This window comes from Bradyrhizobium sp. AUGA SZCCT0160 (assembly GCF_018130105.1).
Taxonomy (GTDB): domain Bacteria; phylum Pseudomonadota; class Alphaproteobacteria; order Rhizobiales; family Xanthobacteraceae; genus Bradyrhizobium.
This window is the reverse complement of record NZ_JAFCMD010000010.1, coordinates 57354-111309: the sequence shown is the minus strand read 5'-3', so window position 1 is coordinate 111309 and position 53956 is coordinate 57354. Positions and strand designations below refer to the sequence as shown.

The 53956-nt window shown below is 62.9% G+C and carries 61 protein-coding genes (2 of these 61 only partly in view); 27 read left to right on the top strand and 34 right to left on the bottom strand.

Annotated features, from left to right (window positions below):
• The 3 genes from JQ558_RS17895 to JQ558_RS17885 form a co-directional block, all read right to left on the bottom strand.
• Positions 1–2200, bottom strand: the 5' portion of a protein-coding gene (locus tag JQ558_RS17895) for a hypothetical protein (RefSeq protein WP_212294427.1). The gene continues 11 nt to the left of window position 1, outside the view; 2200 of the gene's 2211 nt are visible here — the first part of the coding sequence; the start codon lies at positions 2198–2200; its stop codon lies off the left edge, out of view.
• A 161-nt stretch (positions 2201–2361) separates the two neighbouring features.
• Positions 2362–3324 (bottom strand): 5-dehydro-4-deoxyglucarate dehydratase, encoded by a 963-nt coding sequence (gene kdgD / locus JQ558_RS17890; protein WP_212294426.1) that lies wholly within the window; start codon positions 3322–3324, stop codon positions 2362–2364.
• Between the two features lie 166 nt (positions 3325–3490).
• Entirely contained in the window at positions 3491–4414 is a 924-nt protein-coding gene (locus tag JQ558_RS17885; RefSeq protein ID WP_212294425.1) for a LysR substrate-binding domain-containing protein, read from the bottom strand.
• Positions 4415–4620: 206 nt separating this feature from the next.
• Here JQ558_RS17885 and JQ558_RS17880 point away from each other — a divergent pair, with 206 nt between their 5' ends.
• Genes JQ558_RS17880 through JQ558_RS17870 form a run of 3 tightly spaced genes read left to right on the top strand, consistent with a single transcriptional unit; the run spans position 4621 to position 7595 of the window.
• Entirely contained in the window at positions 4621–5604 is a 984-nt protein-coding gene (locus JQ558_RS17880) for a tripartite tricarboxylate transporter substrate binding protein (RefSeq protein WP_211994527.1), read from the top strand.
• A 31-nt stretch (positions 5605–5635) separates the two neighbouring features.
• A complete protein-coding gene (locus JQ558_RS17875; protein WP_212207915.1) occupies positions 5636–6094 on the top strand; it encodes a tripartite tricarboxylate transporter TctB family protein in 459 nt (152 codons plus the stop codon).
• A 1-nt stretch (position 6095) separates the two neighbouring features.
• The gene (locus JQ558_RS17870; protein WP_212294424.1) at positions 6096–7595 is read left to right on the top strand and encodes a tripartite tricarboxylate transporter permease; all 1500 of its coding nucleotides are present in this window, start codon (positions 6096–6098) and stop codon (positions 7593–7595) included.
• A gap of 75 nt (positions 7596–7670) precedes the next feature.
• Here the strand turns inward: JQ558_RS17870 and JQ558_RS17865 are convergent, their stop codons facing one another.
• Together JQ558_RS17865 and JQ558_RS17860 are read right to left on the bottom strand one after the other, a co-directional pair.
• A complete protein-coding gene (locus JQ558_RS17865; RefSeq protein ID WP_212272582.1) occupies positions 7671–8861 on the bottom strand; it encodes an NADH:flavin oxidoreductase in 1191 nt (396 codons plus the stop codon).
• A 1-nt stretch (position 8862) separates the two neighbouring features.
• Positions 8863–9258 (bottom strand): RidA family protein, encoded by a 396-nt coding sequence (locus JQ558_RS17860; RefSeq protein WP_212208032.1) that lies wholly within the window; start codon positions 9256–9258, stop codon positions 8863–8865.
• Positions 9259–9390: 132 nt separating this feature from the next.
• On the opposite strand from JQ558_RS17860, the gene JQ558_RS17855 reads away from it, so the two are divergent.
• The gene (locus JQ558_RS17855; protein ID WP_249142520.1) at positions 9391–10314 is read left to right on the top strand and encodes a LysR substrate-binding domain-containing protein; all 924 of its coding nucleotides are present in this window, start codon (positions 9391–9393) and stop codon (positions 10312–10314) included.
• A 58-nt stretch (positions 10315–10372) separates the two neighbouring features.
• On the opposite strand, the gene JQ558_RS17850 is transcribed toward JQ558_RS17855, so the two are convergent.
• A complete protein-coding gene (locus tag JQ558_RS17850; protein WP_212207912.1) occupies positions 10373–10969 on the bottom strand; it encodes a YdeI family protein in 597 nt (198 codons plus the stop codon).
• A 394-nt stretch (positions 10970–11363) separates the two neighbouring features.
• Here JQ558_RS17850 and JQ558_RS17845 point away from each other — a divergent pair, with 394 nt between their 5' ends.
• The 4 genes from JQ558_RS17845 to JQ558_RS17830 all read left to right on the top strand — a co-directional run bounded on the left by JQ558_RS17845 (position 11364) and on the right by JQ558_RS17830 (position 14248).
• Positions 11364–12023, top strand: a complete 660-nt coding sequence (locus tag JQ558_RS17845) for a VOC family protein (RefSeq protein ID WP_212294423.1) — start codon at positions 11364–11366, stop codon at positions 12021–12023.
• 93 nt (positions 12024–12116) lie between these two features.
• Positions 12117–12533, top strand: coding sequence for a cupin domain-containing protein (locus JQ558_RS17840; RefSeq protein ID WP_212294422.1), 417 nt, complete (start codon positions 12117–12119; stop codon positions 12531–12533).
• Between the two features lie 30 nt (positions 12534–12563).
• Entirely contained in the window at positions 12564–13265 is a 702-nt protein-coding gene (locus JQ558_RS17835) for a cytochrome c biogenesis CcdA family protein (protein ID WP_212294421.1), read from the top strand.
• Between the two features lie 2 nt (positions 13266–13267).
• Positions 13268–14248: a thioredoxin family protein gene (locus tag JQ558_RS17830; protein ID WP_212294420.1), complete on the top strand. Its 981-nt coding sequence runs from the start codon at positions 13268–13270 to the stop codon at positions 14246–14248.
• Between the two features lie 27 nt (positions 14249–14275).
• On the opposite strand, the gene JQ558_RS17825 is transcribed toward JQ558_RS17830, so the two are convergent.
• Both JQ558_RS17825 and JQ558_RS17820 read right to left on the bottom strand, forming a co-directional pair.
• Positions 14276–15667, bottom strand: a complete 1392-nt coding sequence (locus JQ558_RS17825; RefSeq protein ID WP_212294419.1) for an amidase — start codon at positions 15665–15667, stop codon at positions 14276–14278.
• 8 nt (positions 15668–15675) lie between these two features.
• Positions 15676–16227, bottom strand: coding sequence for a carboxymuconolactone decarboxylase family protein (locus JQ558_RS17820; RefSeq protein ID WP_212207906.1), 552 nt, complete (start codon positions 16225–16227; stop codon positions 15676–15678).
• Positions 16228–16397: 170 nt separating this feature from the next.
• On the opposite strand from JQ558_RS17820, the gene JQ558_RS17815 reads away from it, so the two are divergent.
• The 3 genes from JQ558_RS17815 to JQ558_RS17805 are packed head-to-tail and all read left to right on the top strand — an operon-like array spanning position 16398 to position 18060.
• Complete coding sequence (locus JQ558_RS17815; RefSeq protein ID WP_212207905.1) at positions 16398–16862, top strand: Rrf2 family transcriptional regulator; 465 nt, start codon at positions 16398–16400, stop codon at positions 16860–16862.
• A complete protein-coding gene (locus JQ558_RS17810) occupies positions 16852–17547 on the top strand; it encodes a class I SAM-dependent methyltransferase (RefSeq protein WP_212294418.1) in 696 nt (231 codons plus the stop codon). Before JQ558_RS17815 ends, JQ558_RS17810 begins: the two co-directional genes overlap by 11 nt.
• Before the next feature lie 15 nt (positions 17548–17562).
• A complete protein-coding gene (locus tag JQ558_RS17805; protein ID WP_212294417.1) occupies positions 17563–18060 on the top strand; it encodes a peptide deformylase in 498 nt (165 codons plus the stop codon).
• 40 nt (positions 18061–18100) lie between these two features.
• Here the strand turns inward: JQ558_RS17805 and JQ558_RS17800 are convergent, their stop codons facing one another.
• A complete protein-coding gene (locus JQ558_RS17800; RefSeq protein ID WP_212294416.1) occupies positions 18101–18493 on the bottom strand; it encodes a RidA family protein in 393 nt (130 codons plus the stop codon).
• Positions 18494–18641: 148 nt separating this feature from the next.
• Between JQ558_RS17800 and JQ558_RS17795 the strand changes: the two genes are divergently transcribed.
• Positions 18642–19238 (top strand): TetR/AcrR family transcriptional regulator, encoded by a 597-nt coding sequence (locus tag JQ558_RS17795; RefSeq protein ID WP_312014997.1) that lies wholly within the window; start codon positions 18642–18644, stop codon positions 19236–19238.
• 22 nt (positions 19239–19260) lie between these two features.
• On the opposite strand, the gene JQ558_RS17790 is transcribed toward JQ558_RS17795, so the two are convergent.
• Positions 19261–19740: a GNAT family N-acetyltransferase gene (locus tag JQ558_RS17790; RefSeq protein ID WP_212294415.1), complete on the bottom strand. Its 480-nt coding sequence runs from the start codon at positions 19738–19740 to the stop codon at positions 19261–19263.
• 118 nt (positions 19741–19858) lie between these two features.
• Here JQ558_RS17790 and JQ558_RS17785 point away from each other — a divergent pair, with 118 nt between their 5' ends.
• From JQ558_RS17785 to JQ558_RS17770, 4 genes are all read left to right on the top strand, one after another.
• Positions 19859–20173, top strand: a complete 315-nt coding sequence (locus tag JQ558_RS17785; protein WP_249119179.1) for an ArsR/SmtB family transcription factor — start codon at positions 19859–19861, stop codon at positions 20171–20173.
• Complete coding sequence (locus JQ558_RS17780) at positions 20170–20610, top strand: SRPBCC domain-containing protein (protein ID WP_212207901.1); 441 nt, start codon at positions 20170–20172, stop codon at positions 20608–20610. The genes JQ558_RS17785 and JQ558_RS17780 overlap by 4 nt, the downstream gene beginning before the upstream one ends.
• A complete protein-coding gene (locus JQ558_RS17775; RefSeq protein ID WP_212294414.1) occupies positions 20607–21254 on the top strand; it encodes a glutathione S-transferase family protein in 648 nt (215 codons plus the stop codon). Before JQ558_RS17780 ends, JQ558_RS17775 begins: the two co-directional genes overlap by 4 nt.
• Positions 21255–21397: 143 nt before the next feature.
• Complete coding sequence (locus tag JQ558_RS17770) at positions 21398–21559, top strand: bacteriocin (protein WP_212207899.1); 162 nt, start codon at positions 21398–21400, stop codon at positions 21557–21559.
• 87 nt (positions 21560–21646) lie between these two features.
• On the opposite strand, the gene JQ558_RS17765 is transcribed toward JQ558_RS17770, so the two are convergent.
• The 6 genes from JQ558_RS17765 to JQ558_RS17740 all read right to left on the bottom strand — a co-directional run bounded on the left by JQ558_RS17765 (position 21647) and on the right by JQ558_RS17740 (position 26059).
• On the bottom strand, positions 21647–22906 hold the full coding sequence (locus JQ558_RS17765; protein WP_212294413.1) for a serine hydrolase: 1260 nt from the start codon (positions 22904–22906) through the stop codon (positions 21647–21649).
• Positions 22907–23061: 155 nt separating this feature from the next.
• Complete coding sequence (locus JQ558_RS17760) at positions 23062–23592, bottom strand: dihydrofolate reductase family protein (RefSeq protein ID WP_212207897.1); 531 nt, start codon at positions 23590–23592, stop codon at positions 23062–23064.
• A gap of 15 nt (positions 23593–23607) precedes the next feature.
• Positions 23608–24021, bottom strand: a complete 414-nt coding sequence (locus JQ558_RS17755) for a YciI family protein (protein ID WP_212294412.1) — start codon at positions 24019–24021, stop codon at positions 23608–23610.
• 185 nt (positions 24022–24206) lie between these two features.
• Positions 24207–24650, bottom strand: a complete 444-nt coding sequence (locus JQ558_RS17750) for an SRPBCC family protein (protein WP_212272608.1) — start codon at positions 24648–24650, stop codon at positions 24207–24209.
• A 721-nt stretch (positions 24651–25371) separates the two neighbouring features.
• Positions 25372–25809, bottom strand: coding sequence for a type II toxin-antitoxin system VapC family toxin (locus JQ558_RS17745; RefSeq protein WP_212294411.1), 438 nt, complete (start codon positions 25807–25809; stop codon positions 25372–25374).
• 7 nt (positions 25810–25816) lie between these two features.
• Positions 25817–26059: a type II toxin-antitoxin system Phd/YefM family antitoxin gene (locus tag JQ558_RS17740; protein ID WP_212294485.1), complete on the bottom strand. Its 243-nt coding sequence runs from the start codon at positions 26057–26059 to the stop codon at positions 25817–25819.
• A 141-nt stretch (positions 26060–26200) separates the two neighbouring features.
• Between JQ558_RS17740 and JQ558_RS17735 the strand changes: the two genes are divergently transcribed.
• Positions 26201–27100 carry an HNH endonuclease gene (locus tag JQ558_RS17735; RefSeq protein WP_212294410.1) on the top strand — a complete coding sequence of 300 codons (900 nt, stop codon included), beginning with the start codon at positions 26201–26203 and terminating at the stop codon, positions 27098–27100.
• A 92-nt stretch (positions 27101–27192) separates the two neighbouring features.
• Here JQ558_RS17735 and JQ558_RS17730 read toward each other — a convergent pair whose 3' ends face one another.
• A complete protein-coding gene (locus JQ558_RS17730) occupies positions 27193–27846 on the bottom strand; it encodes a hydrolase (protein WP_212294409.1) in 654 nt (217 codons plus the stop codon).
• A 153-nt stretch (positions 27847–27999) separates the two neighbouring features.
• Here JQ558_RS17730 and JQ558_RS17725 point away from each other — a divergent pair, with 153 nt between their 5' ends.
• Positions 28000–28893: a LysR family transcriptional regulator gene (locus tag JQ558_RS17725; RefSeq protein ID WP_212294408.1), complete on the top strand. Its 894-nt coding sequence runs from the start codon at positions 28000–28002 to the stop codon at positions 28891–28893.
• Between the two features lie 103 nt (positions 28894–28996).
• Here the strand turns inward: JQ558_RS17725 and JQ558_RS17720 are convergent, their stop codons facing one another.
• The 6 genes from JQ558_RS17720 to guaA form a co-directional block, all read right to left on the bottom strand.
• Positions 28997–29728: an AraC family transcriptional regulator gene (locus tag JQ558_RS17720; protein ID WP_212294407.1), complete on the bottom strand. Its 732-nt coding sequence runs from the start codon at positions 29726–29728 to the stop codon at positions 28997–28999.
• Positions 29729–29776: 48 nt separating this feature from the next.
• Positions 29777–31315, bottom strand: a complete 1539-nt coding sequence (locus JQ558_RS17715) for an acyl-CoA synthetase (protein WP_212294406.1) — start codon at positions 31313–31315, stop codon at positions 29777–29779.
• Between the two features lie 8 nt (positions 31316–31323).
• The gene (locus JQ558_RS17710) at positions 31324–31758 is read right to left on the bottom strand and encodes a nuclear transport factor 2 family protein (RefSeq protein ID WP_212294405.1); all 435 of its coding nucleotides are present in this window, start codon (positions 31756–31758) and stop codon (positions 31324–31326) included.
• A gap of 155 nt (positions 31759–31913) precedes the next feature.
• Positions 31914–32558, bottom strand: coding sequence for a class I SAM-dependent methyltransferase (locus JQ558_RS17705; RefSeq protein ID WP_212294404.1), 645 nt, complete (start codon positions 32556–32558; stop codon positions 31914–31916).
• Positions 32559–32694: 136 nt separating this feature from the next.
• Positions 32695–33435 carry a DUF6602 domain-containing protein gene (locus JQ558_RS17700; protein ID WP_212294403.1) on the bottom strand — a complete coding sequence of 247 codons (741 nt, stop codon included), beginning with the start codon at positions 33433–33435 and terminating at the stop codon, positions 32695–32697.
• 1 nt (position 33436) lies between these two features.
• Positions 33437–35032, bottom strand: coding sequence for a glutamine-hydrolyzing GMP synthase (gene guaA, locus JQ558_RS17695; protein WP_212294402.1), 1596 nt, complete (start codon positions 35030–35032; stop codon positions 33437–33439).
• A 338-nt stretch (positions 35033–35370) separates the two neighbouring features.
• Between guaA and JQ558_RS17690 the strand changes: the two genes are divergently transcribed.
• Positions 35371–35703: a DHCW motif cupin fold protein gene (locus JQ558_RS17690; RefSeq protein ID WP_212294401.1), complete on the top strand. Its 333-nt coding sequence runs from the start codon at positions 35371–35373 to the stop codon at positions 35701–35703.
• Positions 35704–35778: 75 nt separating this feature from the next.
• Here the strand turns inward: JQ558_RS17690 and JQ558_RS17685 are convergent, their stop codons facing one another.
• The gene (locus JQ558_RS17685) at positions 35779–37080 is read right to left on the bottom strand and encodes an RsmB/NOP family class I SAM-dependent RNA methyltransferase (RefSeq protein WP_212294400.1); all 1302 of its coding nucleotides are present in this window, start codon (positions 37078–37080) and stop codon (positions 35779–35781) included.
• A gap of 29 nt (positions 37081–37109) precedes the next feature.
• Positions 37110–37532 (bottom strand): MAPEG family protein, encoded by a 423-nt coding sequence (locus JQ558_RS17680; RefSeq protein ID WP_212294484.1) that lies wholly within the window; start codon positions 37530–37532, stop codon positions 37110–37112.
• Between the two features lie 175 nt (positions 37533–37707).
• Here JQ558_RS17680 and JQ558_RS17675 point away from each other — a divergent pair, with 175 nt between their 5' ends.
• The gene (locus JQ558_RS17675; RefSeq protein WP_312014703.1) at positions 37708–38415 is read left to right on the top strand and encodes an acriflavin resistance protein; all 708 of its coding nucleotides are present in this window, start codon (positions 37708–37710) and stop codon (positions 38413–38415) included.
• A 325-nt stretch (positions 38416–38740) separates the two neighbouring features.
• Positions 38741–39589: a metallophosphoesterase gene (locus tag JQ558_RS17670; RefSeq protein WP_212294399.1), complete on the top strand. Its 849-nt coding sequence runs from the start codon at positions 38741–38743 to the stop codon at positions 39587–39589.
• Here JQ558_RS17670 and JQ558_RS17665 read toward each other — a convergent pair.
• The 4 genes from JQ558_RS17665 to JQ558_RS17650 form a co-directional block, all read right to left on the bottom strand.
• Positions 39586–40611 carry an NADP-dependent oxidoreductase gene (locus JQ558_RS17665; protein ID WP_212294398.1) on the bottom strand — a complete coding sequence of 342 codons (1026 nt, stop codon included), beginning with the start codon at positions 40609–40611 and terminating at the stop codon, positions 39586–39588. The two genes, JQ558_RS17670 and JQ558_RS17665, sit on opposite strands and share 4 nt — an antisense overlap.
• 169 nt (positions 40612–40780) lie before the next feature.
• A complete protein-coding gene (locus JQ558_RS17660) occupies positions 40781–41404 on the bottom strand; it encodes a hypothetical protein (protein ID WP_212207885.1) in 624 nt (207 codons plus the stop codon).
• Between the two features lie 121 nt (positions 41405–41525).
• Positions 41526–43016 carry an IMP dehydrogenase gene (gene guaB / locus JQ558_RS17655; RefSeq protein WP_212207884.1) on the bottom strand — a complete coding sequence of 497 codons (1491 nt, stop codon included), beginning with the start codon at positions 43014–43016 and terminating at the stop codon, positions 41526–41528.
• Positions 43017–43212: 196 nt separating this feature from the next.
• Positions 43213–43461 carry a hypothetical protein gene (locus JQ558_RS17650; RefSeq protein ID WP_212207883.1) on the bottom strand — a complete coding sequence of 83 codons (249 nt, stop codon included), beginning with the start codon at positions 43459–43461 and terminating at the stop codon, positions 43213–43215.
• A gap of 138 nt (positions 43462–43599) precedes the next feature.
• Between JQ558_RS17650 and JQ558_RS17645 the strand changes: the two genes are divergently transcribed.
• Positions 43600–45075, top strand: coding sequence for a DHA2 family efflux MFS transporter permease subunit (locus tag JQ558_RS17645; protein WP_212207882.1), 1476 nt, complete (start codon positions 43600–43602; stop codon positions 45073–45075).
• Between the two features lie 5 nt (positions 45076–45080).
• Here JQ558_RS17645 and JQ558_RS17640 read toward each other — a convergent pair whose 3' ends face one another.
• Positions 45081–45380, bottom strand: coding sequence for a hypothetical protein (locus JQ558_RS17640; RefSeq protein WP_212294397.1), 300 nt, complete (start codon positions 45378–45380; stop codon positions 45081–45083).
• 281 nt (positions 45381–45661) lie between these two features.
• Between JQ558_RS17640 and JQ558_RS17635 the strand changes: the two genes are divergently transcribed.
• Complete coding sequence (locus tag JQ558_RS17635) at positions 45662–45841, top strand: hypothetical protein (RefSeq protein WP_212207880.1); 180 nt, start codon at positions 45662–45664, stop codon at positions 45839–45841.
• A 30-nt stretch (positions 45842–45871) separates the two neighbouring features.
• Positions 45872–46033: a hypothetical protein gene (locus tag JQ558_RS17630; protein WP_212207879.1), complete on the top strand. Its 162-nt coding sequence runs from the start codon at positions 45872–45874 to the stop codon at positions 46031–46033.
• A gap of 180 nt (positions 46034–46213) precedes the next feature.
• Here JQ558_RS17630 and JQ558_RS17625 read toward each other — a convergent pair whose 3' ends face one another.
• Together JQ558_RS17625 and JQ558_RS17620 are read right to left on the bottom strand one after the other, a co-directional pair.
• Complete coding sequence (locus tag JQ558_RS17625; RefSeq protein ID WP_212207878.1) at positions 46214–46900, bottom strand: RlmE family RNA methyltransferase; 687 nt, start codon at positions 46898–46900, stop codon at positions 46214–46216.
• A 114-nt stretch (positions 46901–47014) separates the two neighbouring features.
• Positions 47015–48055 (bottom strand): Ppx/GppA phosphatase family protein, encoded by a 1041-nt coding sequence (locus tag JQ558_RS17620; RefSeq protein ID WP_212207877.1) that lies wholly within the window; start codon positions 48053–48055, stop codon positions 47015–47017.
• Positions 48056–48251: 196 nt separating this feature from the next.
• On the opposite strand from JQ558_RS17620, the gene JQ558_RS17615 reads away from it, so the two are divergent.
• A complete protein-coding gene (locus JQ558_RS17615; RefSeq protein ID WP_212294396.1) occupies positions 48252–50627 on the top strand; it encodes a xanthine dehydrogenase family protein molybdopterin-binding subunit in 2376 nt (791 codons plus the stop codon).
• A 1-nt stretch (position 50628) separates the two neighbouring features.
• Complete coding sequence (locus JQ558_RS17610) at positions 50629–52017, top strand: FAD-binding oxidoreductase (protein ID WP_212294395.1); 1389 nt, start codon at positions 50629–50631, stop codon at positions 52015–52017.
• 10 nt (positions 52018–52027) lie between these two features.
• On the opposite strand, the gene JQ558_RS17605 is transcribed toward JQ558_RS17610, so the two are convergent.
• Complete coding sequence (locus JQ558_RS17605) at positions 52028–52636, bottom strand: 2-hydroxychromene-2-carboxylate isomerase (protein ID WP_212294394.1); 609 nt, start codon at positions 52634–52636, stop codon at positions 52028–52030.
• Between the two features lie 2 nt (positions 52637–52638).
• A complete protein-coding gene (locus tag JQ558_RS17600; protein ID WP_212294393.1) occupies positions 52639–53439 on the bottom strand; it encodes a hypothetical protein in 801 nt (266 codons plus the stop codon).
• Between the two features lie 175 nt (positions 53440–53614).
• Here JQ558_RS17600 and JQ558_RS17595 point away from each other — a divergent pair, with 175 nt between their 5' ends.
• On the top strand, positions 53615–53956 hold the 5' portion of the coding sequence (locus JQ558_RS17595; protein WP_212207872.1) for a YaiI/YqxD family protein. Its footprint extends 144 nt past the window's final position; 342 of the gene's 486 nt are visible here — the first part of the coding sequence; its start codon is at positions 53615–53617; the stop codon falls past the right edge of the window.

Genomic DNA, 53956 nt, shown 5'->3' with positions numbered 1-53956 from the left:
CAGGTCGGTTTATCAGCGGCTGAGGCAGGTCTTCGATGCAAGCAACGATGACATGGGCGAAGTCTTCCATTTTCACCCCTCCGATTTGGGTTTCAAGCGACCGCCCACCCTCTGCATCGATGAAAAGGTAGTTGCGGCTGGGAAACGAAGCGACCGCAGCAATCACAACCACACACTGCCAAAAATAAGGTTCGACCTCGCACACAACCTGCACCGTGCGGCAATCCAGTCCTGCTTGAACTATCGTGTTGACCATGGATGCCGACATTGCCGGCTCAAATGTCGAATCGATACGTAGTTCCAGCCTGTCCGACTCATGATTGACCGGAAGGAGGCCTAGCAAGAGGCCGCCGCTCAGCGCATCCTGATCGACGAGGTAGAAGCCGGCCCTCGTCAAGGTAAGACTCAGCGTTCCGATTTGTGACACTACCGAGTCAAGACTCGCTCCAAATTTTCCAAGATAAACAAGGCTACGGGAGAATACACCGGGATCAGAGTCTTCCAGGCCCGTTGAAATGTGATCCGTCATGATCACGACCGCCTGCAACACATGAAGAAGGCAATAATAGAATGGCTCGGTTCTCGTCCTGCGCTTCAGTTCGATTGCTGTCGCGAGATGTTCGATAACCGACCGCAGCAGCGCTCGAAACTGCGAAGTGTGGTCCGGCGACCGTTCGGGAATTATCTGTTCGATTTGAATCAGGACTTGCCGAAGTTCGTCCGTCGCACTCGCGTCGGTCTTCAGAAGTTCGATTGCACGATTCATGAGAGTCAAAAGCGCAGCGATCGGTTCGTGCGCCAGCATCATGGCAGGAATATCGGCAGTGGTTTCTCCGGGGCGTGGCGACAGAATTGCGCTTGCGAATATCCCCCGATTCCATTCATCTGAAACCGACGCCTCGGCCTCGCTTTCGCCGAGGCGTACACCCAGTGGAGCTTTAGCCATGTCGACCGCCTCACGACTGAAGCGCAGTGCCGACTCGATGGTCGATTCGTTACGTCGACGACGCAGTGCCCAGGCGCACAATGGTGAACCGGCGCCGCCGGATTCAACAAAGGTCGACGGTGCGTCATTAATAACCATAAAGGATCCCGGCGTGGCTTCCGGCGAATGACCGCGTGCAGCACTTAGCAATCCCCAAGCCTCCACCTCCTTCAGGCAATAGTTCGATGCTGCGTAGTTGCTGGTGACGAACGCGTGCATCTCTTCCGAGGCGCCGAGATTACGCCACAAGAAACGGCGGTTTGTATCGCCCCGAGGACGTGCCCAAATATCGAGGAATATCGTCGGCCGGGGCTTGCCATACAGATCCATCAACGCCCGTTTGCAGTCCGGACCACGATGGCTAAGAAAAACGCCTCCAACCCGCCGCATCTGCGAATGCAGGCCGAGGTGCATGACATCCTTGGCATCGAGGTATCGCGCATCAGGCGTAAGATCGCCGGCGTTGACGGCGCGCCTGGCGCGATCTTCGGTCTCATGTCCGAAGTCCCGCAGTCCTTCGGCACAAGCCTCCGCGATTATTCCCTGATCCGGCTCCGTCAATCCACGCAGGCGTGCATCCCGGTAGACATGCAGGGCGTTGATAATGCCCATTCGATTGAGTTGCTCGCCGGCCCCACGCCGGTTCTCAAAGATTTCTCCCATGCTCACGAACCGCATCATGGCTTGTCGAAGTTCCATGACATCTTCGAGTTGATGCCACGCGGCGCTCAGCCAAACGCACAGCTGCCAAAGTGCCGGGAAGTGCTGACGTTCGAGAGCGTCGATCGCCAACTCTCGGTCCCATTGGCTGATTGGGAGCGCAATCTGTCCATCCAGGATTTCCTTGAGCTTCTCCAGGACAACAAGACAGTCGGTCACGGCCATCCCGGCGTATGGATCATAGCTCCCCCCACCGTCGACAACGGGGCGGCACCGCTTGATGATCTCGGTCGCTGTAGTGTAGATCGCACGCATGCACTCATCGCTCCACGCTGCGATTGCCTCGTAGCACGGCGCATTTTCCGGGCTTGCCTCTTTGGCTTTGGCTTCGAAATTGGCCTTGGCCTCAAACAGATGAACAAGAATTGCGGTAAGACTACCCGTTGCCGCGAGATTGGCTCGGGCATCGATCAAAATCATCTCTTCCGGATTGAGATTCTGGCGAGGCTCGGCAGCGCCGCTTTGCTTACCCTTGCCGAAAAATTTATTCCACATCGCGCGGCCCCCTAACACACGTAGGGGTAGCACATTTGGTCGATCATATAAATGGATTCTGGCGCAGATTCCTGCCGGTCCGACGGGATGATCTGGGTGTCAAACTCTCATTTCACATCCTCATGCATGCGTATTAGTGAGCCCGTCCTGGTTGGTGTTCTTCATCCGGTCAGATTTGAATACGCGGTCACCCGCCTCGTAAACTCGCTCGCTTTGAGGCGGCTGACCAGCGCCGAAAGTTCCTCGACCTCCGATGCTGTCAGATCGGTCAGCGGCGAGCGCACCGGGCCGGAATCACGGCCGATCACTTTCATCCCTGCCTTGATCATCGAGACCGCATACCCGCGCTTGCGGTTGCGGATCGCAAGCAGCGGCATGATGAAATCGCGCAAACCGGCCTGGACGGTTTCGCGGTCGCGCCGCCGCACGGCCGCGTAGAATTTGGTCGAGAACTCAGGCACGAAATTGAACACGGCGGAGGAATAGGTCGTGACGCCCATTTCGAGATAAGGCAGCGCGAAGGTCTCGGCGGTGGGCAATCCGCCGACATAGGTCAGGCGGTCCCCCATGCGTAGATAGATCCGCGTCATCTGTTCGATGTCGCCGACGCCGTCCTTGAACCCGACGAGGTTCGGGCAGCGCTCGCAAAGTCTTGCGATCGTGTCCTCGGTGAGGATGGCGTTGTCGCGGTTATAGACGATGACGCCGAGGCTGGTCGACTTGCAGACCGCCTCGACATGCGCGGCCAGCCCCGCTTGTTCGCTGAACACCAGGTAGGGCGGAAGCAGCAGGATGCCGTCCGCACCGGCCCGCTCTGCGGCGCCAGCGAGTTCGGTCGCCATCGCCGTGCCATAACCGATGCCGGCGAGCACCGGTACGCGACCGGCGGTCTGCTGCACCGCAGTTGTAACGACGTCGACGACTTCCGCCGGCGTCAGCGAGAAGAGTTCGCCGGTGCCGCCGGCCGCGAACAGACCGGCCACCTCATAGCTGCACAGCCAGTCGAGATTGGAGCGATAGCGCGCCGCGTCGAATTTGTTGGCTGCGTCGAATGGCGTGACGGGAAACGACAGCAGCCCGTTGCCGATCGTCAGTGCCATTTCCTTCGGGGTCATTCTGCTCATCGCTGCGGTCCTCGCTGTGAAGACCTCAGGAGTAGACCGGGACTGATGCCGCCGCAGACCAATTGCTGGATCGAATGATCCATTGATTGGATGGCTCAGGCTCCAGAGCCTTTTCCGTTCCGATGCATCGGAACGGGGCTCTGGCTTCTTGATTTGACGCGTTTTCTTAACGCGAACCGGTGTCCACTTCGCTGGAAAACGCTCTGCCGGCCAGGTCGCGGGCGATCGCCGCGATCACCGGCAACAGCGGATTGTCATTGTCGTCGCGCCAGACGAAGTAGAGTTCGGCCGCCCGTTGCTGGTCGTCCGCCAGCGGCCGAAGCGCGACGCCCTTGAACTGCAATTTCTCGGCCGCTTCCGGTACCAGCGCCACGCCGACGCCGGCTTGCACGATGGCCAGGATCGAATGGATCTGCGCGAGGTGCTGGACATAGACCGGCGCCAATGCGGCGCGTGAAAACAACTCCACCAGCAGGTCGTGGAAGTAACGGGCCTCATAGGGTGCGTAGGTGATGAACGGTTCGGCCGCGAGATCAGCCAGATCGATCGTCGCCGCCCCGGCGAGCTTGTGCCCGGCCGGCACGGCCGCGATCATCCGTTCGGCCTTGACCCGAAAAAACTGCAGGCCGCTGCGCGGGATCGGCGGCCGCAACAGGCCGATATCGATTTCGCCGGCACCGAGACGCTTGAGTTGGTCGCCGCTGACCATTTCCTTGAGGATCAGCTCGACGTCAGGCAATTGCTGGCGGCAGGCCGCGACCAGCTCCGGGACATAACTATAGGAAGATGCGGCGGTGAAGCCGATATTGACCGAGCCGGCCTTGCCATCCGCTACGCGCCGCGCCAGCAGCGCCGCGCTCTCCGTCAGCTTCAGGATCAGCCGCGCCTCGGTCAGGAAACTTTGTCCGGCCGGCGTCAGCCGGACCAGGCGATTGCCGCGCTGAAGCAGTTTTACACCCAGGATCCGTTCGAGAATCTGGATCTGCCGGCTGAGCGGCGGCTGCGTCATGTTCAGCCGGGCAGCGGCGCGGCCGAAATGCAGTTCCTCTGCCACGGCCACGAAGCAGCGCACCTGACTCAGTTCGAACATTCCACTCCCTTTATTCTTTGCCGCATACCGGCTCCCAGCTCGCCAGCCTAGCGCAAGTCCGCGATTTGATCCAAAATTGGTATCGGACCATCCTCATTCTGGTTCGCTATTGGATCGGTCATCGCCTATCGTGCCATCAGCGCGGCCAAAGACCGCGATGCGCGACGCCGCAGAGCGCTTGCGCGAATTCGACCGGAGGAGAAACCATGCTTCCACGTTTCGGGCGCCGTGCCGCCCTCGCCGCCGCCGCAGCCATCCTGTTCAGCCAACTGCCGGGCACAGCTTCCGCCCAAAATTTCGACCGGCCAGTGCGCATTATCGTGCCGTTCGCGCCCGGCGGAACCTCGGACATCCTGGCGCGGCTGATCAGCCCAAAACTGTCGGCGGCGATCGGCCAGAGCGTGGTGATCGAGAACAAGCCCGGCGCGTCCGGCAACCTCGGCGCCGACACCGTCGCCAAGGCGACGCCTGACGGCACGACCCTGCTGCTGACCGATCTCGGTTCGCTCACGACGGCGCCCAGCCTGTTTTCCAACCTGACCTATAGTCTCGAAAAGGACCTCGCCCCGGTCACGATGGTGATGTTCGGCCCCTATGTACTGGCCGTGCATGAATCGATCCCGGTCAAGACGGCGGCGGAACTGATCGCCTATGCCAAGGCCAATCCCGGCAAACTCGCCGTGGCCAATTCCGGCGTCGGCGGTGCCAATCACATCACCGCCGTGGTGATGCAGAAGGAACTCGGCATCCAGTTCAAGCACGTGCCCTACAAGGGCGGTGCTGCCGCCACCCGCGCCGTCGTCGCCGGCGAAAGCGGCGCCCTCATCAATGGTGCCTCAGCCACCCTTCCCTTCGTAAACAACAAGCAGTTGATCGGTCTGGCGGTCACCGGCGAGAACCGCGTCCCCTCCGCGCCTGACGTGCCGACGTTCAAGGAAGCCAAGCTGCCCGGCGGCGAGTTCGGCACCTGGCAAGGCATCGTCGTGGCCAGCGGTACGCCGCCGGCAGTGATTGCCCGGCTCAATGCCGAGATCGGCAAGATTCTGGAGACACCCGAGATCAAGGCAAAGATCGCCGAACAGGGCGGCGAGGTCCGCGCCGGCAGCACGGATGCGATGGCAACCTGGCTGAAGGATTCAACAAAGCGCTGGGGCGACATCATTCGCGAAGCCGGCATCAAGGGCGAATGACGCGATCGATACCGGCGAAGCGAGGCTTGCGATGAACGCCCGCCGAACGGATTGGCAGGACCTGCTCTTCGGGCTGTTCCTGATCGCTGTCGCTGGCATCGCGCTGGCGGCGACGCGCACCTTGTCGGGCGGCACCGCCGCCGACATGGGGCCTGGCTACATGCCGCGCGCCATCGCCATCATGCTGCTGGGCTTCGGGCTCTGGTTCGCCGTCCGCGGCCTTCGCCGCCCCTTTGTCGGGATCGCGCCAGTCCGGCTGCAACCCCTGCTCGCGATCACGGCGTCGGTAGCCGTGTTCGCACTGACAGCCACGCGCTTCGGCCTTGCGCTGTCGTCCTTTGCCGCAATCCTGATCGCCAGCCTGGCGACGCGGGAAGCGCGGCCGATCGAGACCCTGCTGTTCGCGCTGGGGCTCTCGGCGGCCGCGGTGCTGCTCTTCGTCAAGGCGCTGGCCTTGCCGGTGCCGATCTGGCCTGGAGCATGGTTCTGACATGGAGCTGTTCGACAATCTGCTGATGGGGCTCTCGACCGCCCTGCAGCTGAAAAATCTGCTGTTCTGCCTGATCGGCGTCGTCATCGGCACCGCGATCGGCGTGCTGCCCGGCATCGGGCCGATCCCGGCGGTCGCGCTGCTGCTGCCGTTCACCTTCGGCCTGTCGCCGCCCTCCGCCATGATCATGCTGGCCGGCATCTTCTACGGCGCGCAATATGGCGGCTCGACCACGGCCATCCTCGTCAACGTGCCCGGCGAAACGTCTTCGGTCGTCACCTGCCTCGACGGCCACGAGATGGCCAAACAGGGCAAGGCCGGGACCGCCCTCGCCATCGCCGCGATCTCGTCGTTCTTTGCCGGCACCGTCGCGACTGTCGTCATCGCCGTGCTCAGCCTGCCGCTGGCGGCGCTGGCGCTGAAATTCACCGCGGTCGAGTATTTCAGCCTGCTCGTGCTCGGATTGATCGCCGCCGTCGTGCTCGCGCACGGCTCCGTCGCCAAGTCGCTCGCGATGGTGCTGCTCGGTATCCTGCTCGGCCTTGTCGGCATCGACGTCAATTCGGGGGCGCCGCGGATGACTTTTGGTGTTCCTGAAATCTCCGACGGACTCGACTTCGTGCCGGTCGCGATGGGGTTGTTCGGTCTCGGCGAGATCATCGCCAACCTCGAGCGCCCGGCGACGATGCGCGTCGTCAGCCAGTCGATCCGCAGCCTGATCCCCAGTCGCGCCGACCTTCGCGCCGCCTTCCCGGCGATGCTCCGCGGCACCATGCTCGGCTCGGTCCTCGGCGTGTTGCCGGGCGGCGGAGCGGCGCTGCCGCCGTTCTCTTCCTATGCGCTGGAGAAGAAGCTCGCCCGCGATCCTTCCCGCTTCGGCAAGGGCGCGATCGAGGGCGTCGCGGGGCCCGAGGCTGCCAACAATGCCGGCGCGCAGACCAGCTTCATCCCGCTATTGACGCTCGGCATCCCCGCCAATGCCCTGATGGCGCTGATGATCGGCGCACTGATGATGCAAGGCATCCAGCCCGGCCCACAGATCATGCGCGAGCAACCCCAACTGGTCTGGGGCGTCATCGCCAGCATGTGGGTCGGCAATTTGATGCTGCTGGTGATCAACCTGCCCCTGATCGGCGTGTGGGTCTCGATGCTGAAGATTCCCTATCGTCTGCTGTTCCCGGCAATCGTGCTGTTCTGCTGCATCGGCACCTTCGGCATCGCCAACAATCTGTTCAACGTCTGGCTGATGCTCGGCTGCGCTGTCATCGGCTACTTCTTCATCAAGGTCGGCGTCGAGCCCGCGCCGCTGTTGCTCGGCCTCGTGCTCGGCCCGCAGCTTGAGGAAAATTTCCGGCGCGCGATGCTGCTGGCGGACGGCGATTTTTCGGTCTTCCTGCGCCGCCCGATCAGCGCCACGCTGCTCGCCCTCGTCGCGGTGCTGTTCCTGCTGATGATATTCCCGGCGATCCGGCGCAGCAGGCAGGAGGCGCTGGCGGAGTGATCGCGGCGTTCGGAAAGAGGCGGCGAGCCTAGCGAGGTCGAGAAGGTCCCGATCATAGTGATGACGGACCTGCTATTATGCGGCCTCTCCCGATGCGAGGTCGCCGTTCGGGACGTCCTGCTCCTGTCTGGCCGTTCGCCACCGTTCCGCGTTAGCCAGATCAGCGATGGGCGATAGCAGCGCACGATCGAACTCCGCCATGGGGTTTGCCGCCCGCGCCCGTACCGGCCAGTCCGCATGTGCCAGAGCGCCCCGCCCAAGCGAGACGAAGTCTGCCTCACCGTTCGCCAGGAGCGCGGCCGCACGCTTCGGGTCGTGAAGCGATCCATTGGCCAGAACCGGAAGCCGCGCATGTCGTTTCGCAAGCGCTGAAAGGCTTGCGCCGGTTTCACCGAAGGCAGGACGCCACGCCTCGAACTCCGTTGTGTGGAGATAGTCGAGCGGCAGGCGGCCGAGCGTCGTGAATATGATTGCGGCATCGTCCTCATGCCCTGACCATTTATGGAGGACGTTATTGACCTTCCCCTGCGAGATGCGGACGCTGACGACGAACTTGCCGCCGACCGCAGACCGGACTGCGCGAACCACCTCGACGGTTAGCTGAATTCGACGGGCGATATCGCCTCCATATTTATCCGCGCGCAGATTAACGTGTTCGGTCAGGAACTGGTCGAGCAGGTAGCCATTCGCGCCATGCACCTCGACGCCGTCGAACCCTGCATCCTTCGCGAACAGGGCTGCCCGCGCAAAGCCTTCGACGGCCTCCGCGATCTCTGCCTCGGTCATCGCAACCGGCATGGGGTACGCGCCACAGCCGCGGTAGAACGCCAGTTGCTCTCCCTTCGGCCGAATGGCCGAGGGTCCGGCGGTCTGCGAACGATATGGGTTGCCCTGCGAGAGCGCGCCCGCGTGCATGAGTTGCGCAATGATCCGGCCGCCCGCCTGATGTACGCCGTCCACGACGGTACGCCAGGCGTCGACTTGAGCGGCGTCGGTCAGACCGGGCTGATACAGATAGCCGTGCGAGAACGCCTTGTCGGTGTAGATACCCTCGGTCACGATCATGCCGAAACCGCCCTCGGCGAACCAGCGATAGTAGTCCGCCATGCTCCGCGTTGCGCGCCCACGCTGATCGGCGCTGACGCGGGTCATCGGCGCGACGGCAAGCCGATTTGCCAGTGTGAGGCTGCCAACCTGCAGAGGGACGAAAAGGCGCTCGATTGCGGACTGCTCGAGTCCTCGGCTCCCTACTTCATCAGACGCCATGTCACGACCTCCCCGCCGTCGCGACCGCAGCGATCGCTTCGATCTCGATCATGGCTTCCGGCGTGTAGAGCGCTTTGACTTCGACGATGGAGTCGGCGGGATAAGGAGCGCTGAAGAACGTGCGGCGAAGGTCGACGACCTCCTTGAAGTGAGTCATCGCGGTGAGGAAGATCGTCACCTTGATGACGTTCTGCAGGCTTGATCCGCCCGCCTCGAGCGCACGGCGCAAATTGGCGAAAGCCTGCTCGCCCTGAGCGCGGAACCCGCCTTGGACGATCTTGCCATCGTCGTCGTAACCGGCCTGGCCGGAGATAAAGAGCAGTTCGCCAACCCTAATTCCTTGCGACAGAAGATAGGGCTCATAGGGGTCGGGTTGGGTGATCACACGCTGCAACATGAACTTCTCCATTTGTTGAATCGCGGACATGCAGCTGAGAAAAATTCATCTCAAACGGCATACACGCGACCGGTTCGCAGCAATATGAGAAATCCTTTGGCGCTCGACAAACTCGAAATCATCAGGCATTAGATGAACAAATATCATCTGTATGAGCCAATGCGTCAGCTACCGCCACTTTCCGCCCTTCGCGCCTTCGAGGCAGCCGCACGTTTTGGGAGCTTCAAGCAGGCCGCCATCGACCTGGCTGTCACGCCAACGGCGATAAGCCACCAAATCCGGTCGCTTGAGGATCATACCGGGCTCGTCCTGTTTGAGCGCCGAACTCGCCAGGTCATCCTGACCGAGGCCGGGCAGCTGCTTTATCCCGTGCTGCGCGAAGGCTTTGACTCATTCGCTGCAGCGCTGGACCGCCTGCGCAAAACAAAACTCCGACCGACCGTGACAATCACCGCAACCACAGCCTTCACGGCGAAGTGGCTCGTGCCCAAGGTTACGAGATTTCAGGCGCTTCATCCGGACATTGACCTGCACCTACATGCCTCGGACGCGGCCGTTGATCTTGAGAGCAATGCCATCGACCTCGCGATCCGCTACGGTCGAGGCCCTTATCCCGGATTTCGTGCCGAAGCGATGTTTACCGATCGGTTCGCGCCCGTTGTAAATCCCCATCTGGGCGTCCGCACCCCCGACGATCTGGACCGCGTGCCGCTCATCCACTTCGAGTGGCACCGCTCCGATCCGGTCAATCCGACCTGGGCGGGTTGGTTTAGAGCAGCAGGCGTGATTGCGAACGATCCCAGGTCCCAGCTGAGATTTTCAGACGAAAGCCATGCCATCCAGGCCGCAGTGGCCGGCCAGGGAGTGGCGTTGCTCAGCTTGAGCCTCGTGGAGGATGAGCTAATGGCCGGCCGGCTCATCCAACCCTTTGGACCCGTCGTCGAGGGCCTGACCTACCACATGTTGACGGTAGCAGACCGGCCGATGAGTCACGTCATAACGGCCGCCGCAGATTGGCTTCGAGCCGAGATTGATGGCGTCCGGTCGACAGAGTGATCATTCTTCGTCGCGCGGTGATCATGCGCTCAGTCCCACCGCCCACTTCTACCAGGGCTCATTTCTTGCCTTGCGGATAGATCGTCTCGCCGCGCTTGAGCATCGCGACGAACGTTTCGACCTTCTTCTTCCGTCCGGCTTCGGTTTTCATATTGTGCGTCCGAAACGCCAGCGCGAAGCGGTTCTGCGCGCTGAGTTTCGCCAGCATGGCCTTTGCCCTGGGCTCGGCATCGATCGCGGCCTGCAGATCGTCGGGGATCTTCATGTCCTTGCTGTTATAGGCGCGCGCCCAGCGCCCGTCGGACTTGGCCGCGTCGACTTCCTTTAAGCCGTGATCGGTCATCCGGCCTTCCTCGATCAGGCGCGCGACGTTGTCGACGTTGATCCGGCTCCAGATGCTTTTCTTCGTGCGCGGCGTATAGCGCTGCATATAGCTCTTGTCGTCAAAACCCTTGCGCTGACCATCGATCCAGCCCCAGCACAGCACGACATCGATGGCTTGCTTCGGCGTAATCGATTTGAATCCTGAATCCACCTTGTGGATCTTGATCCAGATCTCGGCTTCCTTGTCGTGGTGCTTGCCGAGCCATTTGTAGAAGCTCTCGGCGTCCTTGAATTCGCGGATCTTGTCGGGATTGATTTTAACGGGTGCCACCGGCGGACCTTTGATCGAAGAATCATGCGTAGTTGAACGCTTCTATCATCGTGCACAACCACCGGGCCTCAGGAACGGTGGATGTCCGCAGCCTGCCCTGCTTCCTTCGTCGCTGTCGTCCAAATTGCCCCAGCCAGCACTGGCACCAGCCGCCGCCAACTTACACATCGCCCGGCATTTCCGGCATGCCGCGCCGCTTCTCGTTTGAATTGTCTGGGGATCGGCCCTGGAGGCCGTCTTTCACCGTAGCCGGCACCCGCCTGCCGGACACGAAGACGTGAATAATATATCGTATACGATTTAATCGGACGCGTTGACTTTCGGTGCTTTCGGGCCTTTATAGCGCGTACGCAAATAGATCGCATCCGATCTAATTCACAAAGGGAGAAGGACCATGACCAATGCAAGCAAGACCGCGACCCCCGCCATGAAGCTCGAGGTCGTCGTTATCCCGGTTTCCGACGTCGATCGCGCCAAGGCGTTCTACGGCAGCCTCGGCTGGCGGCTCGATGCCGACTTCACCGACGGCAAGGACTATCGCGTTATCCAGTTCACCCCGCCCGGCTCCGACGCTTCTGTCATCTTCGGCAAGAACGTTACCGCCGCGGCCCCCGGCTCCGCACAGGGACTTTATCTGGTCGTCTCCGACATCGAAGCCGCGCGCAAGGAATTGCAGGGTCGCGGCGTCGAGGTGAGCGAAGTGTTCCACGCCGCCGACGGCGAGTACTCCGGCAAACATGAACCCTTCCTGCTCGGACGCGATCGCGCCAGCGGCCCGGATCCGGAGCATCGCACCTACCAATCCTATGCTTCCTTTAGCGACCCTGATGGCAATGGCTGGCTGTTCCAGGAAGTCACCGCGCGCGCCCCCGGACGCGTCGAAGGCGACACGAATTTCTCGTCGTCGGCCGAAATCGCCAGCGCGCTTCGCCGCGCCGCGGCAGCCCATGGCGAGCACGAGAAGCGCAACGGCGGCCAGCACGATGTGAACTGGCCGGACTGGTACGCCGAGTACATCGCCAAGGAACAGGCCGGCGAGCCGCTGCCGCTCTAAGTCAAACAACCTCAAGTCTGCCTTGCGTACCGACCGGGCTTCGGCCCGGTACGGGCGGGGCTGTGAAATTCCCAAACACGAAGGAAAATCGATATGAGCAACCATCTGTTGAAGACGATGCGAGTTGTGGCGAGCGCGGCGTTGATCGCGGCAAGCGTTTTGGCGCTGCCGGCAGCGCAGGCACAGCCGTCCGGCATCACGCGAACCGACCTGCAGCGGCATGATCTCAGCATCCCCGGACGCGAGGTCGTCCAGGTGCGGGTCGATTTCGCGCCGGGCGCGGCGTTCGGCAAGCATAGCCATCCCGGCGAAGAGATCGTCAATGTGCTCGAAGGCACGCTCGAATACGAAGTCGAGGGCAAGCCACCGGTCACGCTTAAGGCGGGCGATGTTCTGTTCATTCCGGCCGGTACCGTTCACGCGGCCAAGAATGTCGGCAGCGTCACCGGCAGCGAGCTTGCGACCTACATCGTCGAAAAGGGCAAGCCGCTTCTGACGTTGAAGAAGTGACGGCGAGCGCTTCCCACGAGGAATACTGCGATGATCGACATAGCCCTCGCCCTCGCGGCAGGAGTGCTGACGGCGGCAGCGCCGTGCATCCTGCCGCTGCTTCCGATCCTGCTCGGCACGTCGATCGGCCAGCACGGCCGGTTGCGGCCACTGTTCATCGTGGGCGGTTTCGTCATCGCCTTCTCCGGCTTCGCGCTGCTGTTCAGCGCGTTCCCAACGGTGCTCGGGCTGTCGCATGACAGCTTGCGCAAGATTTCCATCGTGCTGCTCGGCGGCTTCGGCGTGCTGATGCTCTGGCCGCAACCCTATGAATGGCTGGTGGCGCGGTTGAGCGGTCTCCTCGCGCACGCGGATGGCGCCGTGCGGGCTGCCGGACCGGGTAATTTCGGCGGCCTCGTTCTCGGCCTCTCGCTCGGCGTGTTATGGACGCCCTGCGCCGGTCCGGTGCTCGGCTCCATACTCACGCTGATCGCGACGTCGGAAGACCTCGCACGCGCCGGCATGCTGCTCGTCACCTACGCGATCGGCGCGGCGATCCCGATATTGCTGATCGCTTATGGCGGGCAATACGCCACCACCCAGATACGCAGGCTGGCGCCCTACACGCCTGCCCTGCAGCGCGGCTTCGGCGCGGCAGTACTGCTCGTCGCGTTCGCATTTTACACGCAATACGACACCATCATCACGGTGTGGCTCTCGGACTTCTACCCGAACCACCAAACAGGACTATGACCATGCGAAAGCTTCTCACCCTCGTTGTGCTTCTGATTGTCGGCTTCCTCGTCGCCATGCAGTTCAGCCCGTCGCTGACCCGCGGCGAGCAAACCACTTCGAGCGAGCGCCGCACCGCGCCGGAATTTGCCGGGATTTCGGCCTGGCTGAATTCTCCGCCGCTGACGCTGGAAAGCCTGCGCGGCAAGGTCGTGCTGGTGCAGTTCTGGACCTATTCCTGCATCAACTGCGTGCGCACCCTGCCCTATGTGACGAAGTGGTACGACACCTACAAGGACAAGGGTTTCGTGGTGGTCGGCGTGCACACGCCCGAATTCGCCTTCGAGCGGGAGACGGCGAATGTCGAGACCGCCATCAAGCGCTTCGGCATCAAATACCCGGTTGCGCAGGACAATCAGTACCGCACCTGGCGCGCCTTCGGTAACCAGTATTGGCCGGCCGGATATCTGATCGATAAATCCGGCACCATCGTCGCGACGCAGTTCGGCGAAGGCGGCTACCAGCAGATGGAGAACACGATCGCCCGCCTCGTCGGCGAAGCCACGCCGTCCGCTCAGGCCAGTGATCCCGATCTCGCCGGCGTCGAAACGCCCGAACTCTATCTCGGGTCGGAGAAGAATGACGGCGCCATCGTGGCGTCGCAGGATTCCGCGGCTGGAGAGCGATCCTACGCGCTGCCGGACAGCGTGCCGCAAGGCCGCTTCGCGCTCGGTGGCGGCTGGAAGCTCGTCGGCGACAGCGCCACCGCCTCGGCAGACGGTAGCGAGATCGTGCTCCGCTTCAACGCGCCCAAGATCAATCTGGTCGCGGGCAGTGCGTTGCCGCAAGCGGTCTCCGTCACCGTCGACGGCACGCCGCAACCGCCGGTCACCATCGATCGAAGCCGGCTTTATCCCATCTACAGCGGCAGCAGTGGCGAGCATGTGTTGCGCCTGAAGGTGCCCAAGGCCGGCCTGAGCGCTTACAGCTTTACGTTCGGTTGATCGGCAAGGCTTGATGGGCAAGGCTTCCTAGACAAGGCTCGGCCGCGCGCCGCTGGCGCAGGCCTGTTCGACGCAGCGGCTGGCGCGGAGGATTTTCTCCTCGCTGAACATCGGCCCCACGATCTGCAGGCCGATCGGCAAACCATCAACGAAGCCGCACGGCACCGAGGCCGCGGGCTGCCGGGTAAGATTGAACGGCCACGTCAATGGCGTCCAATCGAACCATTGCGGAAAGCGCGCCGGATCCGGTGTGTCGATGCCGGCGGCGAAGGCTGTGATGGGGATGGTCGGCGTCAGCAAGAGATCGTAGTGCTGATGGAAGTGATGCATCTGCTGGCTGAGCGTGCGCATGTCGGCATGGGCCGCCTGCAATTCGCTCGCCGAAATATCCTGGGCTGATATCACCAGCCGCAGCAGGCCCGGATCGAGCGCCGCCAATTGCTCACCGTCGAAGCCCCGCACCACCGCAGCATGCGATGCGCCCCAGATCACCTCCAGTGCGGGCTGCGCGGCGGACAGATCCAGATCGACGCTCTTCACATCGGCGCCGGCCTTCACCAGCGCATCAATGGCGGGCTGCATGCCGGCGACGATTGCAGGCTCGGTGACCGGGAAGCCGAGATCTGGCGACCATGCGATTTTCATTCCCGCCACCCCCTGGTCGAGGCCATCGAGATAGTCGATGCCGCGATAGGGAATGGCGAAGGAGTCCCGCGCGTCCGGCCGCGTCAGCACGTTCAGCAGCAGCGCGCTGTCGGCGACGTCGCGCGACAGGCCGCCATAGACCGCGAGCGTCCCCATCGGCCCCGGCAAATTCGGCACCACGCCGTAGCTCGCCTTCAACCCGAACACGCCGCTGAACGCCGCGGGGATGCGGATCGAGCCGCCGCCATCGCCGCCGGTGGCCAACGGCACGACGCCCGCCGCAACCAGGGCGGCCGAGCCGCCGCTGGAGCCGCCGGGCGTGCGGGAAACATCCCAGGGGTTGCGCGTGATGCCGGTGAGCGGGCCGTGCGTAATCCCCTTCCAGCCGAATTCCGGCGTCGTCGTCTTGCAGAAGAACACCGCGCCGGCCTCGCGCAGGCGGGCGACGCCGGGCGTATCCTCCGTGCTTGGCGCCGTTGCGGTCGAGTGCGAGCCGATGCGCATCGGCCAGCCCGCGACATGTCCGGTGTCCTTGATCGCGACCGGCACCCCGTCGAGCGGTCCCATGGGCTCACCGCGACGCCAGCGTTCCGCCGAGTCCGCAGCTAGTCGCCTCCCCTGCGGCTCATCCAGCAGGCAGGTCGCATTGAGAGCCGGATTGACCGCATGCAGTCGCGCCAGCGTCGCTTCCAATATATCGACCGGCGACAGGTCGCCCTTGGCGAAGCGCCGGGTCATCTCGCGGGCGGAAAGCCAGTTCAAATCGTCGGACATCGCGCGGCCTACTCAGCCGCTTCACGCGCGGGGACGCTCGGCTCGATATCGCATTGCAGGATATCGGTGAAGCGGTTGAACGCGCCACACAGCGAGATGCGCCACGTCAGTTCGACGATCTGGGCTTCGGAAAAATGTTCGCGAAGGCGGGTGAAGATTTCGTCGCGGGTCTTGCTCCAGTTATTGTTCACCGCAACGGAATATTCGACCACGAGTTTGTCAATGACGTCGAGTTCCGGATGGTCCTGGTAGTCGAGCAGCCGTTCGGCGCCCTCCTCCGATACGCCCTGGATCGCCAGTTTCGGCGCGTGGTGCGAAACGCAATAGTCGCACTTGTTCAACAGGGACACCGCGACCAGCGCGATCTCCAGATGGCGCTTCGACAACGTGCCACTCTCGGCGAGATCGACCAGCAGCGACCAGGTATGCTCAAAGATCGGCGGCCGGTGCGCCATCACGCCCGCCTGGTTCTCGAACGCGCCATAGGTCGTCATCTTGTCCCACAGCGGCTGCAACTCGGGCGGGAGATCGTTCTTGGTCTTGATTGACACGCGTGACATGGGCTTTCCCTGAATGATGATCCGCTGATTGCCGCCATCCTGCCACATCCGAGCAGGTTTGGCGCAGCTTGCCGAGAATAGCAGCCCTGTCCGCGCTGAGTATTGTCAGGCGTGGGCGCGGTCACGCGCGGGCTTGACTTGTCGATCATTCATGTAATATCAATAGTTACATGAAACGAGACAGTCGATTGTCCGGCGTGTTGCACGTGCTCCTGCACATGGCCGAGCGTGATGAGCCGGTGACCTCAGAGGCACTGGCAAAAGCCATGGATACCAACCCGGTGGTGATCCGCCGCGTCATGGCGGGCTTGCGCGATCAGGGCTATGTGCGATCGGAAAAAGGCCATGGCGGCGGATGGACGCTGGCGCGTGATCTGGCTGATGTCTCCTTGCGCGACATTTATGAGGCGCTCGGCGAGCCTTCATTGCTGGCGATCGGCAACAGGACTGAAAAACCCGGCTGCCTTGTCGAGCAGGCCGTCAATGCCGCCCTCACCCGCGCATTCGACGATGCGGAAGCGCTGCTGTTGTCGCGCCTGGCCGACGTGACGCTTGCGCAGCTGAGCGCCGATTTTCACAAGCGTCTCATTGGCCGCGGCAAAGGCCATCGCCTGGAGGTCGCGCATGCGAAATGATGCCGCCGTTCAGGCAATGCTGGATCATTTCTTCGATCCCGAGGCGGTGAAGAATTATGCGGAAGGACCGCCGCGCTTCGTGCCCGGCTTTGCCGACCTTCACCGCATGACCAGCATCCTGCTGGCGGAACAGGCGCCGCAAGACGCGCGCGTGCTGGTGCTCGGCGCCGGCGGTGGTCTGGAGTTGAAGTCGATGGCGGAGACCGCAGCCGGCTGGACCTTCGTCGGAGTCGATCCGGCGGCGGAGATGCTGAAGCTGGCGGAGCGGATACTGGGTCCGCTCAGCGCGCGCGTGCAGCTCCAGCAAGGCTATATCGACGATGCCCCCGATGGCCCGTTCGATGCGGCGACGTGCCTGCTCACGCTGCATTTTCTCGATGCAGATGAACGGCGGCGGACGGCCAGCGAAATCCATCGCCGTCTCAAGCCCGGCGCGCCCTTTGTGGCCGCACACTCCAGCTTTCCGCAAGGGGCGCGCGCGCAATGGCTATCGCGGTACGCTGCTTTTGGCATCGCTTCCGGCGCCGATCCCGACAAGGCCAACGGCGCCCGTGCGGCGGTCGATAAGAATCTGAACCTGTTCAGCCCGGAACAGGACGCGCAGATCCTGCGCGAAGCCGGCTTCAAGGGAGTCGAACTGTTCTACGCCGCCTTCACCTGGCGCGGCTGGATTGCGTACGCCTGAAGCGGTGGAACATTCATGACCGTCCGCCCTATCGTCCGTTACCCCGATCCCCGGCTGGCGCTTCTCGCGCAGCCTGTGACCGTGTTCGATGATGCGCTGCACGAGCTTGCGTCGGACCTGCTGGAAACCATGCACGCCGCCCCCGGCATCGGCATCACCGCGCCGCATATCGGCGTCTCGCTTCGCGTCGTCGTGCTCGATCTCGACCCGGTCGATGGCGCGCGGACCTATGTCAATCCGGAGATCATCTGGACATCGCCCGAGATGATCATGCACCAGGAAGGCAGCGTCTCGATGCCCGGCGTCAACGACGACATCGAGCGCCATGCCCGGTTGCGGATCAGCTATCACGACATCGACGGCCATGCCCGAACCGAGGAATCGCAAGGCCTGCGCGCGGTCTGCCACCAGCATGAGATCGATCAGCTCAACGGGATTTTCTGGATCAGGCGGCTGTCCCGGCTAAAGCGCGAGCGGCTGATCAAGCGGTTCGAGAAGCTGTCGCGGGGTTGAGGTGAAGGCGGTGCTCCGCCTTCACGCTCCCGCCAGTCGATCACTGCGGAATGCGCGCAATGACCTTGATCTCGAAATCAAAGCCCGCCAGCCAGTTCACGCCCACTGCGGTCCAGTTCGGATAAGGCGCCTCGCCGATCGCCTTCAGCCTGATAGGGCCGATCGTCTCCCACTGCCTGGCCGGGTCGGTGTGGAAGGTGGTGACGTCGATGACGTCGTCGAAGCTGCAGCCGGCGGCCTTCAGCACGGCGGCGAGATTGTCGAAGGCGAGCTGGACCTGCTTTGCAAAGTCAGGCTCGGGCGAGCCGTCATCGCGGCTGCCGACCTGGCCGGAGACGAACAGCAGGTCGCCGGAGCGGATCGCCGCCGAATAGCGGTTGATTTCGTACAGCGCCTGCCGGCCGGCAGGGAAGATCGCGTCGCGCTTTGTCATGGTTTCACTCCATTCGAACAAGGCAAGGCCCGGCTGCAACGGTCGCGGCCGGCGGGAGCATTGATATACGCCCCGTATGCCGCTATATCGGTTCATACGCGCCGTATGTCAATGGCATACGCGGCGTATGTTTTTTAGGAGTTTGGCGGTGGTCGCAAAGCGGCGGGCGCAGATGGTGGAGAAGACCCGGGCCAAGCTCATCAGGGCCGCCCGCAAGGCGTTTGCGGCGGAGGGCTATGCGGCGGCGTCGATGGACGATTTGACCGCGAAAGCCGGCCTGACGCGCGGCGCGCTCTATCACAATTTCGGCGACAAGAAGGGCCTGCTGCAAGCGGTGATCGACCAGATCGACGCCGAAATGGTGGCGCGGATGCGCGCCGTCCAGGACCGGGCCAAGACCGCGTGGATCGGATTTCTCGACGCCAACATCGCCTTTATCGAGATGGCGCTGGAGCCGGAGATCCAGCGCATCATGCTGCTGGACGGGCCGGCCGTGCTCGGCGATCCCTCGCGATGGCCGAACCAGAACGAGTGCCTGCGCACTACGACCCAAACCATCCAGGCGCTGATCGATGCGAAAACGGTAAGATCGGTGGATGCGGAAGCTGCCGCGCGGCTGCTCAATGGCGCAGCGCTCAGCGCCGCGCTGTGGATTGCGGCGGCCGACGATCCCCGCGCCGTCCTTGCCAAGGCGGTCGCGGCGTTCCGGTATCTTGCGGTCGGGTTGCTGCAGATCGAGGAATGACGTCGCGATAGTCACGGCAACTTCAGCGCCGCGCGAGCAATTTCTCATAACGCCAGATTTCGAGATCGAACGGGCCGTCAACGGTATCGAGGCGATTGACCATCGTCCGGGCGAGATGCCATCCGCTCTTCTCGTAAAATTTTGCGGCGCGCGAATTGCCGATCGCGCAGGCGAGCCAGGCCGTCTCGACGCCGCGCTGCGACATCTGCACCTCCGCGTCCGCGATCAGCGTGGCCGCGACACCCGTGCCGCGCGCTGCCGATGTGACGTAGAACTGATTGAGTTCATCGCCCTTCAGCATCGCAAAGCCCAATGGCGCGCCCAGCGGGCCAATCACCCGCACATCGGCAAGCGCGGCAGACATCCGTTCGGCAAAATCTTCAAACGTGCGCGCACGCGCCAGCGCCGGCGGCAGGATCGCCGCATGGGCATCCTGCCAGCCGTCATACCACAGGCGCGTCAGCACGCTGGTTTCGGAGGAGTCGGCGGGTCTTGGCTTCATCGCGTCCACATTATCCTCAGTCAGATCGAATGGAAACCTCATCAGTCCGACGGCGAAGTTGACTCCGCCAGCGACAGAAGCAATACTTCGCTACATGGTGAAGTATCAAGCTTCCCGGATGGACCGCACGTTCTCCGCGCTCGCCGACCCTACCCGGCGGGCCGTGCTGCTACGGCTGAAGGAAAAACCCGGGCTTTCGGTGAGCGAGCTCGCCCGGCCGTTTTCGCTGAAGCTTCCGGGAATGATGAAGCATCTGGACGTGCTGTCCGATGCGGGATTGATCAAGCGCACAAAAACCGGTCGCACCGTGTCGGTCCATCTTTCGGTCCGGCCGATGCGGGAGGCCATGGAGTGGCTCAAACGGTATGAGCGGCTCTGGACAGTCAGCCTCGATCGCCTGGTTGCGCTCGTGGAAGAGGATGGCGAGCGATGACCAGCAGCCTGCCGGGCGTGACCATCGTGCGCAGAATAAAGGCCTCGCCCGCCAGGGTTTGGGCAGCAATCACAGAGCCCAAACTGATGATGCAGTGGTGGGGTCCCGATGCCGGGCCGACGCTGCGCGCCGAGGCGGACGTGCGACCCGGAGGCCGCTTCAGCGTCGTCTTCCGGTTGCTGAACGGCGAGGAGCACAATCCCACCGGTATCTATCAGGAAGTGATTCCCGAGAAGAAGCTGGTGTTCACCTGGGACTTGCCGGGAACGAAGGAACGCGAGTCGCTGGTCACGTTTCTGCTTGAGCCTGAAGACGGCGGCACCAGGCTGACACTGCTGCACGAGCATCTTCCCGACGAAGAGATGCGCAAGAGTCACGAGCACGGCTGGAGCGGCCTGCTCGACAAGCTGCCTATTTTCCTTGGAGTTGCCCAATGAACGACCTGATCCTCACCACCTTCGACTGGGTTCCCGAACCGCCGCGCGGCTTTGTGCGTGACATCCGGGTGCGCTGGGCGCTGGAAGAGGCAGGACTGCCCTATCGCGTCGAGGGCGTGCCGTTTCGGAATCGGAGTGCCGAACATTTCACTCATCAGCCGTTCGGCCAGGTGCCGTGGTTGACCGATGGCGACATCTCGATCTTCGAGAGCGGCGCGATGCTGCTGCATCTCGGCGAGCGCAGCGACGCGCTGATGCCCAGTGATCCGCGCGCTCGCAGCGAAACGAAACAATGGCTGTTCGCGGCGCTCAACTCCGTCGAGATGGCCAGCCTGCCCTGGTCCTTGCTCATGTTTTCCGGCAACACCGGCGACACGCCGGCCTGGAAACTCTTTGACGGGTTCCTCCACCAGCACCGGCTCACACACATGGAGGCCGTGCTGGCAGGACGCGAATGGCTCGCCGGGACATTCTCCGTCGCCGACATACTCATGGCGGATGTGCTGCGCCTCGTCGCCCGGTTCGACGGCCTGGCGACATATCCCGCCTGTCGCGACTATGTCGCGCGCGCCACGGCCCGACCATCCTTCGTGAAGGCGCACGCTGACCAGATGGCGCATTTTGCCGCGGCTGATAAGGCTTGAGATTTCTTCACAGCGTTTTCGAACCTCGTCGGCGCCCGAGCGACGCCGTGTGACGTCCGTCACAGCGACGCGAGGGGCCCTGCGGCATTGTCCTCCCATCGACGGCGGAATGGTCCGCCCGACCTGACAAGGAGTGGACGACAATGCAGAACATGGAACAGAAGACCTCGGAAATCCGCGAGCTGACCGATGCAGAGCTCGAGTCGATCAGCGGCGGCAACATCTTCGGCGACATTGGTCGCTGGATCGTTCGCCGTTTGAAAGGAGACGGCGATCTTCGCCGCGCGACCGACCGCCCGAACTGAACTCATTTTCCAGACTGCCCCCCCGCGGCGCAAGCGGCGTTCGCGGGGGTCTCGTGTGCGATCTGTCGCACGCAGCGCCCCGCCTCCTCACCCACCCGCCATCAAATCCTTCGCCAGCGCCATGTAGGCCGGCAGCGTGACGGGGTCGTTGGCGGCGTTGCCGGCGGCCGGGTGTGAGGCGTAGCGCGCGATCACCATTTCGGCTTTCGGATCGATATAGATGCCCTGGCCGTGAACGCCGCGCGCCATGTAGGCGCCGTGGGCATTGTGCGTCACCCACCACTGGTTCCGGTAGGACGCGCCGGGCAAGGTGGTGTAGCCGGCCGGCTTGAACTTTTCGGGATCGCCGCCGCGCGCGATGTCTTCCACCACCGTTGACGGCACGATCTGGCGGCCGTTGAAGCGGCCGTGATTGCGGATGGTTTCGCCGAAGCGGGCGAGATCGCGCAGCGTGGTCGAAAGACCACCGCCGCCGCTTTCGGTGCCGATGCGGTCGACGTGATAATGCGCGTCCTCTTCCGCGCCCATCGGCGCCCAGATGCGCTCGGAGAGCAGATCAGACAGCGTCATCCCGCTCGCGCGCCGGATGATCCAGGCGAGCACATCGGTATTGACGGTCTTGTAGGCGAACGTCTTGCCGTGCTCGCCCTGCTTGCGCTGCGTGCACAGGAAATCGAAAATATTGGTCGCGCCTTCATAACCCGGCTCGATCGGCGCCATGCCGTTGGCGCGCCGCAGCGCGAACACGCCGGAATTCCTGTCGGTATAGACTTCCGTGTATTCGAGTCCCGTGGTCATATCCATGACCTCCCGCACCCGCGCGTCGCCGAACGCACTGGCCTTCAACTCCGGCACATAGTCCGTGACCGGCGCGTTCGGATCGATCTTGCCCTCCGCAATCAAAATGCCGGCGAGCGTGCCGGTGAACGATTTCGTCACCGACATCGCGATATGCGGCTTGTGCGGCTTCAGCGCGCCGAAATAGCGCTCGTAGATCAGCTTGCCCCGGTGCAGCACCGCGATGCCATCGGCATAGGTCTCCTCGAGCATGCGCTCAAACGCCATCGGCCGGCCATCCATCGTGACCGACGCCGACGCGCCGATATCGTGATCCGCCCGCGGCAGCACCGACGCCGGCCCTGCCCCGCGCCAGACGTTTACGGTCGGCACCAGTTGGCGGATGTTGCTCCATGCCCAGCGCAGTTCGGGAAAGCTGCGGAATGAGCCGTCGTGGAACGTGATGGTCTTGTCCGGCGGCGGCGGGAAGCCCTGCATCCAGCCGAGGGATTGCGGATCGGTTTCGGCGGCGGTTGGAGTTGGCTGGGCGGCTGCGGTGGCGACGGACATGAGGACGGGCTCCGGAGGGCGATAGAGGATTCGTAACATGGAGCCGCACGGGAGGCAGCCCGCGTTTGCGGCTGATGGTTATGCATTCGCATGCTCGCCGCCCTCCCCGTCATTGCCCGATGCAGCTTGATTTTCCCCGTCGGCCAGTCCCGTCGTCATGCCGGCACATATGTCAACCTGATCACCTGCTCGTCCATTCGATCGCTGGCCACGAGACGGAGCGGCGGCCGGGGGCCGGCGAAGAATGGCTTGCCGCGACCCAACACGACGGGATGGAGATAGAGCCGATATTCATCGACAAGACCGAGATCGGTCAGGCTTCGCGCCAGGTCCGGTCCGGCGACGTCAATCTCGCCGACGCGCTCAGCCTTCAGCTTTCGTATCACCGCCTCGAGGTCATCCCCGACCAGCGTGGCGTTGGGGCCGACCGACTTGAGGGAGCGCGACACCACCCACTTCGGCTGGTTCCGCCAGGCCGCTGCGAAAGCGTGTTCCGCGGTGTTCCACTCGGGATGGTCTTCGTCCCAATAGCGCATCACCTCGTATATCCGCCGACCATAGACGCTCCCCGCCAAGCCGCGCACTTGCTCGACGAAATGATCGAAGAGCGCCGGGCTTGGCCCGAATTTGTCGTGGTCGACGTAGCCGTCCAGCGACTGGTTCATTCCAAATACGATCTTCGCCATGGTGATTTCCCTGTATCAGGCGACGCCGAGCTTGCCGCGCTCGCCGTCACGGGGCTGTTCCTCTGATGTCAGAAACTCGGCCAGATCCGCCGCCTCGTAGAATGGGCGGATCTCGACCCCGCTCGCGCCCAGCATGGGATTGCGCTTCGCCCAGGCCACGGCCTCGTCCATATCCCTGACCTGCCAGATCATGAAGCCGGCGACCAGCTCGCCGGTGTCCGCGAACGGCCCGTCGATGACCTCGGCGCGCGAACCATCTGACGTGATGCGCTTGGCCTCGGCGCTGTTCTGGAGGCCGGCGCTGGCCACCATGATGCCGGCCTGGACCAGTTCCTCGGTGAACCGGTCCATCGCCGCGAACGCCTCTTTCGTTGGGGGCGCGCTTTTTCCGCCGCAGTCAGTGGCTTTTCCGAACACCATCACCCGCATCGTCTGTCTCCTCGCTTGAGCCGCCCTTTTGGCACCTCATTGCGAGGACGAACGGCGTCTTGGGAAACCGACATTGTCCGGCGATTATTTTTCGACAGTTGAGGCGCCTCTCTCTCGTCATTCCCCGATGCGCAATCGCGCATCTGAGGGCTCACGAAGCGAGAACCCGGAATCCAGCCGGCAAGCTACTCGTTGATCTCGGGCTCGACCAGCTTCGCCAGGTTTCGCAGCGACTCCTGCCAACCGAGATAGCAAGCCTCGGCTGGAATGACATCAGGCACGCCGGCCTGCTCGATATTCACCTCCGTGCCGACCGACACCTTCTTCAGCGTCACGGTCACCTGCATCTCGCCGGGCAGGTTCGGATCATCGAACGTATCGGTGTAGCGCAGGCGTTCGCCAGGCACGAGCTCGACATATTTGCCACCGAACGCGTGGCTTTTGTCCGTCGTGAAATTCCGGAAGGACATCCTGAACGTACCGCCGACCTTCGGTTCCAGATGGTGCACGGTGCAGGTAAAGCCGTTCGGCGGAAGCCATTTCGCAAGCGCATCCGCTTCAAGGAACGCGCGATAGACTTTCTGTGGGCTGGTTGTCAGGACACGGTGCAAGCGGATGGTGCTGGGCATGCTGATGGACCTTCTTGGATTGCAGGTTGGTGCACTCAGGACGAACGAGGCTTGATCGAGCCGACATAGGGTCCGGGATTTTTTTGTAAAGGACCTCATGCCTGTTCGGCCTACGGTGGCATGGGTCCGTATTCTCGCGGCACGACATGCCCGAGCTATTGCTTTGGTTTCGCCCTCTGATGACAGAGGGCGCAGGGAAGGCCGGGTGCGCGCTGCACCCGCGGTCTCGTGTGCGATTGTGCAACAAGATGGTGCACACGAGCATACAGGGCAGCGGGGAACACCCAGCCTTCCCTGCGCAATGGCTTTACGGCTTATGACGCGCTCTCCCCGGTGAGACGGCCTCTATTGCCACCGTCGCCTCTGGTCAGCGTTAGCCTCCCAAAAGCTTGACGCCGTTACGGGCGCCAGGACCACACGCTTTTGCCGTACGCCTCTGCCGCGCGCGTCAAGCGCAACATCGGCGTCCATCGCGACCCGCCCAACGTTCGTGACGATGGCCGACGCCCCTCATGGCAGGACGGGATGGGCAAATTCGTAGAGATGATTTGCCCGACGAGGAAAGTGGAATTTTGCCCGTCGGGTTAATTTGTCGCACTCCTGTCTCCACGTCGTCATTGCGAGCCAACGGGTCGCGCGAATGCGCGCCCGATGACAGGCTCCGCGAGGCAATCCATGGCACGGATCGGGCAAATATGGGTTGCTTCGCTTCGCCCGCAGTTCAGCTCGGCGGCAGTTTCACGAATGGATCGATCACCGCGACGCCCAATGGCTCGAGATGCCGGAGGTTACGCGACAGGATTGTCAGACCGCGATGCTGCGCTGTTGCGGCAATGATGACATCGGCAAGTCCCGGTGCGTGTCCAAGGCCGCGCGCGCGATCCGACAGCGCACCGGCGACCCGCGCGGTTGCCGCGTCGAAGGTGAGAATGCGATCATCGTAGAGATGCAAAACCGTTTCGAGCCACGCCGCCAGGCCGGCGCTTTTGCGTATCGCCTTCTCACGGCGCAACTTGGCTATTCCATCTTCGATCTCTGCCACGGTAACGACCGATATGAACAGTGCCGCTGAATGCGCATCCATCCATTCGACAAGTGTGAGCGGCACCGGCCGGGATGGCGCGGCGGCGGAGATCACATTGGTATCGACGAGGTACACCGCGAGATCAGAGACCTGATTTCCGCAAAGGCGACTTGTTGCGGCGGGGCAAATCCGCTGCCGTCAACGGCGCCGCCATCAGCAGCCGGCCGAAGCTCGGAACGGTCGATAGCCGCTCCCACTCCGCGTAGCTCACAACCACCGCCTGCCGCTTGCCGTGACGGGTGATGACAGCCGGCTCTCCCCGCATCGCTTCATCCACGACTGCAGACAGGCTAGCCTTTGCGTCACGAAGTTGAATCTCGCGCATCAAAGCAACCTCTATATGACCACTGTAGTCATATATGCTCAAGCGCCTCTTATTGCAAGGGCAATGACGCGGACAGCCCGCATGAAGTCAGACAGCTCAAGGACGTATACATTGGGCGGCGACACTTTTAGGGAGCGATTCGTGGCATTCGGCGTCTTCATCCACCGATCCGACTCAATCTACGAAGACAGCCCTGCTGAACGCTACCAGTTCCCAAGTCAGTACCTCGCCCGCGTAGAGTCATGCATCGGCGACTGGATCATCTACTACGAGCCAACGAAAGCGCAGGAATCACGCGGCTATTTTGCAATCGCCAGGGTCCAGCAAGTCATTTCCGATCCAAGCAAATCGGGCATGTATATCGCCATCATTGAACCAAACAGCTATCTGGATTTCGCCAGTTTGGTTCCGTTCCGTGATGCCAACGGACTGGTTGAGCGGGGCCTCCTGAACGAACAGGGCAAGATTTCCGGGCGCGCCCAGTCCGCCGTACGACCAATTTCTCCGGCAGACTTCAACCGGATTACGGAACGCGGGCTCGCTGAGGAGACGGGCCTTCTGCCGCGCGTCGATCCGCCCTCCGCTCTCCCGGGTTTGCAGGAGACACAGTCATCGTTCCAATATGAGCAGGAACGGAGCCGCGTCGCTTATTTGACCTCCCGCATAGTCAGAGACCGCATCTTTCGTCGCGTCGTGCTGCGTGCTTACGACGCCCGCTGTGCGATCACTTCATTGAAATTAATCAACGGCCATGGACGGGCCGAGGTCGAAGCCGCCCACATCAGGCCGGTCGAGGCAAATGGGCCGGACATCGTTAGCAACGGTTTGGCCCTCTCTGGCACAGCACACTGGATGTTTGACCGCGGCTTGATCAGCATCGCGGACAATCGTGAGATACTGATCTCAAGACACGTGAACGATGAAGCCGGCGTGCGTGCCATCATCAACAAGACGGGGCGGATTCTGCCACCTGTCCGCACCGCCGATCAGCCTCACCCACACTTCTTGCGGTGGCATCGCGAAAATTGCTTTAAGATTTGAGCAATCTCGCTGAAGTGTGGGATGACGAGGCTCGATAAACAGTCGGTTTTTATCGCAACCTATCTAGCAAGATTCTCGTCACCCCGCTCAGCTCAGCCTGCGCTGCTCGGCACCGGCGTGTTGAGCAGCTGCTGTTCCCAGAGGAACGCAATGCCGCTGCCAGCGACGTGCTGCTTGAGCACCTCCGTCAGCTCGCCGGCGTGCTCGGTGCGCGCCCAGTCGCGCTGCCATTCCGATGCCAGGGCCAGCCAGGTCATCATGTTCGCACCGGCCGCGATCATGCGCTGGATGGCCACCTCGTGCGCCTCGACTGACGTGCCGCCCGAGGCGTCGGTGATGACCGTGACGTCCCAGCCTTCGCCCAGCGCCTGAATAACCGGCATGGCGACGCAGATCTCGGTCCACAGGCCGGCGATAATCAGTTGCTTGCGGCCCGTCGCCTTGACTGCATTCACGACCTTCCTGTCTTCCCAGGTATTGATGAACGTCCGGTCGATGACCTCCTGGCCGGGAAACACGTCGGTGATGTGGGGGAAGATCAGGCCGCCGCGCTCGGCGATGACACTCGTCAGGATGGTGGGGACGCCGAAGGCCTTAGCGACCTTTGCCAAGGCCGTCGAATTGTTGACCACCGCATGCGGATCATGACTGTTCAGGTTCGCGAGCTGGTAGGGCTGGTGGTCGATAAGAACGAGTACCGAGTCTTCGGGACGAAGAAGAGAAGCAAGGCCGTTACGAAAGGTCATTACTACATCCTTTGCTGCCGCTGTGAGCGGCATTGGTTTTCCGGGAGACATGCGCCAGGGGCGACGTTGCCTGGAGTCAGTATTTGCCGTTGCTATTCGAGATGCGGTAGCACCCCATTATGGAAAGCTGTGTCGCGGTAAGGGGAACGCTAAATGGATATCGAAGAGCTGCAGACCTTCGTTGAAGTGGCTGATGCCGGAGGAGTTTCGCCTGCTGCGCTCCGGCTCGGCGTCTCCAAGTCAATCGTCAGTCGGCGGCTCTTCCGGCTTGAGGCGGAACTTGGTGTCCAGCTTCTTGCACGGACCACCCGGGGCGCCGCTCTCACGGAAGCAGGGGCCACGTTCCGAGATTATGCGGCCAGAGTCTGCGCCGAGATCGACGTGGCCAGAGAAACGATCCTACCCGCCGGTGACCTTCGCGGCCGCTTGCGAGTTGCTGTGCCGGTTTCTTTCGGCCCGACTCACTTCGCTCCCATCCTCGCGGAAATGGCGCGCCGCCACCCCAAGCTCCAAATCCACACCTGCTACAGTGATCGCTTCGTCGATCTCATCACAGAGGGTTATGATTGCGCGATACGGGTTGGCTATCTTCAGGACTCCAACTTGATCGCAAGACGGGTCGGACCGATCCATGGGAAGTTCGTCGCGAGCCCGGACTACATCAAGGCGCATGGGTCGCCCGAGACGCCGGAGGAACTCGTCGCGCATGAGGCTCTCATGCAAGGCACCGAAGCCTGGCAACTCATGGATGGCGACAGGATCATCACGGTTCGTCCGCAAGGACGCTTCAAGGCAGACAACGGCACAGCTCTAGTAGCCGCCGCAACGGCAGGACTCGGGATCGCCTATCTCCCCGACGGTCTCACCGATGAATATGTCGCCTCCGGAGCGCTGGTGCCGGTCATGACAAATTATCCCCCACCTCCGGCGGGCGCATATGTCATCCGCCCGCCAGGCCAGCATCCCGCACGGAAGATACGGGTCCTCACCGAATTGCTGATTGAGTATTGTGAACCGGCTCCGCACCTCGCGGGTGTCGATCGCTAAAACGTGTCTGTAGGGCGGGCTAGCGAAGCGTAACCCGCCGCGCCGCCATCTCGGCACGGCGAGACAATGCGGTGAATTACGCCTTCCGCCTTCGCTCTGCGAGCTACGGCGGACAGGTCGGCAAATCCACCCTACTGGCTGTCCCCGCGCCCTGCTCGCCGAGCGCGGCGATTGCCACGCTGGGCGGCAGCCCGAACACGCTGCTGAACACGCGCGACAAATGCGCCGTGTCCGCGAAACCGGCATCGATCGCAGCCGTGCGCACCAGTTCGCGCCCGGCCATGCTCACCGCAGCATGCTGAAGCGCGGACCACAGCTTGAACCGGCGAAATGTCAGCCCTGTCGACGCCTTGAAGCAGCGCAGCGCCCGCGTACGCTCCATGCCGAGATATCGGACCAATTCGCCCTGCGTCACGCGCCGCATCGGATCAGCCTGCATCGTCCGCACGATCTCGACAATTTTCGGAGGCAGCGGCGCGGTCGCAAAGGCGAGTCTCGCCCGCAACTCCTCCGTCGCGCCGGGATCGCCGCCGAGCGAACGGCGCGCCAGCCTTTCGTGGTTGCCTTTCAGCACGACCGCCAGCGGGGCATCGAAGGGAAATGCCAGTCCGTTGAGGAAGATGACGTCGGCACCCCGTTCCGAGACCCGAACAGCGTGCACGATCCCTGGCCGGACCAGCAGGACGTCGCCGGTTACGCTCTCGCCCTCATGTTCCAGTGTAATCGGATCGGTCCGTCCCACCAGCACCGCCGTCACGACGTTCGGATGCGCCGCGAGGCGTGGGACCCCGATGGGCAAGATCGTGCTGGTGAACGGCGATTGCGCTGACGGCATGGTTCACATCATCGGCGACTTTGTGGTTTGGCGCAAATCCCCGATCAGCTAGACGATCCTGGAGCCTTCCTTGCCCCAGTAGGAATCGCGGACCAGGCGCTTGTACAACTTGCCGTTCGGATGGCGCGGCAACTCCGGCACGAAGTCAAACAGGCGCGGCGACTTTACGTGGCTGAGGTTTTTGCGGCAGAAGGCGGCGAGCTCCGCCTTCAGCTCGTCATTGGCGTCCGCCCAGTCGGCGGGCTGGATCACCGCGACCACCTTCTCTCCCATTTCCTCGTCGGGCGCGCCCACCACCGCGGCGTCGACGACCCTCGGGTGGGTGATCAAGAGGTTCTCAATCTCCTGCGGATAGATGTTCACGCCGCCGGAGATGATCATGAAGCTCTTGCGATCGGTGAGGTACAGAAACCCTTCTTCGTCGACCCAGCCGACGTCGCCAAGCGTCGACCAGCCGTATATGTTGGTGTTCTCTGCGATCTTCTCCGGCGCGTTATGATAGGTGAGCGGCGCGCCGCCGCCGAAATAGACCGTACCCTCGGTCCGCGGCGGAACCTCCTCGCCGTCCTCACCGACAATGTGCAGTTCACCGAACACCGCCTTGCCGACGGTGCCCTTGTGGTTGAGCCAGTCCTGCGGGCTGACATAGCTGGCGCCGTTGCCCTCGCTTCCGGCGTAGTACTCGTGGATCACGGGCCCCCACCAGGACAGCATCTGTTCCTTGACTGGGACCGGGCAAGGCGCCGCGACGTGGACCGCCGACTTCATCGACGAGACGTCGTACTTCGCCCGCACCTCGGGCGGCAGCTTTATCATCCGCACGAAGTGGGTCGGCACGAACTGGCCGGCGTCGATCTTGTGCTTCTCAATCAGTGCAAGGGTCTGCTCCGGGTTGAACTTCTCCATCTGAACGACAGTGCCGCCCATGCGATGGACGCTCATGCACAGACGCAGCGGCGCGGCGTGATAGAGCGGCGCCGGAGAGAGATAAATGCAGTCCTGATGGAAGCCGAACAGGCTTTGGGCCATCATGGTCAGGACGTCGGGTCCGTCGATCGGAGCGCCCGTCAGCGGGGGCTTGATCCCCTTGGGCCGGCCGGTGGTGCCGGAGGAGTAGAGCATGTCCGAGCCCGCGCTCTCGTCGGCGATCGGCGTGGTGGGCATGGCGGCGCGGGCAGCCTCGAAGCGCTCGAAGGGCGTGCGGGTTTCGCCCACCATGAAGAGCCTCACCCCCGGCAGCAGGGCCGGCAGCTGGTCAGCCACCGGGCCGACGCCCGGCGAGGCGATCAGCAGCTTCGCTTCGCAATCCCTTGCGATGTACTCGACCTCGCCCGCTGTCAGCGCCGAGGAGATACAGGCATAGTAGAGGCCGGCACGCTGGGCAGCCCAGGCGATCTCGAAGAACCGCGGGTGGTTGTCCATGAAGATGGCGATGACGTCGCCGGTCTTCAGGCCGAGGGACCGGAACAGATGCGCGCCCTGGTTGGAGCGCTCATCGAGCTGCTGGTACGTCACCGTCTCGCCGCTGCCCGCCATGATGTAGGCGGCACGCGCGGGACGGGTTTTGGCGTGCACGGTCGGATGCATCTGATTTCCTAGCGCTGGATGCCGGCCCGGGCGAACGCCGCCTGCGCTTCGCCGCCGTTCATGTAGACGTCCTTGCGCGTCACCTCGCCGCGCGAATTGACCGTCACCACGTCTAGCATCTCGACCCTGGCCGTGAACGGCGCGCCGCCCGGCTCCTTGAGCGCAAGCACCATCGTCCATTCGAACACCCAGTGTTCATCGCCATAGAACCTGCGGCCCATCTCGAACGAGAAGTCGAATTTTGCGAACGTATCGGTGCAGCGCTGCCGCAAGGCCTCGCGCCCATGGACGGCGGCGGATCCGTCATGGACATGGAAGACCGTATCGTCCGAATGGAGCGAGGCAATCAGATCGGGGTTCTTGGTCTCCCAACCGACGTGATAGCGTTCGAACACTTCCTGAAGCGGGGCTGTGTGTTTTTTTGCAAGTGCAGTCGTTGCCATGGCTTCCTCCCTTTGGTTGGGAGCAAGCTAGCGCGGGATGCGCGTTTTCGCGTTGAACAAACGTGCGCCCCGTTGCGGATCCCGCCGAGCCACTAATGCGTCATCTTGGAACGACGCGGTGGATTACCCCTTCCGTTAATCCATCCTACGGGCTCTCAAATCATCGCCTTTCGCGCCACAACGAACGGCCGCGCGTCCTTGCCGCGCGAGGCGTGGCGCGCAAGTTCGATGATTTCAAATCCCGCCGACGCGATTTCGCGCGCCAGATCCTCCGCGGACAGGAACGTCACATGGGGCGCCTTGCCGATGAGCTGCGCCAACGGCACCGCGATCCGCAGCAGCGGATTCATTTCCTTCAGGCATGGCGTCTTCGAAAGGAACAGCCCGCCAGGCCGCAGCAGCCGATGGATGCCTCGCAAGACCGCGGCGCGGTCGCCCACCAGATGCAGGACATTGAAGCCGAACGCGACGTCAAAACTTCCGTCGGGCCACTGCGCCGCCTCGGGCCGCGCCACCTCGAACGTGATATTGCCGCAGCCTTCGGCGTGAGCCTTCTCACGCGCGATCGCGATCATTTCGCCGGACAGGTCGGTCGCCATGATGCGCCCGACCGATGGCGCAAGTCTAAGCGCCGTCGTTCCCGTCCCGCATCCGAACTCGAAAGCCGTCTCATTGCCGTTGAGATAATGTCGCGTTCGCTCCAGCGTGCGCTCATAGCCCGGCATATCGGCGATCGGATCGGTGGCATATTTGCGCGCGATACGGTCCCAGAACTGCGCATCATTTGCGGTACGAAACATGGCGTCCCCTGTGCGGAGGCTTCTAACATACACGGAGGAATTGGAAACTGCGGATGGCAGCCCGTTGGCGGATTAGCGAATCCACCCTACGAGCTAATCCACCCTACGGGCTCTGATCAACGAATACGCAATCCGCCTACGAGGCTTCAAATCGCTCAAAGGTTCTACCAGGAAGCAAATAGTTGCCGTACGGAATGGAAATTGAAATCCGATTTCTTCGAAAATCAGGAAGTGTATTTGCAAAGCCTCCGAGAAAGTTGGCGATCTCTTCAAATTCGCGGTTAGCCTTCAGATAACGCCAGTGTGGAGGTCGACTACGATCGTCGAAATATGCGTAGCCTTTTCCGGCAACACAGAAAACGCGCACTTGTGGAAATTCCCTGGCTCGTAGGTCCAGCTTTCGGTATCGATTGAGTTCGTCAACTATTTCATCACCCTTCAAATCCGAACCGAACGCAAATACCACATGGAACGGACGAAATACCTCCACTAGGGGCTGAAGTGACCAAAGTCGGCCAGCGTTTTCGTGCGCAGCCTTAAGTTCATGAGCCGTGAGTTTCGACTTAACCTCAATCACGTATGCGCAAGCTTCGATCGGAAATAAGCCCTCCCCTTCGCTAAAAAGCTCAGGTGGCAGAATCGATTTGTCGAAAACAATGATGTCAGACTGACCGGACTGGTTTCCCATCGAGTCGACTACAGCTCCGGTTCCGACAATTTGCCCTGGTAACAATAGCGGCAAGAGAAGTTCGTTTACAAAAATCTCGCGTGCACGACCACGCAAGCCCAAATGAGAAATGCCTTTCACAGTATCTGCAGAAGCAACCGCTGACGCGATCCTCTTGAACAGCAGATCGCTAATCACCGGGTGCGTCATGTTACTCCCACTCAATTGTCCCCGGCGGCTTAGACGTTACGTCATACACCACCCGGTTCACCCCTTTCACCTCGTTGATGATCCGCGTCGCGGTCTCGCCGAGGAATTTCATCTCGAAGGGGTAGAAATCCGCGGTCATGCCGTCGGTGGAGGTGACGGCGCGGAGGCCGACGACGTATTCGTAGGTGCGGCCGTCGCCCATCACGCCGACGGTTTTGACCGGCAGCAGCACCGCAAAAGCCTGCCAGATGGCGTCGTAGAGGCCGTGTTTGCGGATCTGGTCGATATAGACGGCGTCGGCGTTGCGGAGGATGTCGAGCTTTTCTTTTGTAATGTCGCCGGGGCAGCGGATCGCGAGGCCGGGACCGGGGAACGGATGGCGGCCGACGAAGATTTCGGGCAGGCCGAGTTCGCGCCCGAGCACGCGGACCTCGTCCTTGAACAATTCGCGCAAGGGTTCGACCAGCTTCATGTTCATGCGATCAGGAAGGCCGCCGACATTGTGGTGGCTCTTGATGGTGACGGAAGGTCCGCCGGCGAAGGAGACGCTCTCGATCACGTCGGGGTAGAGCGTGCCCTGCGCCAAAAAGTCCGCGCCGCCGATCTTTTTCGCCTCGGCGTCGAAGACGTCGATGAACAGACGGCCGATGGTTTTGCGTTTTACTTCGGGATCGGTGACGCCAGCGAGTTCGCCGAGGAACTGTTTTGACGCGTCCACGTGCACCAGAGGAATATTGTAGTGGTGCCGGAACAGGTCGACGACGGTCTTGGCTTCATCGAGCCGCAGCATGCCGTGATCGACGAACACGCAGGTGAGCTGGTCGCCGACCGCCTCGTGGATCAGCACCGCGGCGACCGCCGAGTCGACGCCGCCGGAGAGGCCGCAGATCACCCTGCCCTTGCCGACCTGGGCGCGGATCTTTTCGATCGCCTCCTCGCGGAACGCGCGCATGGTCCAGTCGCCGGTGAGGCCGGAAACCTTTCGGACGAAATTGCGGATCAGTTTGGCGCCGTCGGGCGTGTGCACCACTTCGGGGTGGAACATCAGGCCGTAATATTTGCGCTTCTCGTCCTGGATGATTGCGAACGGCGCGTTGGCGCTGACGCCGGCGACCGAAAAGCCCGGCGGCATTTTGGTGATGCGGTCGCCATGGCTCATCCAGACCTGGTGCTTCTCGCCCATGCCCCAAATGGATTCGAACAGCTGGCTCGCCGCCTTGACCTCGACATCGGCGCGGCCGAATTCGCGGTGGTGGCCGCCCTCGACCTCGCCGCCGAGCTGGGCGGCCATGGTCATCTGGCCGTAGCAGATGCCGAGCACGGGAACGCCGGAATCGAAGATCAGCTGCGGCGCGCGGGGCGAGCCGGCTTCATGCACCGATTCCGGACCGCCGGAGAGGATCACCGCTTTCGGCTTCATCTCCTTGAAGGCTTGCTCCGCCTTCTGGAACGGCACGATCTCGGAATAGACGCCCTCCTCGCGCACGCGGCGGGCGATCAGTTGGGTCACCTGACTGCCGAAATCGACGATCAGAATCTTGTCGTGCGCCGAGGCCACCGAGGGCGTCGACTCTGCTGCGGGCTGTGCTGCTGTCATGGACAGGAATTACGCGACGGGGGCCGCACTCGCAACCGCACAAACGGGGGACTCACATTCTTATGTGCGCGGTGGACAGGGAGGTATTTAGGTAGGTATTGCTGACCTGGTTTGCGTGGATGATCGTGCGCAGGACGTCTCCCTCGCCCCGCTCTTGCGGGGGAGAGGGTTGGGGTGAGGGGCTCTCTCCTCCAGCTCGACCTATCGATGGACCGGTACCCCCTCACCCGGATTGCTTCGCAATCCGACCTCTCCCCGCAAGCGGACCGCAAGCGGGGCGAGGTAAGCTGAACGCCGACACCGATTTAAAGTCACTGGTTCACAGCGCGAGACCCCACATGAAAATCCCCACCCTGCCCTTCACCGTAACCGACTGGAGCAAGGTCGAGCCGACGACGCACAAGGGCGAGACCGGTCAGGCGATTTGGCGGACGCTCAACATCGGCGACTTGCGGGTGCGGATGGTCGAGTACACGCCGGGCTACCTCGCCGACCACTGGTGCGACCGCGGGCATGTGCTCTATGTGCTGGAGGGCGAGCTCGATAGCGAGCTGCGGGATGGGCGGAAGTTCAAGCTGACGGCGGGGATGAGTTACCAGGTGTCGGATTTCGGCGATGCGGCGCATAGGTCGTCGACGACGACGGGGGTGAAGCTGTTCATTGTGGATTGAGGTTTCGTAGGGTGGGTTAGGCGAAGCCGTAACCCACCACCGACACGAAGAACGAAGATGGTGGGTTACGCTGCGCTAACCCACCCTACGCAGAACCGACACAAAAAACCCGTCCGTTCCCGTCCGCCGCGGCGTCATCAGCCAGCCCTCCGGCGACTGCAGCGCGGCCTTGGCAAAATCCTCCGCCTTGTCCCACAGCACGCTCGCCGTCTGCTCCGGCGGTACCACCGCAAACTCCGGATGGCGCGCGACAAAACTGCGAACTTGCGCGCCGTTCTCCGGCGGCAACACGGAACAGGTGATGTAGGCGATCCGGCCGCCCGGCCTTACCAGAGCAGCCGCGCGATCAAGCACTTCGGCCTGGTCCTTCAAGCGCACGTCGAGCGCGCCGGGGCGCATGCGCCATTTGGCGTCGGGGTTGCGGCGCCAGGTGCCGGTGCCGGTGCAGGGCGCGTCGATCACGACCAGATCGGCGGAGGCGTGGATGTCCGCCAGCGGGTCGGCGTCGCCCTTCGGCGTGCGGACATCGGCGTTATGGATGCCGGCGCGCGACAGCCGCTCGTGGATCGGCGCGAGCTGGCGCTTGTCGTGGTCGGTGGCAATCAAACGGCCCTTGCCCTGCATCATTGCCGCTAACGCAAGCGTCTTGCCGCCGGCGCCGGCGCAGAGGTCGATCACCTGCTCGCCGGGTTTTGCCGCCGAGAGCAAGGCCGCCAGCTGCGATCCCTCATCCTGCACTTCAACGGCGCCCTTGATAAAATCCTCCTCGGCATGAATGCCGGGGTTGCGGGCGTCGGCGCCGAGTTCGATGCGCAGGCCGATCGCGGACCACGGCGTCGGCTGCGCGCCGAGATGAGAAAGCCGCGGCAACATCTTCTCGCGGCTCGCTTTTAGGGTGTTAATGCGAAGGTCGAGCGGCGCCCGGCTCGCCATCGCGGTGGCCTCCGCGACGCGGTCGTCGCCGAACACATCAGCCAGATGCGCATCCAGCCATTCCGGGTAATCGCCGGCGATGTGCGGCGGCGCACCGTCGAGGGAGCGTGAGGTCAGCGCTGTTCGTTCGCCGTCGCTGAGCGGTTCCGGGGCGAAGCGGCCACCGTCGCAGAGGGCCGAAATGGCGTCCGCATCGAGCTTGCGTTCCAGCTTCAACATGCCGAGCATGCGGGCACGCGACGTGTCGGCCTCCATCAGCCAGGCGCTCGAGGCGCGGCGGCGCAGCACGTCCCAGATCAGGCCGGAGATCGCCGCGCGGTCGCCGGAACCGGCATAACGGTGCGCGGTGCCCCACTCCTTCAGCGCCTTGGCAGCGGGAACACGCTGGGCGTCGATGGTGTCGATCAGTTCGATGGCTGCGGACAGCCGGGCGGCGGGGGTCATTCAAAACTTTCGGTTCGAGAAGGTCGCGCTCAGATAAGAAGCAGCATCTTCAGCGCGAAGTAGATCCACATCGCCAGCAGCACAAGGACGCCGGCGAACCAGGCCAGCGAGCGGGTCCGGACGTCGTTCGACGTGACAAAAATCCCGGCATGGGCAAAGCGGGTCACGACAAACACCCAGGACATCAGCAGGATGAAGAAATCGGCCTTGCGCAGCGGCAGCGCCAGCGCGATCAGGACGTAGAACAGGACCGGGATTTCGAACTGGTTGCTGTAACAATTGCCGATCTGGGTGACCTTTTCGGGCCAGTTCGGCTGCCGCAGCGCGATGTCCTTCAGGGTGGTTTCCCTCGCTTTCAGGGCACTGGTCCGCGCCGTGGCCATCCACAGCAGCAGCGCAAAGGTGAGCCCGACCTGGGCAAAGACAGGCAGCAAAACCAGTTGAATCGACATCAGGACGCCCATGGGAATCTCCCCGGAGGCATTTGCCTCCGCTGCACCAATAGCGGGGGTGCCGCCGCCTGACAAATCGCCGTTTGGGCTGAACCGCAATCGGCCCCCGCGTGACCAATTGCTGGAGCGCTCAGGTCATCCCGGTCCTGATGGCTCCGCCCTTCGAGATGGCGCCATGAACATCACCTCACCGCTTCTAACCGGCGCGGCCCGCGTGGCCGAAGCGCCCGGCGATTCCGTGACCTCCCTGCTCAAAATGGTCGGTGCCGGAACCGGCTGGTTCGACGACAGCGTCGATGGCGGGCTGGGCATTGTGATGTCGACGCTGGCCGGTGTCGCCGCGGCGCTGGCGGTGGCCATCGTGCTGTCGGTCTATTTCCGCAGCGGCACCCGCAGCCCGCGCGACCTTCTCAAGCACGGCCTCGCCGCCGTTGTCGTGATCGCCCTCGTCGCCTTCGTGGTCTATGACGTCCGGCATGCCGCGCTGGCCTATCTCGGAATCAATCCGGCAAAACCCGCCGTGGAATTCGAAATCCGGCTGCCAAAGGCGGCGCTGACCGCAATTGCCGATACCCAGGTGGAACTGCTGACCGACCGGAACCAGAAGCTGGCCAAGGTGCAGGATGCGCTGGCCTCGACACCGGACGGCCGCAGCGTGCTCAAGGGAACCGTCACCCTCGACTACCGCACCACCGATCGCATGGTGGTGCTCAATCTGCCCGGGCGAGCGCAGACCCAGTTCAAGCTGCGGCTGCCGGCCAGCCCGACGCATTCCGACAAGTTCGGGCCGTGGCATCTGGCCGACGGCATCACGCTTGCGAAGGGCGACACGGTGACACCAGAGACGCATAACGCTTTTGCGATCCGCTACCGCGTGCTGTGAGCCGATCTCGTTTCCCTTCTCCCCTTGTGGGATCGAGACGAGCGAAGCTCGCTCTTGAGGTGGCGCGAAGCGCCGGATGAGGGGTCTCTATCCTCATCGCAACTCGTGCAGTGAGGATAGAACCCCTCACCCGTCTTCGCTTCGCGAAGCCTCCCTCTCCCACAAGGGGAGAGGGAAGGAAGATCCGGTCTTCTCGATTCAAACATCTTTTCAAGCAATCCTTCAAACAACCTTGCGCGCGCGGTTTATTGTGCGGGCGATCACGACTCAAATTTCATCATTCCGTCGCCGACAAATCTATAATCAGGGACGAAAGGATTTCCACATGAGCTCATTCCGCCTGACCCAGATTTCCGACACCCACCTCGCCCGCCGCCTCGCAAAGCTCACCGACAATTTTCATCGCGTAGCGGAACATATCGATGCGACCAGGCCCGATCTCGTCGTCAACAGCGGCGACGTCGCCTTCGACGGGCCGACCAGCCGCGCCGATCTCGAATTCGCCAAAAGCCTGCACGCCGAACTTCCGGTGGCCTGCCGCTACCTGCCCGGCAATCACGACATCGGCGACAATCCGACCGCGGTTGGACCGGTGCCATCACATCCCGCGAGCGAACAGCACCTGCAAAACTTTCGCGCCGTGATCGGCGAGGACCGCTGGCGCTTCAACGAAGCCGGCTGGTGTTTTGTCGGGTTGAACTCGCTGATCATGAACACCGGACTTGCCAGCGAGGCCGAGCAGTTCGACTGGCTTGCGTCAGAACTGTCACGCACGGGCGGCAAGCCGGTCGCGCTGTTCCTGCACAAGCCGCTCTATCTCGACGCGCCTGACGATCCCGAACTGGAATCATCGGCGATCCGCTACGTGCCGCAGCCGGCGCGACAGCGGCTGATCGAGATGTTCGGCGCGGTCGATCTGCGTTTAGTGGCCTCCGGCCATGTCCACCAGCGCCGCGATTTCACCTATGGCCGTGTCCGCCATGTCTGGTCGCCATCGGTGGGCTTCATCATTTCAGATGCGCGGCAGGAGCGGATCGCGCTGAAGGAAACCGGGCTGGTGGAATACCGCTTTACGCCCGACAGTTTTGAAGTCCGCCACGTGCGAGCGCCCGGCCAGGTCGATGTCGACCTGGACGAGCTGCTTTATCCGGATCGGAAAACGGAGAGCGCTTAAGCCTTGTCCGGCCCGACGCGCACCAGCTGTTTGCCGAAATTGGCGCCCTTCAGCAGGCCCATGAACGCCGCGGGGGCGCTGTCGAGGCCTTCGGTGACGAATTCCTTGTGCTTGATCTTGCCTTCGCGGAACCACCCCGACATGTCTCGCAGGAAGTCGCCGTGGCGCGACGCAAAATCGCTGACGATGAAGCCGCGGATGGTGAGGCGCTTGGTCAGCACCGCGCGCATCAACTTGCCGCCCCATTTCGGCGATGTCTCGCCGAAATTATTGTATTCCGCGATCAAGCCGCAGACCGGCATGCGCGCGAACGCATTGAGCTGCGGAAACACCGCATCGAACACCGCGCCACCGACATTTTCAAAATAGACGTCGATGCCCTTCGGGCAGGCGTCCTTCAATTTCGCCGCGAGATCCGGATCGCGGTGATCGAGGCAATCGTCGAAGCCGAGTTCCTTTTTGACGTAGTCGCATTTGTCCTTGCCGCCGGCGATGCCGATCGCCCGCGCGCCCTTGATCCTGGCGATCTGGCCGACGGCGGAACCAACGGCGCCGGAGGCCGCCGCCACCACCACGGTCTCGCCCGCCTGCGGCTTGCCGATGTCGAGCAGGCCGGTATAGGCGGTCATGCCGGGCATGCCGAGCACACCGACCGCGGTCGAGATCGGTGCGAGCTTCGGATCGATCTTGGCGAGACCCTTGCCGTCCGAGATCGCATGCGTCTGCCAGCCGGCGCGCGACAGCACGATGTCGCCTTTCGCAAAACCGGGATTGTTCGAGGCTATCACCTCGCTGACGGTGCCGCCTTCCATCACGCCGTCGATCGGCACCGGCGCCGCATAGGACGGGCCGTCGCTCATCCGTCCGCGCATATAGGGATCCAGCGACAGCCAGATGGTGCGCAGCAGGACCTGGCCCTCGCCAGGCGTCGGCGCAGTATATTCCTCAAGGCGGAAGTCTGATGGCTTCGGTTCGCCCACGGGACGGGAGGCGAGAACGATGCGTTTTGCGGATTGGGACATGGTTGGTTCCTCCGATTGTTATTTGTCGTCATCGCGAGCGTAGCGACTTGTCTGCCGAAGCTCAACGAGCGAAGGCGGAAGCAATCCATTCTTGCCAAAGACAAATGCTTCGCGGAGCCTGTCATCGGGCGCGCATGCGCGCGACCCGTTGGCTCGCAATGACGGTCAGTCAGGTCGCGATTTTTGCCAGCGCGGCCTCAAACGCCGCAGCAGCGCTTGGCAAATCGGGGAACGCCAGACCGCTGTCAGCGGTCTGCTTCTGGGCTTCCGTCGCGGTGGGACGCACCTCCGCGATCGGCTTGCCGCCATCGAGCAGCGCCAGCGGCGCGATCACGTGAAATTCATGGGTTTCGACCGGCGCATCCTTCAGCAAAAAGACGCTGAGCGAGACGATGTCGGTACCACGCCGATAGGAAATGTAGCGGTCGACCGCCACCGAACCGTCGCGCTGCATGCCGCCGAGTTTTGCAAAACCCTTGGAGTCGAGCAGCTTGTGGGCCTTGAAGCCCTTGACGCCAACCGACTTCGCTTTCGCGGTCTCTTCCGACAGATCGAATTTGGCGGCCATCGCCTTGCCGATTTGGGCGAGCTGCTCCGACATCGCGTGCTCGAACTCTTTTGCCTCGGTGCGCGGCTTTGATGCCTTGCCTGGCCTGGCGGCATTGCGCTTTTGCAGCTCGGCGTTGCACCGCGCGATGATGTCAGCGGCGGCTTTCCGCTCGGCGTTGACGAGCAGATTCTTCAAATCCTGATTAGAAAGCGCGGCAATCCTGTCGTCCGACCAATCGACCATAATCAACTTCTTTCAATGGCAAGGCAGCGTCATTCCGCGGCGCGTCGAAGACGCGAACTACGATGTGCAATTGCACATCTGCGGTCTGGTCCTTCGGACCATCCCGGAATGACGGCCTAAATTACACTCCGCCCGGATAGTTCGGGCTTTCGCGGGTGATGGTGACGTCGTGGACGTGGCTCTCGCGCAGTCCCGCGCCGGTGATGCGCACGAACTGCGCCTTCTCGTGGAATTCGGCGAGGTTGCGCGCGCCGACATAGCCCATTGCCGCGCGAAGACCGCCGGCAAGCTGGTGCATGACGTTGCCGACCGGGCCCTTATACGGCACCTGGCCCTCGATGCCCTCGGGCACCAGCTTGAGCGTGTCCTTGATGTCCTGCTGGAAGTAGCGGTCGGCCGAGCCGCGCGCCATCGCGCCGACCGAGCCCATGCCGCGATAAGCCTTGTAGGAACGGCCCTGCCACAAGAACACTTCGCCCGGGGTCTCGTCGGTGCCGGCCAGCAGCGAGCCGACCATGGCGATGTCGGCGCCGGCGGCGAGCGCCTTGGCCAGATCGCCGGAATATTTAATGCCGCCATCGGCGATCACGGGGATGTCGGATTTCTTGGCGGCTTCGACGGCATCCATGATCGCGGTCAGTTGCGGCACGCCGACACCGGCGACGATTCGCGTGGTGCAGATCGAGCCCGGCCCGATGCCGACCTTGATCGCGTCGGCACCGGCATCGATCAGCGCCTGCGCGCCTTCCTGGGTGGCGATATTGCCGGCGATGACCTGTACGGCGTTGGAAAGCCGCTTGATGCGATTGACGGCTTCCAGCACCCGCGAGGAGTGGCCGTGCGCGGTGTCCACCACGATGAGGTCGACACCGGCGTCGATCAATAGCTCGGTGCGCTCAAAGCCGCCCTCGCCGACCGTGGTCGCCGCCGCGACGCGAAGCCGCCCCTGCGCGTCCTTGCAGGCGAGCGGATGCGCGACCGCCTTTTCCATGTCTTTGACGGTAATCAGGCCGACGCAGCGATATTGCTCGTCGACCACCAACAGCTTTTCGATGCGATGCTTGTGCAGCATCCGCTTCGCCTCGTCCTGGCTGACGCCTTCGCGCACCGTGACGAGGCCTTCATGCGTCATCAGCTCGGAGATTTTTTGCTTCGGGTCGGTGGCAAAACGCACGTCGCGGTTGGTGAGGATGCCGACCAGCTTGCCCGGAACGCCCTTGGAAGCACCGGTGACCACGGGAATGCCGGAGAAGCCGTGATCGTTCATCAACGTCAGCGCGTCCGACAGCATGGCGTCGGGGCCGATGGTCAGCGGATTGACCACCATACCGGATTCGTACTTCTTGACCTGCCGCACCTGGGCGGCCTGGCCTTCGGGATCGAAATTGCGGTGAATGACGCCGACGCCGCCGGCCTGCGCCATCGCGATCGCCATCCGCGCTTCGGTGACCGTATCCATCGCGGACGCAATGATCGGGATGTTGAGCGGGATCGCGCGGGTCACGCGGGAGCGGATATCCGCCTCCGAGGGCAGGATGTCGGAAAGACCGGGTTTGAGCAGCACGTCGTCGAACGTGTAGGCTTCGCGGATAGCCTGAAGTCCCTGCGCCATTTGCCAACTCCTTTCGGCGGCCTCCGCCGCGATATTATTTGGGATGAACGTCGCCTTCGGCTGCGCGAGCGGCGCTGCCGTCGAATCGAAGCCCATCGGTGGGGTTGACGGTGGTCGATAGCATGGCGGACGGCCGAATCAAAGCGTTTGGCCGCTTTGCACAGGCTTTTCCCGAAAAGCCCCGTCGTTAAGGACTTTAACGTTGATATCCGGGCGGCGGGCCATGCTGGCGGATCGCCTCCACCACCTCCCGGTGCCGGCGGTCCTTCCGCTTCATGTGAACCATGACAAGCGCATGCGCCGACGGCACCAGCAGCAGGACGTGGAAAAACAGGCCGAAAACCAGGCAAAACACCAGCAGAACGAGGTTGAAGATCGCCGAAAACGGCTGTCCGTTCAGGAGCAGCCCAAGCGGCGGCAACAGCGCGGCAAGCAGGTAGATCATCGTCAGGTCTCCGGTGGCGCCAGTTGGCGGCGTCACGCAGGATTTAGGTGGTATGCGCGGTTCCGCAATGGCTTGTCCGACAGCCGGGTGATACAGCCCAAAGCGCCCCCACCTGCTTTCCCCGCACCCTGATTCCCGATGAACAAACAGCGCATCATCCCGCTCATCGTGGCCACCGCCCTGTTCATGGAGAACATGGACGCGACCGTCATTGCGACGTCGCTGCCGGCGATCGCGGCCGACATCGGCACCAGCCCGCTGACGCTGAAACTGGCGATCACGTCCTACCTGCTCTCGCTCGCGGTGTTCATTCCCGCCAGCGGCTGGACCGCCGACCGCTTCGGCGCGCGGATGGTGTTCGCGATCGCGATCGGGGTGTTCATGCTGGGATCGATCGGCTGCGCATTGTCGCAGAACGTGACCCATTTCGTGATCGCGCGCATCCTGCAAGGCCTCGGCGGGGCGATGATGACGCCGGTCGGGCGACTGGTGCTGCTGCGCTCGATCGACAAGAGCGGGCTGGTGCAGGCGATGACCTGGGTGACGGTGCCGGCGCTGATCGGCCCGGTGATCGGGCCGCCGCTCGGCGGCTTCATCACCACCTATTTCTCCTGGCACTGGATCTTCCTGATCAACATCCCGATCGGGTTGCTCGGGATCTTCCTCGCGATGAAATATATCGATCCGATCCGCAGCGAAGATCCGGAGCGCTTCGATCTCTACGGGCTGGTGCTGGCGGGCATTGGCCTTGCCGGCATCGCTTTCGGTCTGTCCGTTGCCGGCCTCAACCTGCTGCCCTGGACGGTCGTCGGCGGCCTCATTGCCGTCGGATCGATCTCGATGACTCTTTACGTGGTGCATGCGCGGAAGACGAAATCGCCGGTGCTGGATTTTTCCATGCTGCGCCTGCAGACCCTGCGCGCCAGCATCTATGGCGGCTTCCTGTTCCGGCTCGGGATCGGCGCGCTGCCGTTCCTGCTGCCGCTGCTGATGCAGGAAGGTTTCGGGCTGACGCCGTTCCAGTCCGGCCTCGTGACGTTCTCCTCCGCGGTCGGCGCCATGGGCATGAAGACGCTGGCCGCGCGCATCATCCGCACCTTCGGCTTCCGCAACATGATGGCGGTCAACGCCATCATCAGCTCGGTGTTTCTCGCCGCCTGCGCCCTGTTCACGGTGTCGACGCCGCTGACGCTGATCTTCCTCATCCTCGTGGTCGGCGGCTTCTTCCGCTCGCTGCAATTCACCGCGATAAACACCGTCGCTTATGCAGAAGTCGAACCGGCGCAGATGAGCCGCGCCACCACGCTTGTGAGCGTCAACCAGCAGCTGGCGACCTCGGCCGGCGTCGCGGTCGGCGCGTTCTCGGTGGAATCGACCATGCTGTGGCACCACGCCGCCGAACTGGATGCAACCATGTTCGGCCCGGCCTTCATCGTGGTCGCGATCATCTCGGCGGTGTCGGGCTGGTTCTTCTGGCAGATGCCCGATGACGCCGGCCACGAAATCTCGGGCCGCAAGGCGGTCGAGATTTCCAGCCGCAAGGGCGCGGAAAAGGCCGCGACCAAAGCCGCCAGCGAAGGCACCGAGGACGCGCGGGATCAGCGGCTGGGGTAGATCCGTCACACCCAGTTGATCCCGGCACCGGAAACATATCCGGGCGCAACCGTTTTCCTTTCGTACCTGGAAAGGAAAGACATCATGAAACTCGGAACTATCGGATTGGCCGCAGCACTGACATTTGCGAGCACACTGGCTATCGCACAGACCGGAACCGGCTCCAGCGGTGGCAGCACGGCGACCGGCGGATCGACCACAAGCGGCACCACTACGGGACCCTCGGTCAACAGCACGACGACAGGCAGTTCCACCACCGGCTTGAGCAACGATGCCGGCAGCGCCGCCGCCGGCGCGAACAGCACGCGGAATCCATCAGGAAATCCCGCTATCAATACCTCCCCCAGCGGATCGCCGGCGCTTCCTAAGGGCGGACGGTAGTTACGGCACCGCAACGACGGAATACGGAAAGCCGCCTCATGGCGGCTTTCTTTTTGCCCGGGGGTGCGTTGGCGCTCTCATTTTGAAATCGCGATGGCCCGGTTTGCTGTGTGACGTCGGTCACGGCAAGGAGCCGGCCCATGCCGTATCCCTGTGATCACGGATGGCGGGAATAGTCTCGCTCAAGGACACACGGGAGACGACAATGGTGAACTCTAGGAATTCAGATCAGTCGGTTCGTCTGCTCGACGACGCCGCACTGGAAGCGGTGGCAGGCGGGGTCAAGGATGGCTGCATTCCGGGGCGCCCGCTGCCCAAGCCCCCGATCAATCCGGACGGCGGCTGGACGTTCAAGGACGTCTTCGCGCGCTGGACCATCGGCTAACGATCAATCCCAAACCAACAGGAGACTGACATGAACAAGAACGAACTGAGCCTCGATGAACTGAACAAGGTTGCCGGCGGCGCAATCAAGCAGACCGGCCCGCGGCTTCCGACCGGGACCGGCCCGACCTTTCCGACCGACCCGTTTCCGTTCCCGATTCCGTTTATTCCGCTTGGTCCGTTCCGTTTCTGATCAACGCGGCGTCAGACCGGCAGGAGGCCGCCCAGTCGGGCGGCCTCTTTTTTCGTCATTGCCTGCGACAAACGCAAAGCGTTTGCGCACGGGAGCACTTGCGACGAAGCAATCCACCTGTCTGTTATGCCGCGCGATGGATTGCTTCGCTTCGCTCGCAATGACGGCGGAACGTATCGGCTACGACTTCGCTCCACCGCGAAAGCCCATCGCCAGCACGTAGCGCTCGGACGAGTCCTGGCGGCTCGAGGCCGGCTTGACGTGTTTGACGGTGGCAAAATCGCGCTTCAGCTGCGCCAGCAGTTCGCCTTCGGCGCCGCTCTGAAACACCTTTGCGACGAAGGTGCCGCCGGGATTGAGCACCTCGGTGGCGAACGCCGCCGCGGTTTCGACCAGCCCGATGATGCGGAGCTGATCGGTCTTGCGATGGCCCGTGGTGTTGGCGGCCATGTCGGACAGCACCACGTCGGCGCGGCCGCCCATCATCGCCAGCAGTTTTTCCGGCGCATCGTGGCTAAGAAAATCGAGCTGCGCAAAGGTGACGCCCGGCACTTCCGGCATTTCCAGCAGATCGATCGCGACCACCTTGCCTTTGCCGTTGGCCGCCCCGATGCGTTTGGCCGCGACCTGGCTCCAGCCGCCGGGGGCCGCGCCGAGATCGACCACCGAGATGCCTTGCTTGAGGAAGCGGTGCTTGTCATCGATCTCGATCAGCTTGTAGGCCGCGCGCGAGCGCCATCCGTCCTTTTTGGCCTGCGCCACATAGGGATCGTTGAGCTGCCGTTCCAGCCAGAGCTTCGATGACAGCTTGCGCTTGCCACCCGACTTGACCGTGACGTGCAACCGGCCGGTGGTGTCTTTCGCCATATCGGTATTCGCCTCGAGGAGCCGGATGTGATCTAGCACACGCTGCCGCGCCTTAGCACGACCTCGGTTTCTTGAGCATGATCTTTTCGGAAAACCGGTGCCCACTTTTCCGGATCATGCTCGCAGCGCGCCGTCCTCCCGCATCATTTCGACCAGCATGCCCTCGCGCAGGCCGCGGTCGGCGACGCGCAGCCGCGGCAGCGGGAACGCGTCGCGGATCGCGTCGAGAATGGCGCAACCGGCCAGCACCAGATCGGCGCGCTCGACGCTGATGCAATTATTATTGGCGCGCTCCTGATAGCTCATGCCGAGCAGCCGCTGGATCACCGAGGTGACGTCGGAATTGTTCATCCAGATGCCGTCGATGCGGCGCCGGTCGTAGCGCTGCAGATTGAGAAACACGCCGGCCAGCGTCGTCACGGTGCCCGACGTGCCGAGCAGATGCATGTCCCGCAGATCACCGCCGTGCTCGGCGGCGAAGGGCGCCACATATTGCGCGACCTCGGCGACCATCCGTGCATAGGATTCGGCCGTGACGTCCTTGCCACCGAAATGCTCGGCGATGGTGACGACGCCGAGTGGGATCGACATCCAGGCCTTGATCCGCGGGACGGCGTTTTCTTCCCCTGGATCGCGCTCGATCCGGACCAGTTCGGTCGATCCGCCGCCGATATCGAACAGGATGGCACCCCGTCCCTTGGGATCGAGCAGCGGCGAGCAGCCGATCACCGCGAGCGTCGCCTCGGTCTCGCGGTCGATCACCTCGAGCCGGATGCCGGTGTCTTTTGCCACCCTCTCGCGAAAACTCTCGGCATTGGCGGCGGCGCGGCAGGCTTCGGTTGCGATCAGCCGCAGGCGCCGGGCCTTGCGGTAGCGGATCTTGTCGCTGCAGATACTCAAGGCCGCAATCGCACGATCGATCGCCGCGTCGCTGATGGAACCGGTCGAGGAGATACCCTCGCCGAGCCGGATGATCCGCGAGAACGAATCGACCACGCGGAAGCCGTCGCCAGACGGACAGGCGATCAGGAGCCGGCAGTTGTTGGTGCCAAGGTCGAGCGCGGCGTAGACGCCGCTTTCCGCCCCTGCCACAGCAGACCCTGACGGGCTTGCGCGGGCCGCAAGGCCATCGGCAAGCCGCGTATCCTCGTTCATCAAAACTGTCTTTCCGCGGCATTTGCTGCCGCCGAAGAATGAGCGTTCACGGAAACTTTAGCAGCGCCAAGGGCCTGCGCAACATCCCATCACATAGGACCATGCCCAAACAGGCGTTGTCGCTGGGGGATCGGTGCGTTATTTGGTTCCGAGCCCGCGAAAGTCGCGGAAATCCAAGCATTTCAGGTATTTTTCGATGCAAGATCATACGTCTCCGTCGTCGCTGGAAAACGCTATCGCAGTGCAAAAATACGGGGTCGGACAGCCTATGCGCCGCAAGGAAGACGACACGCTGGTTCGCGGCAAGGGCAAATACACCGACGATTTCAGCCTGCCGGGCCAGGCCTATGCCTGGATCGTGCGCTCCAGCCACGCCCACGGAATCATCCGCGGCATCGATATCAAGGCGGCGCGGACCATGCCGGGCGTGCTCGGCGTCTGGACCGGCCAGGACCTCGTCGCCGCCGGCTACAACCCCTTCACCTGCGGCCTGCCGCTGAAGAGCCGCGACGGCTCGCCGCTGCTGCAGACCAACCGCATGGCATTGGCGACCGACAAGGTGCGCTTCGTCGGCGATCCCGTGGCCTATGTCGTCGCCGAAACGCTGGCGCAGGCGCGCGATGCGGCGGAAGCCGTCGAGCTCGATATCGAGCCGCTGCCTGCGGTGACCAATGCCGAGGAAGCCGCACGGCCCGGCGCGCCGCAGCTCTACGATCACATCCCCAACAACACGGCGCTCGACTATCACTATGGCGATGCCGCCAAGATCGATGCGGCGTTCGCCGGCGCCGCGCATGTGACCAAGCTTGACGTCGTCAACACCCGCGTCGCCGTGGTGTCGATGGAGCCGCGCGTGGCGCTGGCTTCCTACGACAAGACCAGCGAGCGCTTCACGATCCAGGTGCCGACGCAGGGCGTTTCCGGCAACAAGGTCACGTTTGCAAAGATCCTGAACGTGCCGAACGACAAGGTTCGTATCCTGACCGCCAATGTCGGCGGCTCGTTCGGCATGAAGAACATGAACTATCCGGAATACACCTGCATCGCGCATGCCTCGAAGGTGCTGGGCCGTCCGGTGAAGTGGACCGACGAGCGCTCGACCAGCTTCCTGTCCGACAGCCACGGCCGCGCGCAGACCATGCATTGCGAACTGGCGCTGGACGCAGAGGGTAAATTCCTCGCCGTGCGCCTGAAAGGCTACGGCAATCTCGGCGCCTACATCACTGGCGTGGCGCCGGGCCCGTTGTCGCTCAACACCGCCAAGAACCTTGCGAGCGTCTATCGTACACCGCTGCTCGGCGTCGACATCAAGACGGTGCTGACCAACACGACCTTGATGGGCGCCTATCGCGGCGCCGGCCGGCCCGAGGCCAACTACTACATGGAGCGGTTGATCGACCGCGCCGCCGATGAAATGGGCATCAACCGGCTCACCTTGCGCAAGCGCAATTTCATCAAGCCGGCGCAGTTGCCGTTCCCCGCCGCCTCCGGTGTCACCTATGACAGCGGCGATTTCCAGGGCGTGTTTGCGAAAGCTCTGGAATTGTCCGACCACGCCAATTTTGCCAAGCGCAAGAAGGAAAGCAGGAAGCAGGGAAAACTGCGCGGCATTGCGGTCGGCTCCTACCTCGAAGTCACGGCGCCGCCGAGCGGCGAACTCGGCAAGATCAATTTCGAGCCTGATGGTTCGGTGAAGCTCACGACGGGGACGCTCGATTACGGCCAGGGCCACGCCACGCCGTTCGCCCAGGTGCTGTCCGCCGAGCTCGGCGTTCCCTTCGAGAAGATCACGCTCGAACAGGGCGACAGCGATCTCGTGCGTTTCGGTAACGGCACCGGCGGCTCGCGCTCGATCACCGCGACCGGCCAGGCGATCGTCGAAGCCGCGGCGCTCGTGGTCGCCAAGGGCAAGCAGGCTGCGGCGCATCTGCTGGAAGCCAGCGAGGGCGACATCGAATTCGGCAATGGCCGCTTCACCATCGCCGGCACCGACCGCTCGATCGGCATCATGGAGCTGGCGCAGCGGCTGCGCGACGGCAAGGTGCCGGAGGGCGTGCCCGATACGCTCGACGTCGACCACGCCACCAAGGACACGCCGTCGACCTTCCCCAATGGCTGCCACGTCGCCGAAGTCGAGATCGATCCCGACACCGGCGTGACCCAAATCGTGTGCTACACCGGGATCTCTGACTTCGGCACCATCGTCAATCCGATGATCGTCGACGGCCAGCTGCATGGCGGCGTCGCTCAGGGCATCGGCCAGGCGCTGATGGAGGAAGTGAGTTACGATTCCAGCGGCCAGCCAATCACCGGCTCGTTCATGGATTACGCGATGCCGCGCGCCGGCGACATCCCGCTGATGGCAACCGCCGATCACCCCTCGCCGGCCAAAACCAATCCGCTCGGCACCAAGGGCTGCGGCGAAGCCGGCTGCGCCGGCAGCCTCGCCTGCATCGTCAATGCTGTCATCGATGCGCTGTCGGAGTACGGCATTTCGCAGATCGATATGCCATTGACATCGGAACGCGTCTGGCGTGCGATCCAGGAGGCCAAGGCGAGGAAGGCGGCATAGGATGCAACCAGCCATCATCGGTGAACTCCGCGCTGCGTTCGATGCGACAACGGTCCTGACCGGCGCCGATATCGATGCGCGCTATTACACCGATATGGCCGGCATCCCCGTCCCTCCGCCGCTTGCGGTGATGCGGCCGCGCTCGACCGAGGACGTCTCGCGATTCCTGGCGATCTGCCACCGGGCGCGCGTCGCGGTCACGACCCAGGGCGGCATGACCGGGCTCGTCGGCGCCACCATGCCGATGGCCGGCGAGATCGTGCTGTCGATGGAACGCATGAACGCGATCGAAGAGGTCGACACCGGCGGCGGGGTCGTCATTGCCCAGGCCGCCGTGCCGCTGCAGCGCGTGCACGAGCGCGTCGCGCAGGACGGCTTCATGTACCCGCTCGATCTCGGCGCCCGCGGCAGCTGCACGATCGGCGGCAACATCTCGACCAATGCCGGCGGCAACCGGGTGATCCGCTATGGCATGACGCGCGATCTCGTGCTCGGGCTCGAAGCGGTGCTTGCTGACGGCACCGTGCTCAAGGGCGTGCGCAAATACATCAAGAACAACACCGGCACCGACCTCAAGCAATTGTTCATCGGCACCGAAGGCACGCTCGGCGTGGTGACGCGCGCGGCATTGCGGATTTTCCCGGCGCCGGCCGAACAGCAGGTGGTGCTGTGCGCGCTGCCGAGTTTCGACAAGGTGCGGGCGATGCTCGATTTGGCACGCAAGCGGCTTGGCGGCGAACTGACCGCCTTCGAGGTGATGTGGAACAGCTATTACCGCCTTGTGACCAAGCTGGTGCGAGGCGTCGCCGCGCCGCTGCCGGCAACCCATCCCTTCTATTTGCTGATGGAATCCTCGGGCAGCAATGCCGAGCGACTCCGCGCCGACGTTGAAAGTCTGCTCGAAGAGGCGCTCGGTGAAGGCATTATCCTCGATGCGATCATTGCCAATTCAGGTGCTTCTACCGCCGCGATCTGGCGGGTTCGCGATTCCAGCGTCGAACTCAGCCGGGCGACCGCGCCCACGGTCGGTTTCGACATCAGCCTCGCCATCGACCAGATGGAACCGTTCACGGAAGCCGTCACAAAGGCGATCAAGGCGGTCGACAAGGACGCCTACACCATCGTGCTCGGGCATGTCGGCGACGGCAACCTGCACGTCAACACAAAATACTCGCCACCGGCTGACAAGCATGAGGAGATGAAGAAGCTGGTCTTCGGCCTCACCAGCGACTTCGGCGGTTCGATCTCGGCCGAGCACGGCATCGGCATCTCCAGGCGGCCCTATCTCAAGCTCAGCCGCACCGCGGAGGAGATCGAGACCATGCGCACGCTGAAGCGCGCGCTTGATCCGCATCACATCCTCAATCCCGGTCGCGTCTTCGAGATGTGAAGCGCGCCGGTTAGGCGGCGAGCTTCAGCGCGCGCTCCAGGAGCTCCAGCCGGTCCTGGCCCCAGAAGATCTCGCCCGAGGGCAAGACGTAACTGGGCGCGCCGAACACGCCCGCCTTCAGGGCATCCTGCGTATATTTCTCATACAGCGCATCGAGTTCGGCGTCCGATGGGCCGCCGGCCCGCAGCGCGGCGGCATCGAGACCGGCGCGTTGCGCCGATGATGCCATCACCGCGGTATCCGCAAACGATTCCTCGCGCTCCCAGATGGCGCGCGCCAGCTCCAGCGACAATTTATGAGCGTCCTTGCCCTGCAGCTTGGCTGCGATCACGAGGCGCGTCGCCGCCGCGTCATCGCTGGGGAAGAATTTAGGCTCGACATTGAGAGGAAGTCCCCGCACCTCGCGCCAGCGCCTGAGTTCCATCAGCCGGTAAGCCTGCCGCTGCGGGGAACGCTTTGGTAGCGGCAGCCCGCCGGTCTGCTCGAAAATCGGGCCGAACTTGGCGGGCTTGACGTTGACCTCGGCGCCATAGCGGCGCGCGATCTCGGCGAACGGGCCGCTGCCCATGTAGGTCCAGGGCGAGTTGAGTGAGAGGTAGTAGTCGATGGTGATGGGCATGGTTATGCCGCCACCTGTTCGCGCGGCTGGTAGATCGCGGTGTGGTGGCAATGCGCCAGTGGCGTCGTGCCGTTGGCAACCACGAGCGCGTCGAGTTCGACGAAACGGTGCCCCTTCTTGTCGTAATTGCCGACCACTTTGGCGCGCGCGGTCAGTTCATCGCCGATGCGGGCCGCGGACAGGAGCTGCATCCTTGTGCCGACATGAATCCATGGGCCCATGATGGCGTTGTCGACCAGCACCATGTTCATCACCCGCGGCAGCAGGCCGGGGTGGCCGAGTCCTTCCTGCGCGTAGATCGCTTCGGTTTCGCGAATATCCGCCAGATATTGTTTTGCCGCGTCCGTCGCCCAGGTGCGCGGCGCCGCGCCGAGCCATTTACCAAGAGCATAGGACGACGTATCGACCGGCTTGCGCTCGCCTGCGGCTGCGACCTCGACAAAGTCGGTAAGGGAGAATGCTGGCGCCGCCGCCGGCAACGACGCGGTGCCGGTGGCACAAAGATCTCCCCGGCTCTCGACCTGGAGCTCGAGCACGCCGTTGCTTTCTTCGCCCATGACATCGGCCTGCTCGCCGTCATAGACCGGCTTGACGAAGCGCGCCTCGATCAGGCCACGCTCGAGAAAGGCACGGCCCCATTTTGCGACCGGCAGGTGCATCATGTAAGCCATGACATCGACACCGGGCACCAGACCGCCGCTAAAACCATAGCGCTTCGCCACCGTGTCATCGTGCATCTTGTTCTCGGAATGCTTGGAAGTGTTGTAGGCCGAGACGCGATACGGCCCAATGCGGCTTGTCATGCCCGTTTCCTCTATTTTCTTGTTGTTTCCGGGCGTTATCGTACGCAAAGAAAGTGTCGTGGCAAGCGTGTTCCCCGGCCTGTTTTCCTCGCCTTTTTCCGCCCCATGGAGTACCACGCGCGGACGAGACGACGAGACCGAATCCAACCCCGATAAACCGACTGAAGTGCCCGACTTGAATCCTACCCGCATCTATGTCGACGCCGACGCCTGCCCGGTCAAGGACGAGATCTATAAGGTCGCGAGCCGGCACGGCCTGCCCGTCAGCGTGGTCGCGGGCAATTTCATCCGCGTGCCGCAGGATCCGCTGATCGAGCGGATCGCCGCCGGCGCCGGGATGGACGCCGCTGACGACTGGATTGCGGAACGCGCCGGCAGGGGCGATATCGTCATCACCTCCGATATTCCGCTGGCGAGCCGTTGCGTGAAGGCCGGCGCCGAGGTGCTGGCACCGAACGGCAAGCCGTTCACCGAACAATCGATCGGCATGACGCTCGCGGTACGCAATCTGATGACC

Excerpts from the sequence above, each read along its gene's own strand:
- JQ558_RS17690 (WP_212294401.1), top strand. The coding sequence starts at position 35,371 with ATGAAAATCCCCACCCTGCCCTTCACCGTAACCGACTGGAGCAAGGTC.
- JQ558_RS17710 (WP_212294405.1), bottom strand. The coding sequence starts at position 31,758 with ATGGCAACGACTGCACTTGCAAAAAAACACACAGCCCCGCTTCAGGAA.
- JQ558_RS17605 (WP_212294394.1), bottom strand. The coding sequence starts at position 52,636 with ATGCCCATCACCATCGACTACTACCTCTCACTCAACTCGCCCTGGACC.
- JQ558_RS17875 (WP_212207915.1), top strand. The coding sequence starts at position 5,636 with ATGAACGCCCGCCGAACGGATTGGCAGGACCTGCTCTTCGGGCTGTTC.
- JQ558_RS17825 (WP_212294419.1), bottom strand. The coding sequence starts at position 15,667 with ATGTCCGACGATTTGAACTGGCTTTCCGCCCGCGAGATGACCCGGCGC.
- JQ558_RS17600 (WP_212294393.1), bottom strand. The coding sequence starts at position 53,439 with ATGACAAGCCGCATTGGGCCGTATCGCGTCTCGGCCTACAACACTTCC.
- JQ558_RS17765 (WP_212294413.1), bottom strand. The coding sequence starts at position 22,906 with ATGTCCGTCGCCACCGCAGCCGCCCAGCCAACTCCAACCGCCGCCGAA.
- JQ558_RS17830 (WP_212294420.1), top strand. The coding sequence starts at position 13,268 with ATGCGAAAGCTTCTCACCCTCGTTGTGCTTCTGATTGTCGGCTTCCTC.
- guaB (WP_212207884.1), bottom strand. The coding sequence starts at position 43,016 with ATGGCGCAGGGACTTCAGGCTATCCGCGAAGCCTACACGTTCGACGAC.
- JQ558_RS17730 (WP_212294409.1), bottom strand. The coding sequence starts at position 27,846 with ATGACCTTTCGTAACGGCCTTGCTTCTCTTCTTCGTCCCGAAGACTCG.
- JQ558_RS17750 (WP_212272608.1), bottom strand. The coding sequence starts at position 24,650 with ATGCCCAGCACCATCCGCTTGCACCGTGTCCTGACAACCAGCCCACAG.
- JQ558_RS17665 (WP_212294398.1), bottom strand. The coding sequence starts at position 40,611 with ATGTCCCAATCCGCAAAACGCATCGTTCTCGCCTCCCGTCCCGTGGGC.
- JQ558_RS17670 (WP_212294399.1), top strand. The coding sequence starts at position 38,741 with ATGAGCTCATTCCGCCTGACCCAGATTTCCGACACCCACCTCGCCCGC.
- JQ558_RS17785 (WP_249119179.1), top strand. The coding sequence starts at position 19,859 with ATGGACCGCACGTTCTCCGCGCTCGCCGACCCTACCCGGCGGGCCGTG.
- kdgD (WP_212294426.1), bottom strand. The coding sequence starts at position 3,324 with ATGAGCAGAATGACCCCGAAGGAAATGGCACTGACGATCGGCAACGGG.
- JQ558_RS17755 (WP_212294412.1), bottom strand. The coding sequence starts at position 24,021 with ATGCGGGTGATGGTGTTCGGAAAAGCCACTGACTGCGGCGGAAAAAGC.
- JQ558_RS17725 (WP_212294408.1), top strand. The coding sequence starts at position 28,000 with ATGGATATCGAAGAGCTGCAGACCTTCGTTGAAGTGGCTGATGCCGGA.
- JQ558_RS17885 (WP_212294425.1), bottom strand. The coding sequence starts at position 4,414 with ATGTTCGAACTGAGTCAGGTGCGCTGCTTCGTGGCCGTGGCAGAGGAA.
- JQ558_RS17715 (WP_212294406.1), bottom strand. The coding sequence starts at position 31,315 with ATGCATCCGACCGTGCACGCCAAAACCCGTCCCGCGCGTGCCGCCTAC.
- JQ558_RS17620 (WP_212207877.1), bottom strand. The coding sequence starts at position 48,055 with ATGAACGAGGATACGCGGCTTGCCGATGGCCTTGCGGCCCGCGCAAGC.
- JQ558_RS17660 (WP_212207885.1), bottom strand. The coding sequence starts at position 41,404 with ATGGTCGATTGGTCGGACGACAGGATTGCCGCGCTTTCTAATCAGGAT.
- JQ558_RS17770 (WP_212207899.1), top strand. The coding sequence starts at position 21,398 with ATGCAGAACATGGAACAGAAGACCTCGGAAATCCGCGAGCTGACCGAT.
- JQ558_RS17780 (WP_212207901.1), top strand. The coding sequence starts at position 20,170 with ATGACCAGCAGCCTGCCGGGCGTGACCATCGTGCGCAGAATAAAGGCC.
- JQ558_RS17775 (WP_212294414.1), top strand. The coding sequence starts at position 20,607 with ATGAACGACCTGATCCTCACCACCTTCGACTGGGTTCCCGAACCGCCG.
- JQ558_RS17685 (WP_212294400.1), bottom strand. The coding sequence starts at position 37,080 with ATGACCCCCGCCGCCCGGCTGTCCGCAGCCATCGAACTGATCGACACC.
- JQ558_RS17760 (WP_212207897.1), bottom strand. The coding sequence starts at position 23,592 with ATGGCGAAGATCGTATTTGGAATGAACCAGTCGCTGGACGGCTACGTC.
- JQ558_RS17865 (WP_212272582.1), bottom strand. The coding sequence starts at position 8,861 with ATGGCGTCTGATGAAGTAGGGAGCCGAGGACTCGAGCAGTCCGCAATC.
- JQ558_RS17835 (WP_212294421.1), top strand. The coding sequence starts at position 12,564 with ATGATCGACATAGCCCTCGCCCTCGCGGCAGGAGTGCTGACGGCGGCA.
- JQ558_RS17615 (WP_212294396.1), top strand. The coding sequence starts at position 48,252 with ATGCAAGATCATACGTCTCCGTCGTCGCTGGAAAACGCTATCGCAGTG.
- JQ558_RS17635 (WP_212207880.1), top strand. The coding sequence starts at position 45,662 with ATGGTGAACTCTAGGAATTCAGATCAGTCGGTTCGTCTGCTCGACGAC.
- JQ558_RS17845 (WP_212294423.1), top strand. The coding sequence starts at position 11,364 with ATGACCAATGCAAGCAAGACCGCGACCCCCGCCATGAAGCTCGAGGTC.
- JQ558_RS17880 (WP_211994527.1), top strand. The coding sequence starts at position 4,621 with ATGCTTCCACGTTTCGGGCGCCGTGCCGCCCTCGCCGCCGCCGCAGCC.
- JQ558_RS17645 (WP_212207882.1), top strand. The coding sequence starts at position 43,600 with ATGAACAAACAGCGCATCATCCCGCTCATCGTGGCCACCGCCCTGTTC.
- JQ558_RS17630 (WP_212207879.1), top strand. The coding sequence starts at position 45,872 with ATGAACAAGAACGAACTGAGCCTCGATGAACTGAACAAGGTTGCCGGC.
- JQ558_RS17855 (WP_249142520.1), top strand. The coding sequence starts at position 9,391 with ATGAACAAATATCATCTGTATGAGCCAATGCGTCAGCTACCGCCACTT.
- JQ558_RS17815 (WP_212207905.1), top strand. The coding sequence starts at position 16,398 with ATGAAACGAGACAGTCGATTGTCCGGCGTGTTGCACGTGCTCCTGCAC.
- JQ558_RS17790 (WP_212294415.1), bottom strand. The coding sequence starts at position 19,740 with ATGAAGCCAAGACCCGCCGACTCCTCCGAAACCAGCGTGCTGACGCGC.
- JQ558_RS17700 (WP_212294403.1), bottom strand. The coding sequence starts at position 33,435 with ATGACGCACCCGGTGATTAGCGATCTGCTGTTCAAGAGGATCGCGTCA.
- JQ558_RS17675 (WP_312014703.1), top strand. The coding sequence starts at position 37,708 with ATGAACATCACCTCACCGCTTCTAACCGGCGCGGCCCGCGTGGCCGAA.
- JQ558_RS17625 (WP_212207878.1), bottom strand. The coding sequence starts at position 46,900 with ATGGCGAAAGACACCACCGGCCGGTTGCACGTCACGGTCAAGTCGGGT.
- JQ558_RS17720 (WP_212294407.1), bottom strand. The coding sequence starts at position 29,728 with ATGCCGTCAGCGCAATCGCCGTTCACCAGCACGATCTTGCCCATCGGG.
- JQ558_RS17820 (WP_212207906.1), bottom strand. The coding sequence starts at position 16,227 with ATGTCACGCGTGTCAATCAAGACCAAGAACGATCTCCCGCCCGAGTTG.
- JQ558_RS17805 (WP_212294417.1), top strand. The coding sequence starts at position 17,563 with ATGACCGTCCGCCCTATCGTCCGTTACCCCGATCCCCGGCTGGCGCTT.
- JQ558_RS17840 (WP_212294422.1), top strand. The coding sequence starts at position 12,117 with ATGAGCAACCATCTGTTGAAGACGATGCGAGTTGTGGCGAGCGCGGCG.
- JQ558_RS17800 (WP_212294416.1), bottom strand. The coding sequence starts at position 18,493 with ATGACAAAGCGCGACGCGATCTTCCCTGCCGGCCGGCAGGCGCTGTAC.
- JQ558_RS17860 (WP_212208032.1), bottom strand. The coding sequence starts at position 9,258 with ATGTTGCAGCGTGTGATCACCCAACCCGACCCCTATGAGCCCTATCTT.
- JQ558_RS17810 (WP_212294418.1), top strand. The coding sequence starts at position 16,852 with ATGCGAAATGATGCCGCCGTTCAGGCAATGCTGGATCATTTCTTCGAT.
- JQ558_RS17740 (WP_212294485.1), bottom strand. The coding sequence starts at position 26,059 with ATGCGCGAGATTCAACTTCGTGACGCAAAGGCTAGCCTGTCTGCAGTC.
- JQ558_RS17610 (WP_212294395.1), top strand. The coding sequence starts at position 50,629 with ATGCAACCAGCCATCATCGGTGAACTCCGCGCTGCGTTCGATGCGACA.
- JQ558_RS17870 (WP_212294424.1), top strand. The coding sequence starts at position 6,096 with ATGGAGCTGTTCGACAATCTGCTGATGGGGCTCTCGACCGCCCTGCAG.
- JQ558_RS17650 (WP_212207883.1), bottom strand. The coding sequence starts at position 43,461 with ATGATCTACCTGCTTGCCGCGCTGTTGCCGCCGCTTGGGCTGCTCCTG.
- JQ558_RS17705 (WP_212294404.1), bottom strand. The coding sequence starts at position 32,558 with ATGTTTCGTACCGCAAATGATGCGCAGTTCTGGGACCGTATCGCGCGC.
- JQ558_RS17680 (WP_212294484.1), bottom strand. The coding sequence starts at position 37,532 with ATGTCGATTCAACTGGTTTTGCTGCCTGTCTTTGCCCAGGTCGGGCTC.
- guaA (WP_212294402.1), bottom strand. The coding sequence starts at position 35,032 with ATGACAGCAGCACAGCCCGCAGCAGAGTCGACGCCCTCGGTGGCCTCG.